The sequence below is a fragment of the Streptomyces sp. NPDC007157 genome, from assembly GCF_040634235.1.
GTDB lineage: Bacteria > Actinomycetota > Actinomycetes > Streptomycetales > Streptomycetaceae > Streptomyces.
Window position 1 is genome coordinate 170,914 of the sequence record NZ_JBEYFE010000005.1, and the last position, 57,415, is coordinate 228,328.

The 57,415-nt window shown below is 71.2% G+C and carries 49 protein-coding genes, 2 tRNA genes and 1 pseudogene (2 of these 52 running past the window's edge); 20 read left to right on the top strand and 32 right to left on the bottom strand.

Annotated elements, in window-relative coordinates:
• A protein-coding gene (locus ABZ642_RS10985) for a protein kinase (protein WP_360480616.1) crosses the window boundary here: on the bottom strand, positions 1-1,402 show its 5' portion. The gene continues 188 nt to the left of window position 1, outside the view; only the first 1,402 of its 1,590 coding nucleotides appear in the window; the start codon lies at positions 1,400-1,402; the stop codon falls past the left edge of the window.
• A 331-nt stretch (positions 1,403-1,733) separates the two neighbouring features.
• Between ABZ642_RS10985 and ABZ642_RS10990 the strand changes: the two genes are divergently transcribed.
• Positions 1,734-3,386, top strand: coding sequence for a protein kinase (locus ABZ642_RS10990; RefSeq protein ID WP_360480619.1), 1,653 nt, complete (start codon positions 1,734-1,736; stop codon positions 3,384-3,386).
• An 82-nt stretch (positions 3,387-3,468) separates the two neighbouring features.
• Here ABZ642_RS10990 and ABZ642_RS10995 read toward each other — a convergent pair whose 3' ends face one another.
• Complete coding sequence (locus tag ABZ642_RS10995) at positions 3,469-4,008, bottom strand: bacterial proteasome activator family protein (protein WP_360480622.1); 540 nt, start codon at positions 4,006-4,008, stop codon at positions 3,469-3,471.
• 185 nt (positions 4,009-4,193) lie between these two features.
• Here ABZ642_RS10995 and ABZ642_RS11000 point away from each other — a divergent pair, with 185 nt between their 5' ends.
• Positions 4,194-4,724, top strand: coding sequence for a hypothetical protein (locus ABZ642_RS11000; RefSeq protein ID WP_360480625.1), 531 nt, complete (start codon positions 4,194-4,196; stop codon positions 4,722-4,724).
• Here the strand turns inward: ABZ642_RS11000 and ABZ642_RS11005 are convergent.
• From ABZ642_RS11005 to pdhA, 7 genes are all read right to left on the bottom strand, one after another.
• On the bottom strand, positions 4,721-5,713 hold the full coding sequence (locus tag ABZ642_RS11005) for an NAD(P)H-quinone oxidoreductase (RefSeq protein WP_360480628.1): 993 nt from the start codon (positions 5,711-5,713) through the stop codon (positions 4,721-4,723). The two genes, ABZ642_RS11000 and ABZ642_RS11005, sit on opposite strands and share 4 nt — an antisense overlap.
• An 89-nt stretch (positions 5,714-5,802) precedes the next feature.
• Positions 5,803-6,900, bottom strand: coding sequence for a potassium channel family protein (locus ABZ642_RS11010; RefSeq protein WP_360480631.1), 1,098 nt, complete (start codon positions 6,898-6,900; stop codon positions 5,803-5,805).
• Positions 6,897-8,291 (bottom strand): molybdopterin molybdotransferase MoeA, encoded by a 1,395-nt coding sequence (locus ABZ642_RS11015; RefSeq protein WP_360480634.1) that lies wholly within the window; start codon positions 8,289-8,291, stop codon positions 6,897-6,899. The genes ABZ642_RS11010 and ABZ642_RS11015 overlap by 4 nt, the downstream gene beginning before the upstream one ends.
• Entirely contained in the window at positions 8,288-9,193 is a 906-nt protein-coding gene (locus ABZ642_RS11020; protein WP_360480637.1) for an NTP transferase domain-containing protein, read from the bottom strand. The genes ABZ642_RS11015 and ABZ642_RS11020 overlap by 4 nt, the downstream gene beginning before the upstream one ends.
• Positions 9,194-9,299: 106 nt before the next feature.
• On the bottom strand, positions 9,300-10,628 hold the full coding sequence (locus ABZ642_RS11025; RefSeq protein WP_360480640.1) for a dihydrolipoamide acetyltransferase family protein: 1,329 nt from the start codon (positions 10,626-10,628) through the stop codon (positions 9,300-9,302).
• Complete coding sequence (locus ABZ642_RS11030) at positions 10,628-11,632, bottom strand: alpha-ketoacid dehydrogenase subunit beta (RefSeq protein ID WP_360480643.1); 1,005 nt, start codon at positions 11,630-11,632, stop codon at positions 10,628-10,630. The genes ABZ642_RS11025 and ABZ642_RS11030 overlap by 1 nt, the downstream gene beginning before the upstream one ends.
• Positions 11,632-12,774 (bottom strand): pyruvate dehydrogenase (acetyl-transferring) E1 component subunit alpha, encoded by a 1,143-nt coding sequence (pdhA, locus tag ABZ642_RS11035; protein ID WP_360480646.1) that lies wholly within the window; start codon positions 12,772-12,774, stop codon positions 11,632-11,634. Before pdhA ends, ABZ642_RS11030 begins: the two co-directional genes overlap by 1 nt.
• 190 nt (positions 12,775-12,964) lie before the next feature.
• On the opposite strand from pdhA, the gene ABZ642_RS11040 reads away from it, so the two are divergent.
• Positions 12,965-13,450, top strand: coding sequence for an Lrp/AsnC family transcriptional regulator (locus ABZ642_RS11040; protein ID WP_351738620.1), 486 nt, complete (start codon positions 12,965-12,967; stop codon positions 13,448-13,450).
• Between the two features lie 16 nt (positions 13,451-13,466).
• Here the strand turns inward: ABZ642_RS11040 and ABZ642_RS11045 are convergent, their stop codons facing one another.
• Both ABZ642_RS11045 and ABZ642_RS11050 read right to left on the bottom strand, forming a co-directional pair.
• Positions 13,467-14,054, bottom strand: a complete 588-nt coding sequence (locus ABZ642_RS11045; RefSeq protein ID WP_360480648.1) for a TetR/AcrR family transcriptional regulator — start codon at positions 14,052-14,054, stop codon at positions 13,467-13,469.
• Positions 14,051-15,565 (bottom strand): 3-hydroxyacyl-CoA dehydrogenase, encoded by a 1,515-nt coding sequence (locus ABZ642_RS11050; RefSeq protein ID WP_360480651.1) that lies wholly within the window; start codon positions 15,563-15,565, stop codon positions 14,051-14,053. Before ABZ642_RS11050 ends, ABZ642_RS11045 begins: the two co-directional genes overlap by 4 nt.
• A gap of 148 nt (positions 15,566-15,713) precedes the next feature.
• Here ABZ642_RS11050 and paaN point away from each other — a divergent pair, with 148 nt between their 5' ends.
• Entirely contained in the window at positions 15,714-17,420 is a 1,707-nt protein-coding gene (gene paaN, locus ABZ642_RS11055) for a phenylacetic acid degradation protein PaaN (RefSeq protein ID WP_360480653.1), read from the top strand.
• A gap of 99 nt (positions 17,421-17,519) precedes the next feature.
• Here paaN and ABZ642_RS11060 read toward each other — a convergent pair whose 3' ends face one another.
• The 4 genes from ABZ642_RS11060 to pepN all read right to left on the bottom strand — a co-directional run bounded on the left by ABZ642_RS11060 (position 17,520) and on the right by pepN (position 23,074).
• Complete coding sequence (locus ABZ642_RS11060; RefSeq protein WP_360480656.1) at positions 17,520-18,254, bottom strand: TrmH family RNA methyltransferase; 735 nt, start codon at positions 18,252-18,254, stop codon at positions 17,520-17,522.
• The gene (locus tag ABZ642_RS11065; protein ID WP_360480659.1) at positions 18,251-19,450 is read right to left on the bottom strand and encodes an HTTM domain-containing protein; all 1,200 of its coding nucleotides are present in this window, start codon (positions 19,448-19,450) and stop codon (positions 18,251-18,253) included. The genes ABZ642_RS11060 and ABZ642_RS11065 overlap by 4 nt, the downstream gene beginning before the upstream one ends.
• Positions 19,447-20,259, bottom strand: coding sequence for a DUF5819 family protein (locus ABZ642_RS11070; RefSeq protein WP_360480661.1), 813 nt, complete (start codon positions 20,257-20,259; stop codon positions 19,447-19,449). The genes ABZ642_RS11065 and ABZ642_RS11070 overlap by 4 nt, the downstream gene beginning before the upstream one ends.
• Before the next feature lie 379 nt (positions 20,260-20,638).
• Positions 20,639-23,074 carry an aminopeptidase N gene (gene pepN, locus ABZ642_RS11075; RefSeq protein WP_360480664.1) on the bottom strand — a complete coding sequence of 812 codons (2,436 nt, stop codon included), beginning with the start codon at positions 23,072-23,074 and terminating at the stop codon, positions 20,639-20,641.
• A 157-nt stretch (positions 23,075-23,231) separates the two neighbouring features.
• On the opposite strand from pepN, the gene ABZ642_RS11080 reads away from it, so the two are divergent.
• Positions 23,232-24,362 (top strand): acyl-CoA dehydrogenase family protein, encoded by a 1,131-nt coding sequence (locus tag ABZ642_RS11080; RefSeq protein WP_360480667.1) that lies wholly within the window; start codon positions 23,232-23,234, stop codon positions 24,360-24,362.
• A 210-nt stretch (positions 24,363-24,572) separates the two neighbouring features.
• Here the strand turns inward: ABZ642_RS11080 and ABZ642_RS11085 are convergent, their stop codons facing one another.
• The 5 genes from ABZ642_RS11085 to ABZ642_RS11105 all read right to left on the bottom strand — a co-directional run bounded on the left by ABZ642_RS11085 (position 24,573) and on the right by ABZ642_RS11105 (position 29,616).
• Positions 24,573-24,902: a rhodanese-like domain-containing protein gene (locus ABZ642_RS11085; RefSeq protein ID WP_360481299.1), complete on the bottom strand. Its 330-nt coding sequence runs from the start codon at positions 24,900-24,902 to the stop codon at positions 24,573-24,575.
• 39 nt (positions 24,903-24,941) lie between these two features.
• The gene (locus ABZ642_RS11090; RefSeq protein WP_360480670.1) at positions 24,942-25,754 is read right to left on the bottom strand and encodes a hypothetical protein; all 813 of its coding nucleotides are present in this window, start codon (positions 25,752-25,754) and stop codon (positions 24,942-24,944) included.
• Between the two features lie 221 nt (positions 25,755-25,975).
• On the bottom strand, positions 25,976-27,394 hold the full coding sequence (locus ABZ642_RS11095; protein ID WP_360480673.1) for a DUF2252 domain-containing protein: 1,419 nt from the start codon (positions 27,392-27,394) through the stop codon (positions 25,976-25,978).
• A gap of 327 nt (positions 27,395-27,721) precedes the next feature.
• Positions 27,722-28,381, bottom strand: a complete 660-nt coding sequence (locus ABZ642_RS11100; protein WP_360480676.1) for a response regulator transcription factor — start codon at positions 28,379-28,381, stop codon at positions 27,722-27,724.
• On the bottom strand, positions 28,354-29,616 hold the full coding sequence (locus tag ABZ642_RS11105) for a sensor domain-containing protein (RefSeq protein ID WP_360481302.1): 1,263 nt from the start codon (positions 29,614-29,616) through the stop codon (positions 28,354-28,356). The genes ABZ642_RS11100 and ABZ642_RS11105 overlap by 28 nt, the downstream gene beginning before the upstream one ends.
• 226 nt (positions 29,617-29,842) lie before the next feature.
• Between ABZ642_RS11105 and ABZ642_RS11110 the strand changes: the two genes are divergently transcribed.
• On the top strand, positions 29,843-30,733 hold the full coding sequence (locus tag ABZ642_RS11110; protein ID WP_360480679.1) for an ABC transporter ATP-binding protein: 891 nt from the start codon (positions 29,843-29,845) through the stop codon (positions 30,731-30,733).
• Positions 30,727-33,159: an ABC transporter permease gene (locus ABZ642_RS11115; protein WP_360480682.1), complete on the top strand. Its 2,433-nt coding sequence runs from the start codon at positions 30,727-30,729 to the stop codon at positions 33,157-33,159. Before ABZ642_RS11110 ends, ABZ642_RS11115 begins: the two co-directional genes overlap by 7 nt.
• A 247-nt stretch (positions 33,160-33,406) precedes the next feature.
• On the opposite strand, the gene ABZ642_RS11120 is transcribed toward ABZ642_RS11115, so the two are convergent.
• A tRNA-Leu gene (locus ABZ642_RS11120) sits at positions 33,407-33,490 on the bottom strand.
• Positions 33,491-33,899: 409 nt separating this feature from the next.
• On the opposite strand from ABZ642_RS11120, the gene ABZ642_RS11125 reads away from it, so the two are divergent.
• The 7 genes and pseudogenes from ABZ642_RS11125 to ABZ642_RS11155 all read left to right on the top strand — a co-directional run.
• On the top strand, positions 33,900-34,784 hold the full coding sequence (locus ABZ642_RS11125) for a DUF3662 and FHA domain-containing protein (protein WP_360480684.1): 885 nt from the start codon (positions 33,900-33,902) through the stop codon (positions 34,782-34,784).
• Between the two features lie 10 nt (positions 34,785-34,794).
• Positions 34,795-35,322: an FHA domain-containing protein gene (locus tag ABZ642_RS11130; protein WP_360480687.1), complete on the top strand. Its 528-nt coding sequence runs from the start codon at positions 34,795-34,797 to the stop codon at positions 35,320-35,322.
• Between the two features lie 98 nt (positions 35,323-35,420).
• Complete coding sequence (locus tag ABZ642_RS11135) at positions 35,421-36,986, top strand: Stp1/IreP family PP2C-type Ser/Thr phosphatase (protein WP_360481305.1); 1,566 nt, start codon at positions 35,421-35,423, stop codon at positions 36,984-36,986.
• 27 nt (positions 36,987-37,013) lie between these two features.
• Positions 37,014-38,462 carry an FtsW/RodA/SpoVE family cell cycle protein gene (locus ABZ642_RS11140; protein ID WP_360480689.1) on the top strand — a complete coding sequence of 483 codons (1,449 nt, stop codon included), beginning with the start codon at positions 37,014-37,016 and terminating at the stop codon, positions 38,460-38,462.
• Positions 38,459-39,943 (top strand): penicillin-binding protein 2, encoded by a 1,485-nt coding sequence (locus ABZ642_RS11145; protein WP_360480692.1) that lies wholly within the window; start codon positions 38,459-38,461, stop codon positions 39,941-39,943. Before ABZ642_RS11140 ends, ABZ642_RS11145 begins: the two co-directional genes overlap by 4 nt.
• A 169-nt stretch (positions 39,944-40,112) precedes the next feature.
• A complete protein-coding gene (gene pknB / locus ABZ642_RS11150) occupies positions 40,113-42,089 on the top strand; it encodes a Stk1 family PASTA domain-containing Ser/Thr kinase (protein WP_360480694.1) in 1,977 nt (658 codons plus the stop codon).
• Positions 42,090-42,144: 55 nt separating this feature from the next.
• Positions 42,145-42,471, top strand: a pseudogene (locus ABZ642_RS11155) (restriction endonuclease); the annotation flags it as partial.
• A 191-nt stretch (positions 42,472-42,662) separates the two neighbouring features.
• On the opposite strand, the gene ABZ642_RS11160 reads toward ABZ642_RS11155, so the two are convergent.
• Genes ABZ642_RS11160 through ABZ642_RS11185 form a run of 6 tightly spaced genes read right to left on the bottom strand, consistent with a single transcriptional unit; the run spans position 42,663 to position 46,787 of the window.
• A complete protein-coding gene (locus tag ABZ642_RS11160; protein ID WP_360480696.1) occupies positions 42,663-43,412 on the bottom strand; it encodes a class E sortase in 750 nt (249 codons plus the stop codon).
• A gap of 19 nt (positions 43,413-43,431) precedes the next feature.
• Positions 43,432-44,442, bottom strand: a complete 1,011-nt coding sequence (locus tag ABZ642_RS11165) for a class E sortase (RefSeq protein ID WP_360480698.1) — start codon at positions 44,440-44,442, stop codon at positions 43,432-43,434.
• Positions 44,439-45,077: an aminodeoxychorismate/anthranilate synthase component II gene (locus ABZ642_RS11170; RefSeq protein ID WP_360480701.1), complete on the bottom strand. Its 639-nt coding sequence runs from the start codon at positions 45,075-45,077 to the stop codon at positions 44,439-44,441. Before ABZ642_RS11170 ends, ABZ642_RS11165 begins: the two co-directional genes overlap by 4 nt.
• Entirely contained in the window at positions 45,074-45,235 is a 162-nt protein-coding gene (locus ABZ642_RS11175; protein WP_360480704.1) for a hypothetical protein, read from the bottom strand. Before ABZ642_RS11175 ends, ABZ642_RS11170 begins: the two co-directional genes overlap by 4 nt.
• Positions 45,236-45,287: 52 nt before the next feature.
• Entirely contained in the window at positions 45,288-45,971 is a 684-nt protein-coding gene (locus tag ABZ642_RS11180) for a class E sortase (RefSeq protein WP_360480707.1), read from the bottom strand.
• Between the two features lie 27 nt (positions 45,972-45,998).
• On the bottom strand, positions 45,999-46,787 hold the full coding sequence (locus tag ABZ642_RS11185) for a DUF881 domain-containing protein (protein ID WP_360480710.1): 789 nt from the start codon (positions 46,785-46,787) through the stop codon (positions 45,999-46,001).
• Positions 46,788-46,939: 152 nt separating this feature from the next.
• Between ABZ642_RS11185 and crgA the strand changes: the two genes are divergently transcribed.
• Positions 46,940-47,194, top strand: coding sequence for a cell division protein CrgA (gene crgA / locus ABZ642_RS11190; protein WP_046727637.1), 255 nt, complete (start codon positions 46,940-46,942; stop codon positions 47,192-47,194).
• A 298-nt stretch (positions 47,195-47,492) separates the two neighbouring features.
• Here crgA and ABZ642_RS11195 read toward each other — a convergent pair whose 3' ends face one another.
• Both ABZ642_RS11195 and ABZ642_RS11200 read right to left on the bottom strand, forming a co-directional pair.
• Entirely contained in the window at positions 47,493-48,392 is a 900-nt protein-coding gene (locus tag ABZ642_RS11195; RefSeq protein WP_360480713.1) for a rhomboid family intramembrane serine protease, read from the bottom strand.
• Positions 48,393-48,586: 194 nt separating this feature from the next.
• Positions 48,587-49,120, bottom strand: coding sequence for a peptidylprolyl isomerase (locus ABZ642_RS11200; protein WP_360480716.1), 534 nt, complete (start codon positions 49,118-49,120; stop codon positions 48,587-48,589).
• Between the two features lie 344 nt (positions 49,121-49,464).
• Here ABZ642_RS11200 and ABZ642_RS11205 point away from each other — a divergent pair, with 344 nt between their 5' ends.
• The gene (locus ABZ642_RS11205; protein WP_360480719.1) at positions 49,465-50,160 is read left to right on the top strand and encodes a DUF5324 family protein; all 696 of its coding nucleotides are present in this window, start codon (positions 49,465-49,467) and stop codon (positions 50,158-50,160) included.
• Between the two features lie 168 nt (positions 50,161-50,328).
• On the opposite strand, the gene ABZ642_RS11210 is transcribed toward ABZ642_RS11205, so the two are convergent.
• On the bottom strand, positions 50,329-51,489 hold the full coding sequence (locus ABZ642_RS11210) for an endonuclease/exonuclease/phosphatase family protein (RefSeq protein WP_360480722.1): 1,161 nt from the start codon (positions 51,487-51,489) through the stop codon (positions 50,329-50,331).
• A gap of 138 nt (positions 51,490-51,627) precedes the next feature.
• On the opposite strand from ABZ642_RS11210, the gene ABZ642_RS11215 reads away from it, so the two are divergent.
• A complete protein-coding gene (locus ABZ642_RS11215; protein ID WP_360480725.1) occupies positions 51,628-52,323 on the top strand; it encodes a response regulator transcription factor in 696 nt (231 codons plus the stop codon).
• Positions 52,316-53,398, top strand: coding sequence for a HAMP domain-containing sensor histidine kinase (locus ABZ642_RS11220; protein ID WP_360480728.1), 1,083 nt, complete (start codon positions 52,316-52,318; stop codon positions 53,396-53,398). The genes ABZ642_RS11215 and ABZ642_RS11220 overlap by 8 nt, the downstream gene beginning before the upstream one ends.
• 310 nt (positions 53,399-53,708) lie before the next feature.
• On the opposite strand, the gene ABZ642_RS11225 is transcribed toward ABZ642_RS11220, so the two are convergent.
• Positions 53,709-53,781 (bottom strand) — tRNA-Ala (locus ABZ642_RS11225).
• 183 nt (positions 53,782-53,964) lie between these two features.
• Here ABZ642_RS11225 and ABZ642_RS11230 point away from each other — a divergent pair.
• Positions 53,965-54,513, top strand: a complete 549-nt coding sequence (locus ABZ642_RS11230; protein WP_046727633.1) for a transcriptional regulator — start codon at positions 53,965-53,967, stop codon at positions 54,511-54,513.
• Positions 54,514-54,667: 154 nt separating this feature from the next.
• On the top strand, positions 54,668-56,572 hold the full coding sequence (locus tag ABZ642_RS11235; protein WP_360480731.1) for a protein kinase: 1,905 nt from the start codon (positions 54,668-54,670) through the stop codon (positions 56,570-56,572).
• Here the strand turns inward: ABZ642_RS11235 and ABZ642_RS11240 are convergent.
• Positions 56,536-57,415: the 3' portion of a hypothetical protein gene (locus ABZ642_RS11240; protein ID WP_360480734.1), read on the bottom strand. Its footprint extends 455 nt past the window's final position; 880 of the gene's 1,335 nt are visible here — the last part of the coding sequence; its start codon lies off the right edge, out of view; the stop codon is at positions 56,536-56,538. The genes ABZ642_RS11235 and ABZ642_RS11240 overlap by 37 nt on opposite strands.

Genomic DNA, 57,415 nt, shown 5'->3' on the forward strand with positions numbered 1-57,415 from the left:
ACGACGGGGTCTCCGACGGCGTGTAGCCGGAGTTGTCGTCGTTGCCCGAGCCGCTGGTGTCGGTCTCCGTGTCCGTGGCCGTGTCGCTGGCCTTGTCGGACGGGCTCTCGCTGGGCGTCTCGTCCTTGGTGGAGTGCGAGACGCTCGGCGACGTCGACGTCCCCGGGTCACCGCCGTCGCCGCCACCCTTGTTCAGCGCCAGCGCGACGCCCGCCGCGATGGCGATCACCGCGAAGACGGCCAGGATCCACAGCTTGCCGCGGCCGCTGCCCCGGTTGCCGTGACCCTCGAAGCCGCCGTCGTCACCGCCGCCGTAGCCGGACGGCAGGATCGGCTGCGGGATCTGCGAGGTCCCGTTGGAGTCCATCGGGTGCTGCATCGCCGTCGTGCCGGCGAAACCGCCCGCCGAGGCGTGCCGGCCGTCGTGCACGGTGACCGGGCCGGTGTTCCAGGTGCCGGTGTGGGCGCCCTGGTCGTACAGCATCTGCAGGCCGTACTGGACCAGGCCGCGCATCTCCTCGGCGGTCTGGAAGCGGTCGTCGGGCTCCTTGGCGAGCGAGCGCATGACGAGGCCGTCCAGCTCCGGCGGGGCGACGCCCTCGGAGGTCTGGGACGGCGGCACCGGGATGTCCTGGACGTGCTGGTAGACCACCGACAGCGGGGTCTCGCCGATGAAGGGCGGCCGCAGCGAGAGGAGTTCGTACAGCAGACAGCCGGTGGCGTACAGGTCGGAGCGGTGGTCGACGGCCTTGCCGAGCGCCTGCTCCGGGGAGAGGTACTGGGGGGTGCCCATGACCATGCCGGTCTGCGTCATCGTCGTGGACGCACCGTGCAGCGCGCGGGCGATGCCGAAGTCCATCACCTTGACCGCGCCGTTGTGGGTGATGATCACGTTGGCGGGCTTGATGTCACGGTGCACGATGCCGTGCTGGTGCGAGTAGGCCAGCGCCTCCAGCACCCCGGACGTGATGATCAGGGCCTGCTCGGGGCCCGGCGCCTCGGCGTTGATCAGCAGGTCGCGGATGGTGCGGCCCTCGACCAGTTCCATCACGATGTACGGCACGGACTGGCCGCCGACGACGTCCTCGCCGGAGTCGTACACCGCGACGATCGCGTGGTGGTTGAGCCCGGCGACCGACTGTGCCTCGCGGGTGAAACGGGCCTTGGAGACCGGGTCCTCGGCGAGATCGGCACGCAGCAGCTTGACCGCCACGGTCCGGCCGAGCCGTACGTCCTCGGCGGCGAACACCTCGGCCATGCCGCCCCGGCCGAGCCGGTGGGTGAGCCGGTAACGGCCGTCGCCGACCAGGCCGCCGTTGCCCCACATCTCCGGCGTGTCTGACATGCCGCCGCCAGTCGCCTCGGGGTCGGACGGGCCCTGGGCGCTGTGCGTCTGTGCCATCGGTCCTCGCCGTCGTTTCTGCCCGCGGTGCGCGCGGTGTTGTCACGGTCTCCGTCGGCCACGCTACAGCCTCCGCGCAACCCCCAGGTCCGGGTTCCGGCCCGTGGCCGGACCGGCCATCAAACCCGTACCCCGCGCAGTCGTGCAAATTCCGTGTACCGGAGGTACGGCAGCTGTAACGCTTCCGCGCCTCTTCTTTCGCGTACGGTCACGGAACGGGCACCGCGCTTGACGTGTCAGTGCCCTCCGGCAGACTTGGCCGGGAACTTGACCAGGAACTGGGACATTCGATCAACAAGGGTGCCTGAGCGCCCGGCGGGGGACGGGGAAAATGAGCCAGGACGGCGCACACGGCCGTTACGTGGGGCGGGCTCTGGCCGGTGGCCGCTACCAACTGCGCGACCTGCTCGGCGCGGGCGGCATGGCCTCCGTGCACCTGGCGTACGACTCGGTCCTGGACCGCCAGGTCGCGATCAAGACCCTGCACACCGAACTCGGCCGGGAACAGGCCTTCCGCGAGCGCTTCCGCCGCGAGGCCCAGGCAGTGGCCAAGCTCACGCACACCAACATCGTCTCCGTCTTCGACACCGGTGAGGAGGAGCTCGACGGCTCGACCATGCCGTACATCGTCATGGAGTACGTCGAGGGCCGCCCGCTCGGCTCGGTGCTCGACGAGGACGTGACGCAGTACGGCGCGATGCCCGCCGACAAGGCGCTGAAGATCACCGCCGATGTGCTGGCCGCGCTGGAGATCAGCCACGAGATGGGGCTGGTCCACCGCGACATCAAGCCCGGCAACGTGATGATGACCAAGCGCGGGGTCGTCAAGGTGATGGACTTCGGCATCGCCCGTGCCATGCAGTCCGGGGTCACCTCGATGACCCAGACCGGCATGGTCGTCGGCACCCCGCAGTACCTCTCCCCGGAGCAGGCACTCGGCCGGGGCGTGGACGCCCGCTCCGACCTCTACTCGGTCGGCATCATGCTGTTCCAGCTGGTCACCGGCCGGCTGCCGTTCGACGCGGACTCGCCGCTGGCCATCGCCTACGCGCATGTCCAGGAGGAGCCGGTCGCTCCCTCCTCGGTCAACCGCGCCCTTCCCCCGGCCGTGGACGCGCTGGTCGCCCGCGCCCTGAAGAAGAACCCGAACGAGCGCTTCCCGACCGCCGAGTCCATGCGCGACGAGTGCCTGCGGGTCGCCGCCTCGCTCCAGCCGGCCGCGCCCAGCATCGTCCCGGGCATCCCGCCCACGCAGAGCGGCTCCGGGGTCGGCTCCGCGGTGTTCCCGCCGGTCGACCAGGCGACACCGGCGCCACCCGGGCCGGTGCAGACCCCGTACCAGCCGATGCCGACCCCGAATCCGTACGGCACCCCCGCTCCTGCTCCGGGCCCCGTTGCGGCGTACGGCTATCCGCAGCAGGCGGGCTACCAGACGCCGGCCGGGTACGGCCGGCCGACGCCGACGACCCCGCCGCCGTACAACATCACCCCCCAGTCGCCGTCCTCCGGCGGTGGTGGGGGCAAGGGCAACCGGCCGGTGATCATCGGGTCGATCGTGGTCTCGCTGGTCGCGGTGATCGGTCTGGTCGTCGCGCTGACGCTGAACAGCGGCGGCGGCGAGGACGACAACGGCGGAGGCGGCAGCGGTGGCGGCACCGCGAGCGCCGGGGCCTCGCACGCGTCGGGCTACCGCGGCCCGGACACCGCGAAGACCATCGAGAAGTCCGAGTGCACCGAGCCGCAGGAGTCGTACGACAACGCCGACAAGATCCAGGTCCCTGACTTCAAGTTCAAGTACATCAAGTCGGTCAAGGAGTGCTTCCAGGCCGCCGGCTGGCGGATGAAGATCACTCCCGAGGACGAGAACACGTACGGCGACGGCACGATCATGGAGCAGTTCCCGGCCTCCGGCACGGATGTCGACCCCAAGGACATGCCGACCATCGAGCTCAAGGTGTCGACGGGCAACCCGGCCACCGGCTGAGGCAGCGGCGCAGTAGTAAGGGCCCGGCGGTGATACCGCCGGGCCCTTCGTTGTCTCAGGAGGAGCGTCCCGCTCGGTAGTCCTAGAGGTACGGTCCGCCGGAGCGGCCGGCCGGTCCGTGTTCCTCGCCCGCGTCGCCGACGCCCGGCGGCAGCGCCCGGCGCATCTGCTCCAGCTGGGCACGGGCGGCCATCTGCTGGGCGAACAGGGTCGTCTGGATCCCGTGGAAGAGGCCCTCCAGCCAGCCCACCAACTGGGCCTGCGCGATACGCAGTTCCGCGTCGGTCGGGGTCACGTCGTCGGTGAAGGGCAGCGACAGCCGCTCCAGCTCCTCCACCAGCTCCGGCGCCAGACCGTCCTCCAGTTCCTTCACGGAGCTGGCGTGGATCTCCTTGAGCCGGACCCGGCTGGCCTCGTCGAGAGGAGCCGCGCGCACCTCCTCCAGGAGCTGCTTGATCATGCTGCCGATCCGCATGACCTTGGCGGGCTGTTCCACCATCTCCGTCACCGGGATCTCGCGGGAGTCCTCGTCCCCGTTGCCGCCACCGAGTGCCATCCCGTCCTGGCCCACGACCAGGATCTGCGGGTTCTCGGGCGACCGTTCGTTCCTCGGCATCTCCATGCCGCCATTCTCTCGCACCCGTACACCTCACCACCGTGGTGCCCCCCGTTGAGCCTGATCCACCTTTCCGAGTCGCCCCCTGACGGGCGTAGACCCATCGGCCGAATCAGAAATGCCAGGCTTGTCGGTGAATGTGAGGCTGGTGTCCGTCGGCTCTGACGACTGTGTTCCAGGAGGTCACCGACGTGACTCCAAGGCCGCGATCCACCCACGGCGGCGTACGGCTTGCGCCGGTCCGCCTGCTGTTCGTCCTCGCGACGGTCCTGCTGCCCTACGGCACGGCCGTCGCGTACGACCCCGAGCCCGTGGTCGTCCATGGCCCCGAGCCGGTGTCCTCGGACTCGGCCGACGCCTCGGCCTCCCCCGAGCCGTCCCGGGCCGGAACGCTGGCCGGTGAGGGCAGGCTGCGGCCAGGACGGCCCCAGGGCCCGGCGGCGGCCGTCCAGGGGCAGGACGAGGACGAAGACGAGCACGAGGACGAGCCCGGCGAGGAGACGGGTGACGCCAGCTCGGCCGCCGCCTCGGCGCAGCCGCCCCCGGATGCCGGACTGGTGCCCAGCGCGCCCCAGCCGCAACCCGCCCACCAGGCCGTGGCCCACAGCGAGGACGACGGCTCCGAGCCCGTGCTGTACATCCTTCCGCTGGGCAGCGGCCTGGTCCTGATCGGCCTCGGGCTCGGCCTCGCCTTCATCGCCCTTCGGGTGCGGCGGAGCTAGCTCCTGCGCTGGGGGGCCACGAGGAGGACCTTGCCGATGTGCCCGCTGGCCTCCACCAGCCGCTGGGCCTCGGCCGCCTCGGCCATCGGCAGCTCCCGATCGACGACCGGCCGGACGTGGCCGCCCTCGATCAACGGCCACACGTGCTCCCGCACGGCCGCGACGATGGCCGCCTTCTCGCCGAGCGGACGGGCGCGCAGCGAGGTCGCGCTGATCGCGGCCCGCTTGCCGAGCAGCGCACCGATGTTCAGCTCGCCCTGCACCCCGCCCTGCATACCGATGATCGCGAGCCGTCCGTTGACGGCGAGGGCCCGCACGTTCCGGTCCAGGTAACTGGCGCCCATGTTGTCGAGGATGACGTCGGCCCCGGCACCGTCGGTGGCCCGCCGCACCTCGGCGACGAAGTCCTGGTCGCGGTAGTTGACGAGGATGTCCGCGCCCAGCTCCGCACAGAAGTCCAGCTTCTCCTTGGTGCCCGCGGTGACCGCGACCTTGGCGCCGATCGACTTGCCCAGCTGGATCGCCATGGTGCCGATGCCACTGGAGCCGCCGTGCACGAGCAGCGTCTCACCGGGGCGCAGGTGGGAGATCATGAAGACGTTCGACCAGACCGTGCAGGCCACCTCGGGCAGCGCGGCCACCTGCTTCAGGTCCAGGCCCTCCGGCACCGGCAGCAGCTGCCCGGCCGGGACGGCGACCTTCTGCGCGTAGCCGCCACCCGCGAGCAGTGCGCACACCTCGTCGCCGACCGACCAGCCGGAGACACCGGGGCCGACCTCGACGATCCGGCCGGAGCACTCCAGACCGGGATAGACCGAAGCGCCGGGCGGCGGGTTGTAGTGGCCCTGCCGCTGCAGGATGTCGGCGCGGTTGACGGCACTGGCCACCACCTCGACCAGCACCTCGCCCTCCCCGGGCACGGGATCGGGGACCTCGTCCCACACCAGCGCCTCGGGCCCACCAGGTTCGGGAATCGTGATCGCATACATGCGGCCGACGCTACCCCTCGCCCGGCCGCGCTCCCGGTCAGGCCCGGGCCAACGGTCGTATGTCCCGGGGAAACGGCCGTATGTCGCGGTCAGGCCCGGGGCAGCGGTCGTATGTCGGGGGCGACCTGGGTGCCCGGGGAGGCCCGCACGATCGTGATCAGCCGGTCCGTCAGCTGGATGGTGCCGACGGTCGGGTCGTCGTAACCGAGCACCCGGTGTCCGCGGAGGACGCTCACCACCAGGTCTGCCGTCTCGCGCGGGGTCTTGCCGACCTCGGCCTTGACCGCCGGGCGCTCCACCAGGTCCATGCCGGTGCCCTGCTGGATCAGGTCCTCCATGACCATGCCGGCGGCCGGACTCAGCACGGACAGCCCCAGCAGCCGCCCGGCGGCGCTCGCGCTGGTGATGACGGCGTCGGCGCCGGACTGCTTCAGCAGCGGCGCGTTCTCCTCCTCACGGACCGCGGCCACGATCTTCGCGCCCTTGTTGAGCTGCCGGGCGGTCAGGGTCACCAGCACGGCCGTGTCGTCCCGCTGGGTCGCGATGATGATCTGCCGGGCCCGTTGCAGCTCGGCCCGCTTGAGCACCTCGCTGCGCGTCGCGTCCCCGATCACCCCGGCGTAGCCCTCGGCGGTGGCCGCCTCGATCGCCTTGGCGCTGGGGTCGACGACGACCACCTGCTCCTTGTTCAGCCCCGTCGCGCAGACGGTCTGGATCGCCGACCGCCCCTTCGTCCCGAAGCCGACGACGACGGTGTGATCCCGCAAGGCGGACCTCCAGCGGTTCTGGCGCCATTCCTCCCGGGTGCGTTCGGTGAGGACTTCGAGCGTGGTGCCGACCAGGATGATCAGGAACAGCACGCGCAGCGGCGTGATGACGAAGATGTTGGTGAGCCGGGCGGCGTCACTGACCGGGGTGATGTCGCCGTACCCGGTGGTGGAGAGGGTGACGGTCGCGTAGTAGAAGGCATCGAGGAGGTCGACGCTGCCGTCCGAGGTGTCGTTGTAGCCGTCGCGGTCGGCATAGACGATGAACGCGGTGGCGACCAGCAACAGCAGGGCCAGTGAGAGCCGTTTGCTGACCTGGCGGATCGGACGCTCCACCACTTTCGACGGCAGTTTCACCCGTTGGGTCACCAGATGTTCGTCCGCCTGGCGGGCGATGGCGTCATGGCCCGGAAGTTTCACGTGAAACACACCTCGATCCCCGCGGCCGCCCACGGCAGATCCAACAGCTCCGTCTCCTGCCCCTGCCGCGCCCCACCCGGCGGTACGACCGCGAGTGCGTCGGCGGCGGCGATGCCACGGAGCATCGCCGGTCCGTTGTAGTGCAGCGGAACGGCCACGTCACCGCGCAGGACGACCGGGATGAGCCGGGTGTCGTACGGATGTCCGTGCGTCGCTTCCGCCAAGGGCACCGCGTACGGCTCGGGGGCCGGGTGGGCGGCGAGGGTGCGCAGCAGGGGTTCGGCGAGGGTGAGCAGGCCGGAGACGGCGGCGAGGGGGTTGCCGGGGAGACCCACGAGGTGCTGGTTCTGCTGGGTGCGGGCCAGCAGCATGGGGTGCCCGGGGCGGACCTTGACGCTGTCGACGAGGAGTTCGGCCCCGATGCGTTCCAAGGTGGAGTGGACATGGTCGACCGGGCCGGACGCGGTACCGCCGGTGGTGACGACGAGATCGGCGCCGGACGAGGTGATCGCCTTGTACAGGGCCTTGGCGTCGTCGCCGAGCCTGCGTACGGCGGTCACCTCGGCGCCGAGCGCGCGCAGCCAGGGCGGCAGCATCGGGCCGAGCGCGTCCCGGATGCGTCCTTCGCTCGGTAGTCCTTCGGTGAGCAACTCGTCCCCGAGGATCAGGACTTCGACCCGGGGACGCGGGACGACCGTGACGTTGTCGTATCCGGCAGCCGCGGCGAGGCCGAGGACGGCCGGGGTGACCAGGGTCCCGACGGACAGCAACTGGTCGCCGCTGCGGCACTCCTGGCCGCGCGGGCGGATGTCCTGGCCGTGCACGACCTCACGGGTGGGGTGCAGCCGGCCCTGGGCGTCGATACGTCCGTGTTCGCTGCGCAGCACCGCGGTCGTGTCCGCCGGGATCCGGGCGCCGGTGGCGATCCGTACCGCTTCGCCGTCGGTGAGCGACTCGGGCTGCGCGTGCCCGGCCAGGACGCCCTCCTCGCGTACGTCCCAGGGACCGGGGCCCGCCACCGCCCAGCCGTCCATCGCGGAAGTGTCGAAGGAGGGCAGGTCGGTCAGGGCGTCCAGCGGGCTGGCCAGGGCCAGGCCGAGCGCGTCCGCCAGCGGTACGGAGACGGGGGCCCGGCGGGCGCCCGAGCGGGCGGCGCGGGCGGCGATCTCACGGGCCTGAGGCCAGGGGGTGGCACGGTGCTGGTGCGCCGACGGGCCGTCGTGGGCGTCCCCGCTCTGGGTGGTGGGCGGAAGCGCCTGGCTGCCGGTGGCACCCTTGCCGAACTCCCTGGGCTCCCTGGGCTCTCTCACGAGGGCGAGCGCCTCCTCGACGTCGAGATCGTCGTCGGTGTCCCCGGCGGACGCGCCGACCCGGATGCCGGGGGCGGTCACCGGCCGGGCCCGGAGCCGGGGGCGGGCTTCCCGGCAGCGGACTGCTCGGCGGCGTTCGCCTCTTCCTCCCAGCGCAGGGCCAGCGCGACGGCCTTGCGGGCCGCCTCGGCGACGGCCTCGGGGCCTCCCTCGCCCTGTGCGGCCGCGTAGCCGACGAGGAACGTGGTCAGTGGGGCGGCCGGGCGGGCCACGCCGTGCGCGGCGTCCCTGGCCAGGTCGAGCAGGACGCCGGTGTCGACGTCCAGGTCGATGCCCAGCTCGTCCTTGACTGCGGAGATCCATTCATCCAACACGTGCCCATGCTCCCTGATGCGTGCCCTGGCGTCGGCGATGTCGTCCCAGGTGTCGCAGTCGAAGGACGCGAGGGGGTCCGGGACGCGGGTGAGATCGAGTGCGGCGGTCAGGCGCCGCAGGGGGAGACCGGCGAGGCCTGAGCCGTCGCCTTCCTCGGCGAGGGCCGACAGGACGCGGCGGAGCGGTGCCGTGCGGTACGCCGCGACAAGGGGCTGGTCCCGGCCCTCGGCGTCGGTGAGCAGGGCGGCGTCGGCGCCGGTGCTGTGCAGGGCCGTCAGCAGCCGCTCCACGGTGGCCTGTTCGAGGAACGGGAGGTCGGCGGAGAGGACGACCGCACGGTCGGCGGTGGTGTGGCGCAGACCGGCGTCGAGAGCGGCGACCGGGCCGCCGCCCGGAGGGTCCTCGCGGGTCCAGCGCACCGGGCGGGAGGTGGGGCGGGGCGCCGCCACGACGACGGTGTCGCGGGCCCCGGCACAGGCCGTGAGGACACGGTCGAGCAGGGGACGGCCGCCCACCCGGACGGAGGGTTTGTCGGCCCCGCCGAGGCGTCTCGCTGCGCCGCCGGCCAACACGATCACGTCGTAGGCCGGCGGCTCGGTGTCGGTCACCTTTCGAGTATGGGGGGAGGGTGGATCACTGGGAACCGATGGCGCTGAGTGCGCTCTGCGGGCAGTGGTCGCGCAATGCCCCTGAGGGAGCTCCGGCGCTACCCGGCTAGAGCGTCCTCAGCAGAACCGCCGGCTGCTCCACGCAGTCCGCCACGTACCGCAGGAAGCCGCCCGCCGTGCCGCCGTCGCAGACCCGGTGGTCGAAGGTGAGGGACAGCTGGACGACCTTGCGGACCGCCAGTTCGCCCTCGTGGACCCACGGCTTCGGGACGATGCGGCCCACGCCCAGCATCGCCGCCTCGGGGTGGTTGATGATCGGCGTGGAGCCGTCGACGCCGAAGACGCCGTAGTTGTTCAACGTGAAGGTGCCGCCGGTGAGTTCTCCGGGGGTGAGCTTTCCGGCGTGGGCCGCCTCGGTCAGCCGGGCGAACTCCGCCGTCAGGGCCTCGGCGTCGCGGGTGTGGGCGTCCCGGACGACGGGGACCACCAGGCCCCGGTCGGTCTGGGCGGCGAAGCCCAGGTGGACGTGGTCGAGTTGGACGATCTCGCGGGCCTCGACGTCGACGTAGGAGTTCAGCTCGGGATAGCGGGCCAGGGCGGCCGTACTGATCCGGGCGAGCAGCGCGAGCAGGGAGATCTTCGGACCGGCCGCCGCGTTCATCGCGGTCCGGGCACGCATCAGTTCGGTCGCGTCGGCGTCCACCCAGCAGGTCGCGTCGGGGATCTCCCGGCGGCTGCGGGAGAGCTTGTCGGCGACCGCGCCCCGGATGCCCTTGAGAGGCGTACGGGTGCCGGTCTGGGCGTTCACCGGGGCGGCCGGGGCGGTCAGCGCGCCGGCCGGGGTCTTGGTGGCGGCGCGGGCCGCGCTGACCCGCAGGGCGTCCTCGACGTCGGCGCGCAGGATCAGGCCGTCGGGGCCAGAGCCGGAGACCCGGCGCAGGTCCAGGTCGTTGTCCCGGGCGAGCCTGCGGACCAGGGGGGAGATCACCGGGACGGGGCCCTCGGGAAGCGGGGGCGGTGCGGGCACGCGCGCGTGGACCGCCGTTTCGACGGCGGCCGCCTTCCCGGCCGTGCCGTTGGCCCGGTCCGGAGCGGTGGGGCGGGCCCGGCGGCGGCGCGCCGGGGGTGCCCCGGTGCCGTAGCCCACCAGGACGTTGCCGGAGCCCTCCGGTTCGGGGACCGGGGTGGCCTCGCCGACGGCGACCGTCAGCAGCGGGGCGCCGACGGGCAGTTCGGCGCCCTCCTCGCCGAAGCGGGCGGTGACCACACCGCCGTAGGGGCAGGGGACCTCGACCATCGCCTTGGCCGTCTCGACCTCGACGACCGGCTGGTCGATCGCGACGACCTCGCCGACCTGGACCAGCCAGTTGACGATCACCGCCTCGGTCAACCCCTCCCCGAGGTCCGGCAGTTTGAACTCCAGCACCTGTGCCATCAGCCCTCGGCCTCCCACTGCAGACGCGCCACCGCGTCCAGGATGCGGTCGACGCCGGGCAGGTGGTGGCGCTCCAGCATCGGCGGCGGGTAGGGGATGTCGAACCCGGCCACGCGCAGCACCGGCGCCTCCAGGTGGTGGAAGCAGCGCTCCGTGACCCGGGCCGCGATCTCCCCTCCCGGTCCGCCGAACCCGCCCGACTCGTGTACGACGACCGCCCGCCCGGTGCGCCGTACCGAGGCGCAGACCGTCTCGTCGTCGAACGGCACCAGGGAGCGCAGGTCGACGACTTCGAGGTCCCAGCCCTCCGCCTGGGCGGCCTCGGCGGCTTCGAGGCAGACCGGTACGGACGGGCCGTACGTGATGAGCGTGGCACTGCGCCCTGTGCGGCGCACCACCGCGCGGCCGATGGGTTCAACGTCCGTCGGCTGCTCGGGGTTCCAGGTGTCCTTGGACCAGTACAGGCGCTTGGGTTCGAGGAAGACGACCGGGTCGTCGGAGGCGATGGCGGCGCGCAGCAGGCCGTAGGCGTCGGCGACCGTGGACGGGGTGACGACGTGCAGGCCGGGGGTGGCCATGTAGTAGGCCTCGGAGGAGTCGCTGTGGTGCTCGACGCCGCCGATGCCGCCGCCGTAGGGGATACGGATGGTGATCGGGAGGGGCATCCGGCCCCGGGTCCGGTTGCGCATCCGGGAGACATGGCTGATCAGCTGCTCGAACCCGGGATAGGCGAAGGCGTCGAACTGCATCTCCACGACCGGGCGCAGCCCGTACATGGCCATGCCGACGGCGGTGCCGAGGATGCCGGCCTCGGCGAGCGGGGTGTCGGTGCAGCGGTCCTCGCCGAACTCCTTGGCGAGGCCGTCGGTGACCCGGAAGACCCCGCCGAGGGCGCCGACGTCCTCGCCCATGACGTGCACGGCGGGGTCGGCGGCCATCGCGTCGCGCAGCGCGCGGGTGAGGGCCTGCGCCATGGTGGCGGGCTTGATGGCGACGGTCGTCATCAGTGGCCGCCTTCCTGGTCGGCCTGCTCGGCCTCCAGCTCGGCCCGCAGCATGGCGCGCTGCTCGCGCAGCTGGGTGGTGGTCTCGGCGTACACCTGGTCGAAGAGGGTCATGGGGTCGAGCTCCGGGTCGCGGTTCATGCGCTCACGCAGGTCGGCGGCCATGGTCTCGGCGTCCTCGCGCGCGTGCCGTACGAGGTCCTCGTCGAACAGCCCGCGGTCGGTCAGCTCGCGCTCCAGCAGCAGGATCGGGTCGTGGTCGCGCCAGGCGTCCACCTCGGCGTCGCCCCGGTAGCGGGTGGCGTCGTCGGCGTTGGTGTGGGCGTCGATGCGGTAGGTCACCGCCTCGACCAGGGTGGGGCCGCCGCCCTCGCGTGCGTGCCGCACGGCGTCGGAGAGGACCTGGTGCACGGCGACCGCGTCGTTGCCGTCGACCAGGCGGCCCGGCATGCCGTACCCGACGGCCTTGTGGGCCAGGGAGGGGGCGGCGGTCTGCTTGGCGAGCGGGACGGAGATGGCGAAGCCGTTGTTCTGGACCAGGAAGACGACCGGGGCCTGCCAGACGGCGGCGAAGTTGAGCGCCTCGTGGAAGTCGCCCTCGCTGGTGCCGCCGTCGCCGACCATGGCGAGCGCGACCACGTCGTCGCCCTTGAGGCGGGCCGCGTGGGCGAGGCCCACGGCGTGCGGGAGCTGGGTGGCGAGCGGGGTGGAGAGGGGGGCCACCCGGTGGGCGTAGGGGTCGTAGCCGGTGTGCCAGTCGCCGCGCAGCAGGGTGAGCGCCTCCACGGGGTCCACGCCCCGGGCGACGACTGCGAGGGTGTCGCGGTAGCTGGGGAAGAGCCAGTCGTGCTCCTCCAGGGCCAGCGCGGCGGCGATCTCGCAGGCCTCCTGGCCGGTGCTGGACGGGTAGACGGCAAGGCGGCCCTGTTTGGTGAGGGCGGTGGCCTGTGTGTTGTACCGGCGGCCGTGCACCAGCCGGGTGTAGAGCCGGCGCAGCAGCTCCGGGTCGGCCTTGGCGGCCGCCTCGGTCCCGAGGACGCGGTAGGGCCGCTCGTCGGGCAGCAGGGGCGCGGGGTCCGTCCGGGGTTGCCAGGCGGGCGGCGGCGACGGGCGGTATGCGCCTCGCTGCTCCAGGACCGTCATGACGGCACCTCCTCGTGGGGGTGGCTACGGGAGACAGGTCGGCTGTGACCCGTCCCACCTACCGATTGTTCGGTCGTCAGCACATTTTGGCTACAGGCGGCTCCAGGCTGTGGACAAACGGTTCTCCACAGCCTGGAATGAACGCAGTACGTCCATGGTAGGAAGGCGGGGGGACATGCCACCTGAACAAATGGCCGAGGGCCCGCAGGACCGCGCCGCGCTGCCGCCCGCGCGCCCGCTGGACGCCATTGATCAGGACATCCTGCAGATCCTCCAGGCGGACGGCCGGGCCTCGATACGGTCGGTCGCCGAACGTGTCCATGTCTCGCGCGCCAACGCCTACGCGCGTATCAACCGTCTGATCGAGGACGGGGTGATACGCGGTTTCGGCGCCCGCGTGGACCATGAGCGGGCGGGCCACGGCACCTCCGCCTACATCACCCTGAAGATCGTCCAGAACAGCTGGCGCACCGTGCGCGAGGAGTTGCGGCAGCTGCCAGGAGCAGACCACATCGCCCTGGTGGGCGGCGACTTCGACGTCCTGCTCCTGGTGCACACGCCCGACAACAGAGCGCTGCGCGAGCTGGTGCTGACCCGGCTCCAGGCGATCCCGGAGGTGCTCAGCACCCGCACGCTGCTGGTGTTCGAGGAGGAGGACCTGGGGCCCGGCGGCTGACGCCGGACGGCCGGCCTCAGGCCGCGCGGAGCCCCGAGAACACCAGGCGCGCCACCGCGTCGGAGACCTCGCGCTCGGTCGCGCCACGCCCGTCCGGGCGGTACCACTCCACGATCGAGTTGACCATGCCGAAGACCAGCCGGGTGGCGAGGCGCACCTCGATGTCACCGCGTACGTCCCCGTCGGCGGCGGCCGCCTTCAGCAGGTCGGCCACCCGGTGGTCGAAGTCCCGGCGCCGGTCCAGCGCCCACCTCTCGGTGCCGGTGTTGCCGCGCACCCGCAGCAGCAGCGTGACGTAGGGCAGTTCGGTGATGAGCACCTCGACCATGCGCCGCACGACGTGCTCCAGGCGGTCGGCGGCGCCCCCCACGCGCGCGGGCTCCTCGTCGAGGATCCCGAACAGGCCGTCCAGGGCGCGGCTGACGGCCCGGCGCAGCAGTTCCTCCTTGCCGGACACATGGTGGTAGATCGACGACTTGGAGATGCCGGCCGCCTTGGAGAGGTGCTCCATGGAGGTGCCGTCGTAGCCACGCTCGTTGAAGACCTGGACGGCCACCGAGAGCAGGGTCTCGGGGGTGTAGGTGTCGCGCTTGGCGGTGGTCATGAGGCGCCCTCCCGCTTCTCGGTGGCGTACGCGTGGCGGTAGAGCGCGAGGGAGGGCGCGTAGCGGCCGCTCGGGTCGCGCAGATGGAGGTCGTCGAGGAGGTCGTAGGCGAAGTCGCGGCCGAGGCGCCGGCTCCACTCGAAGGGGCCGAGCGGGTAGTTGACGCCCAGGCGCATCGCGGTGTCGATGTCCTCCTCGGTGGCGACGCCCTTGGCGACGGCGTCGTGCGCGAGGTCGACGATACGGGCGACGGTACGGGCGACGATCATGCCGGGGACGTCACCGATGACGCTGACCTGCTTGCCGAGCGCCTGGAAGAGACCGATGGCCTCGCCGAGCGTCCGGGGATGGGTGTCGTGCCCCGCGGACAGCGCGATGCGGGTGGCCCGGCGGTAGTCGAGGGCGAGGTCGAAGTAGACGACGTCCCGGAACTCCACCGAGGTCTGGCCGTCGGCGAGGACCAGCTGGCCGCCGCTGGGCAGCACCAGGCGGGTGCCGTGGTCCTCGTCCTCCTCGCGGACCTGGATGCCCGCCTCGCGGATCATCGAGAGCAGCTCGGCCGCCGGGCCCAGGTTGCCCTCGGCGACGACGTAGGCGGGCCGGTCGGCCGGCTCGGCGGTGTGCGGCTCGGCGCGCTCGGCGTCGTCCGCGTAGTCGTACCAGCCGTGCCCGGTCTTGCGGCCGAGGTGGCCGGACTCGACGAGCCGGCGCTGGGCCAGGGAGGGCGTGAAGCGGACGTCCTGGAAGAAGGCCTTCCACACGGAGTGCGTGACGGACTCGTTGACGTCCTGGCCGATCAGGTCGGTCAGTTCGAAGGCGCCCATCCGGAAGCCGCCGCTCTCGCGCAGCACCGCGTCGATGGTGGCCGGGTCGGCGGCCTGCGCCTCGTAGACCGCGAACGCCTCGGCGTAGAAGGGCCGCGCGATGCGGTTGACGATGAAGCCGGGGGTGTCCGCGCAGGCGACCGGCGTCTTGCCCCAGGCACGGGCCGTCTCGTACGCGCGCGTGGCCGACGTGACGTCGGTGGCGAACCCGGAGACGACCTCGACCAGCGGCAGCAGCGGTGCCGGGTTGAAGAAGTGCAGGCCTACCAGGCGGGCGGCGCCGCGCAGGGCGCCGCCGATGGCGGTCACCGACAGGGAGGAGGTGTTGGTGGCCAGCAGACAGTCGCCGTCGACGATGTCCTCCAGGGCCCGGAACAGCTCCTGCTTGGCCTCCAGCCGCTCCTGGACGGCCTCCACGACCAGGGTGCAGTCCGCGAACTCGGTGAGTTCCTCGGCGGGCAGCAGCCGGGCGCGGGCCGCGTCCCGGTCGGCGGCCGTCATCCGGCCCTTCGCGACCAACCGGTCGAGACGGGCGCCGATCGCCGCGGCGGCGTCCCCGGCCCGTCCGGGGACGGCGTCGTACAGCCGTACGGGATGGCCCGCGACGAGTGCGACCTGGGCGATGCCCTGGCCCATGGTGCCGGCGCCGGCGACCCCCACGGGGCTGCTGAGGTCGAGTGCTGTCATGTGCGCGATCCTCCCGCACGGGGTTTTCCACAGATGCGGCAGGCCCCCTTGTCCCGACCGATCGTTCGGTTACTCTAACTCTGTCCGGTCGTTTCCGCCCAGGTCATGAGCTCGAAGGGGAGCTCATCAGACGAGGAGTTGGTCCCGCATGACCGCCGAGCTCACCGTGCACGAGCTGATCGCCAAGCACCGGCCCACGCTTGACCAGGCGCTGGAGGCGATCCGCACGCGCGCGTACTGGTCCCCCCACCCCGAGCACCCCAAGGCCTACGGCGAGCACGGCAGCCTGGACGCGGCGGCCGGCAAGGCGGCCTTCGACGCCCTTCTCGGCAGCCGTGTCGACCTCGGCCAGCCCGGCACCGACGACTGGCTGGGCGACGAGGTCTCCCCGTACGGCATCGAGCTGGGCGTGACCTACCCGCACGCCGACGTCGACACACTGCTGCCCGCCATGAAGTCCGGCCAGCGCGCGTGGCGCGACGCCGGCGCGGAGGCGCGCGCGGTGGTGTGTCTGGAGATCCTCAAGCGGATCAGCGACCGGACGCACGAGTTCGCGCACGCCGTCATGCACACCAGCGGCCAGGCGTTCATGATGGCGTTCCAGGCGGGCGGCCCGCACGCCCAGGACCGCGGCCTGGAGGCGGTGGCCTACGCGTACGTGGAGCAGGTCCGCACCCCCGACACGGCCGAATGGTCCAAGCCGCAGGGCAAGCGCGACCCGCTCGCGCTGACGAAGACGTTCAAGCCGGTCCCGCGCGGGATCGCGCTGGTCGTCGGCTGCAACACGTTCCCGACGTGGAACGGCTACCCGGGCCTGTTCGCCTCCCTCGCCACGGGCAACGCGGTGCTGGTGAAGCCGCACCCGCGCGCGGTGCTGCCGCTCGCCCTCACCGTGCAGGTCGCCCGGCAGGTGCTCGCCGAAGCCGGCTTCGACCCGAACCTGGTGGCACTGGCGGCGGAGCGCCCCGGCGAGGGCATCGCGAAGACGCTCGCCACCCGCCCGGAGATCAAGATCATCGACTACACGGGCTCGACCGCCTTCGGTGACTGGCTGGAGGCCAACGCCCGGCAGGCACAGGTCTACACCGAGAAGGCCGGCGTCAACACGGTGCTGGTGGAGTCCACCGACAACTACAAGGGGATGCTCTCCAACCTGGCGTTCTCGCTCTCCCTGTACAGCGGCCAGATGTGCACCACCCCGCAGAACCTGCTGATCCCCCGCGACGGCATCCGCACCGACGAAGGCCCCAAGACCTACGACGAGGTGGTCGCCGACCTCGCCCGCGCGGTCGACGGTCTGCTCGGCGACGACGCCCGCGCGAACGCGCTGCTCGGCGCGATCGTCAACCCCGACGTCAAGGCCCGCCTGGAGGCCGCCGCCGGGCTCGGCGAGGTCGCCCTCGCCTCGCGGGAGATCGCCAACCCGGAGTTCCCGGGCGCGGTCGTCCGCACGCCGGTGATCGTGAAGCTGGACGGTGCGCGGAAATATTGGGAGGGGGCCGACGACCAGGCCGCCTACATGAGCGAGTGCTTCGGGCCGGTGTCCTTCGCGGTCGCCGTCGACTCGGCCGCCGACGCGCTGGAACTGCTGCGGCGCACGGTCCGGGAGAAGGGCGCGATGACGGTCGGCGCGTACACCGCCGACCCGGACGTGGAGCGCGCCGTGGAGGAGGTCTGCCTGGAGGAGGCGGCCCAGCTGTCGCTGAACCTGGTCGGCGGGGTGTACGTCAACCAGACGGCCGCGTTCTCCGACTTCCACGGATCGGGCGGCAACCCCGCGGCGAACGCCGCGCTGAGCGACGGGGCGTTCGTGGCGAACCGGTTCCGGGTGATCGAGGTGCGGCGAGAGGCGTAGCCGTCCGGGGTGCCTGGCCGCCGTGGAGACCTGCGGGTCCGCGGTGGCCGGTCACGCCCACGCGGCGGCAGCCGCAGGTCGACTACAGCCCCACGCCCCTCAAGGGGCGCTCCAGTGGAACAGGGTCATGGCGACACTGGTCGCCAGGTTGTAGCTGCTCACCTGGGGGCGCATCGGCAGTCGTAGCAAGTGATCGGCACGTGCGCGGAGGTCCGCCGAAAGACCCGTTCGTTCTGAACCGAAGGCGAGGATCGCGTTGTCCGGGAGCTTTGTCTTCCGGATGTCCTCGCCTTCCGGGTCCAGTGCGTACACCGGGCCCGGCGGCAGCTCCGGCACGGTCAGTCGCTCGACCGCCGTCGCGAAGTGGAGGCCCGCGCCGCCGCGTACGACCGTCGGGTGCCAGGGGTCGAGCGTGCCGGTCGTGATCACTCCCGTCGCGCCGAAGCCCGCCGCCAGGCGGATCACCGCGCCCGCGTTGCCGAGGTTGCGGGGCTCGTCGAGAACCACGACGGGGGCGGAGCGCGGGTCGCGGGCCAGCTCACGCAGGTTGGCCTCACGGGACGGTCGCACCGCCAGCGCGGCCACGGCCGTGGGATGCGGGCGGGCGACCAGGGACGCGTACGTCTCCGACGGCACCTCCGTCAGCAGGGCGGCCAGCGCCTCCCGTACGTCCGGCGCCAGCTCGTCCGCCAGGGCCAGCGCCGCGGCCCGGTCCGTGGTGACCGCCACCGGCACCCGCGCGCCGAAGCGCAGGGCGTGCTTGAGGGCGTGGAAGCCGTCGAGGAGGACGGCGGAGTCCGCCAGCCGCGCCCAGTGGTCCAGGGGGTCGGTCATGCCCCGAAGCCTACGCGGGGCTGTTCGTCGGCCTCCGGGGAGCGAGCGGGAGGCAGCGCGGGGGCGTCGCGCCGGACGACGCGGTCACGCGCGCGTGCCGCTCGGCCACCCAGCCAGAGCAGGAGCGCCGTCGGCAGGAAGACCGAGTCCGCCGCGATCATGGCGAGCGAGAAGAAGGGCAGCCCCAGGACGACCGCGATCACCGCGTGCTCGGTCATCATCGCGGCCAGCAGCACGTTCTTGACCCGGCGGTTGAACAGCGTGAACGGGAAGGCGACCTGGACGATGACCGTCCCGTAGGTCACCAGCATCACCAGTGTGCCGTTGGCGGAGAGCAGGTCGGCGAGGGCCGGCCAGGGCGAGAAGTAGTCCAGGTGGAGCGGGTAGTAGACGGCGGTGCCGTCCTGCCAGCGGGAGCCCTGGATCTTGTACCAGCCGGCGGTCGCGTAGATCAGGCAGGCCTCGGCCATGATCACGAACAGGGCGCCGTTGTGCAGGATGTCGGCGATGACGTCCAGCAGGATCCGGGGCTCGGGAGTGCGCGCCCAGCGGCCCACCGCCCACCACAGGGCCGCGCCCACCCAGGCCGCCCACAGGACGGCCGGCACCAGCCAGCCGCCGCCGGTACGGCCGGTGAGGGCCGCCACGACCAGCAGGACACCGGACACCGCCCACAGCGCCGGTCCGACCCGGTCGGTGACCGGCCGCTGCTCGGCACGCGCGCGTGACGCCCGGCGCGCGTCCAGGGACCACACCTGGCCGCAGCGCGTGAACACCAGGTAGAAGGACATCAGGTGCAGCACGTTGTCACCGCCGTCGCCCACGAAGACGCTGCGGTTCTGCAGGGACAGCACGCCCACCATGAACAGCAGGGACATCGTGCGGGTGCGCCAGCCCACCAGGAGCAGGGCGCTGCAGAGGACGGCCAGGAAGTAGAAGACCTCGAAGAAGGCCCGGCCGTCGGAGACCAGCAGCGCCGTGAAGGCGTGGTTGTCCGCGGTCAGCTGCTGGGCGAGGTCGAAGCTCCAGGGGCCGTCGGGGCCGTACAGCTCCTGGCGGTGCGGGTACTCGCGCAGCAGGAACAGCAGCCAGGTGGCGGCGAAGCCGATGCGTACGACGGCCGTCTGGTACGGGCCGAGCGCCGAGCCGGTGACCCGGGCGATGGCACGGGACAGGCACAGGGCGATGCGGCTCATCGCACACCTCCGTCGGCCTGGTCCGCCGTGACCGTCCACCAGGGCAGCACCCGGTAGACCGGGGTGTCGGAGACCTTCTCGCCGCTCCAGTCCGGCGGGGGCACGTTGGTGGTGCTGGAGCGCACCTGGACGCGCTCGATGGTGCCCTTCTCGCTGGTCGCGTCCCCCGCGTACATGCGCATCACGACGATCCGGCGCAGGTACTGCTCGGACAGAGAGCCGCGCAGGCCGATCGGGCGGTTGTCGGTGCCGTGGGTGGTGACGAAGAAGTCCCAGGCCCGGCGCAGTTCGTTCTGCACGGTGTGGCTCGGCAGCAGGCTGCCGTCGATGGCCTTGCCGTCCTGGGCGGACAGGTCGTTCCAGCCGGTGGTGGTCGTGGTGCCGTCCTGCATCCGCACGTCGGTGCGTACCTGTACGGCGATGTTCTGCTGGAGCGGGTTCGGCGCGAACAGCTTCCAGTTCTGCTCGAACTCCGGGTACACCCACTCCTCTATCGCCTTGCCGTGCTGCTTCGTCACGGTGTTCGCCGGCGCGACGCTCAGGAACACCATCCCGAGGTGCACGCAGGCGGCGACCGCTACCAGGGCCAGCGCGAGGGCCGCGCCGACCTGGTAGCGGGGGGAGAGAGCGGCGACACCGGTGCGGGGCGGGGCGAACGGCGGCTGCTCCCGGCGGACACCTTCGACAGGTGCGACAGGTGCGACAGATGTGACGGGTGCGACGGGTCGGGCAAGTCCCGGATCCGGGCGCGGCCCGCCAGGACCCTCCGGCCCGTGCCGGGCGTCCGAGTCCCCGTCGTACGCGTCCATGCCGCCCCGTTCCCCGGTACCGCCGTGTCGTCCCATGCCGTCCGGACGGCCCGTCCGGGGCCGTCCGGTGTGCCGCTGCCCGGCACCCGACGGAACGGTACTCAGCACCGGCCGCCGGGCGCAGCCCCGGGGAGCGGCACGGGAACGTGGCCATCGCCACTCCGGCGGATCCCGGCGACCGTGGTCGCGGCGGTCCGCCGGAGCCTCCGGACCAGGTCACAGCAGGTGGTACGGCGGACAAGGGCGGCCCGCGGAGCCCGTTCGGCGGGTTGTCCACAGGCCGCGTCGGAGGTTTTCCACAGCGGTTGAAACCGTGGGCCCCGGCCTCGAAACTGTGGATCTGCCCCGGGGCCGGGCACAGCGGGTGTATGCGGGTGTATCAGCCGGTCACGGTCCGGGCGCGGAGCATACGCAGGACGGTGTCGGAGCGTTCCAGGAGGGTGTTGCGGACCACCGGGGCCGCTTCCTGGATCGCCTGCTGAGCCTTCTCGACGTATGCGGAGTCGATGGCGTACGGCGGGAAGAGCTGGGAGGTGTAAACCATCGCCGGGATCATTCCACCCTGGTCCAGCTGGGGGATCGCGGCCAGGTAGCGCTCGGCGTAGGGGGCGAGCAGGGCGTCCTGGCCGGGGCGCCAGAAGGCGGCCGCCACCGCGCCGACCGACTGGACGGGCACCGTGCGGTCGACGGCCAGCCGCTGCCAGACCTCCGCCTTCGCGGCCGGGTCGGGGACGGCGGCGCGGACGGTGAGGGCGCGGACCCAGGCGTCGGGGTCGGGGTCGCGTTCGAGCAGGGCGGCGGTCTCGGTGGTGCCGTCGCCGCCGAGTTCGGCCTCGCGGGCAAGGGCGCGCCAGCGCAGGTCTACGTCGTCACCGGCCTGGTCGCGGAGCCAGGTCAGGTCCTCGGCGCCGGTCGCGGTGCGGGCCAGGCCGCGCAGGGCCACCTGGCGGCGGCCCGGGTCGTCGGCGAGTTGCCGGCAGGCCCTGGCCACGGCCTCCGTCAGCGCGGTCCGGTCGGCGTCCGGGGCCCAGAGTTCGGCGATGTTGGTGACGAGGGTCAGGAGGGGCTCGATCACGGCGTCGGACGTCTCGGCGGCGAGGACCGCGGTGAGGCACTGTCCGGCCTCGGCCGCCGTGGTCTCGCCGGCCGTGAGCATGTCCCAGACGGTGGCGGCGGCCACGCCCCGGGAGATGGCCGTGGGCAGCTGGGCCGCCGCGCGGAAGAGGGTGTCCCGGGTGGCGGGGTCCGGGCGGGTGGTGGCGAAGGTGAGGTCGTCGTCGTTGATCAGGAGGAGGTCGGACATGGCGGGAAGGCCGGTGACCGGGGTGCGGGGCTCGGTCACCTCGACGCGGACCACGGCGGTGCGTTCGAGGACGTCGCCCGCGCGGTCGTACGCGCCGACCGCCAGGACCTGCGGGCGCGGGGTGCCGTCGGCGACCAGGGTGACGGTGTCGCCGTCGTGCTCCAGCGTGAAGCGGTCGGTGCCGGCCGTCTCCAGCCAGGCCTTCCGCCAGGTGGCGAGGTCCCGGCCGCCGGCCTCGGCGAGGGCGTCGATCAGGTCCTGGAGGGTGGTGGTGCCCCAGGCGTGGCGGGCGAAGTAGGCGGCCATGCCGGTGCGGAACCGGTCCTCGCCGACGTAGGTCATCAGCTGCTGGAGGACGGAGGCGCCCTTGGGGTAGGTGATGTTGTCGAAGATCGACGCGGCCTGGGCGACGTCGTGGATGGGCTGGTGGATCGGGTGGGAGACCGGGCCCTGGTCGGAGAGGTAGGCCTTGAGCTTGCCGCCGGCGAGGTGGCCGGCCCAGACGTCGGTGTACCGGGTGGCGCCCTCGGCGGCCCAGTGGCAGGCGAACTCGGCGAAGGCCTCGTTCAGCCAGAGGTCGTCCCACCAGCGCATGGTGACGATGTTGCCGAACCACATGTGCGCCATCTCGTGCAGCAGCACAACCGCGAGCAGCTCGCGCTCCGCGTGGGTCGGCGTGGCCCGCCGCAGGAACATGTCCGACCAGGTCACACAGCCGTAGTTCTCCATCGCGCCGCCGAACTCGGGCATGAACACCTGGTCGTACTTGCGCTGCGGGAACGGCATCGCGAAGGCCTCGGCGAAGAAGGCGAGGCCCTGGCGGGTGAGGGTGAAGATCTCGTCGGCGTCGCGTTCCAGGACCTCGGCGAGCGAGCGGCGGGCGAAGATGCCGAGGTCGTGGCCGTCGGCCTCGCGGCGGATCTCGTGGAAGGGGCCCGCGTTGACGACGGTGTTGTACACGGACAGCGGCGGGGTGTCCGGGAAGCTCCAGCGGCGGGCCGCGCCCTGCTCCTCGACGCGCGGGTCGCCGGAGTTGCTGAGGACGGTCCAGGCGGCCGGGGCGGTGACGGTGAAGGCGTACGGGGCCTTGAGGTCGGGCTGGTCGAAGCAGGCCCAGACGAAGCGGGCCTCGTCGGGTTCGAAGCTGGTCCAGAGGTAGACCTCGCCGTCGGCGGGGTCGACGGCCTTGTGGGCGCCCGGGCTGGTCGTGGTGTCGGTCTGGACGCTCTCGACACGCAGCACGTTGTGGGCGGCCAGGCCGGGCAGTGGGATCCGGCCGTCGTCGCTCGGGGTGAGGGGGATGCCGTTGAGGGTGGCGGAACGGACCTCGGCCGCGCAGTCGACGAAGGTCTCGGCGCCCGGCTCGGCGCAGCTGAAGGCCACCGTGGAGACGCACCGGATCTCCGGTCCGCCGGGCAGCGCGGTCAGGTCGATGTCCACGTCGTACCGCTCGACCGTGACCAGTGCGGACCTGCGCTCGGCCTCGATGCGGGTCAGGCTTCGGATCCCCATGTGTCCTCCCTCGTGTGTCCGTCCCCGTCGGCGGACAGCGGCCGACAGCCTACGTGGGAAGGAGCTGGTGATCGCAGGGGTTTTCGGTTCCCTTCTTCTAGAACCTGTTCTATCTTGACGGACCGTCAGGCAGCGGACCGGCCGGGAGGACAGGACCGTGGACTTCACCTTCACCGAGGAGCAGCTGGCGGCGGCCGAGGCGGCGCGCGGGGTGTTCGCCAAGGTGGCGCCGGACGCGGTGCCGAGCCCCGCGCTGACATCCGGCGCCGTGGCCGAGCACTTCGACCGGGAGCTCTGGGACACCCTGGCCGGCGCGGACCTGCTGAGCCTGCTGCCGGCCGAGGAGTACGGCGGGGCGGGGCTGGACGCGATCGCGCTCTGCCTGGTGCTGCGGGAGTCGGCGAAGGTGCTGGCCCGGGTGCCGCTGCTGGAGAACAGCGCGGTCATGGCGGCCGTGCAGGCGTACGGGGACGAGGAGCTGAGGGGCCGGTTGCTGGCGCGGGCGGGGCACGGCGAGCTGGTGCTGACCGTCGCCGCGAACGGACGCACCGGGCACGACCCGGCCGAGCTGGCGGTGACCGCGCGCCGGGACGGCGACGGATGGCTGCTGGACGGGGTGCAGACGGCGGTGCCGTGGGTGTACGACGCCGATCTCGTCGCCGTACCGGCGCACACCGGCGACCGGAGCGTGCTGGCGCTGGTGGCGCCGTCGGGCGACGGGGTCACGCTCGCCGAGCAGGTGTCGACCAGCGGGGAACGGCTCGGTGAGCTGCATCTCGAGTCGGCGCGGGTCGCGGGGCGGGACGTGGTGACGGCGGAGGGGGCCTGGGAGTGGCTGCGGGAGCTGCTGGCGACCGGGACGTGTGCGCTGGCGCTCGGGTTGGGTGAGCGGGTGCTGCGGATGACCAGTGAGTACACGGGGAAGCGGGAGCAGTTCGGGCATCCCGTCGCCACGTTCCAGGCGGTCGCCGTGCAGGCCGCCGACCGGTACATCGACCTGCGGGCCATGGAGGCGACGCTGTGGCAGGCGGCGTGGCGGATCGCCTCCGGGGCGCCCGGGGCGTTGCCGTCGGCCGGGGATGTGGCGGTGGCGAAGATCTGGGCGGCGGAGGGGGTGCGGCGGGTGGTGCAGACCGCGCAGCATCTGCACGGGGGGTTCGGGGCCGACACGGAGTATGTGCTGCACCGGTACCACGCCTGGGCGAAGCAGATCGAGCTGGCGCTCGGGGGGGCCGGGGTCCATGAGGAGGCGTTGGGGGATCTGCTGGCTGCGCATCCACTGGCATAGGGGATGACAGATCAGGGGGCGCTCGGTGGGAGGGGATCCGCGGGGCGGTGGGGGCTGGTCGCGCAGTTCCCCGCGCCCCTTACGGGGCGCTTCGATGCGGGCGCTCCAGCACGAGGCACCTCGGTGCGGAGCGCCTCGCTGCGAGGGCGCCTCGCTGCGAGAGGGCCTCGGTGCACAGAGGGCCTCGCTGCAAGGGGGCGATGAGTCGGCTCAGATGACGAAGCCCGGTTCTCCCGCGTCCGTGACGACCTCGCGGCCCGCCGCCTGCCACACCTGCATGCCGCCGTCCACGTTGACCGCGTCAATGCCCTGCTGGACCAGGTACATCGTGACCTGGGCCGAACGGCCGCCGGAGCGGCAGATGACGTTGACGCGGCCGTCCTGGGGAGCGGCCTCGGTGAACTCGCCGTAGCGGGCCGCGAACTCGCTGATGGGGATGTGCAGGGCGCCCGCGGCATGGCCCGCCTGCCACTCGTCGTCCTCGCGGACGTCCAGCAGGAAGTCGCCGTCCTTGAGGTCCGCGACCTCGACCGTGGGCACACGCGCTGCGAAGTTCATGGCTCCGACGCTACCCGACCACTACTCCTGGGTGAGCAGCGCGGCCAGCTCGGTCTCCCGCTCGGCGACGTCCTTGTAGAGCTTCTCGGCGATCTCGTCGAGGAGGCTGTCGGGGTCCTCGGGGGCCAGCCGGAGCAGGCCGGCGATGGGGCCGTCCTCCAGTTCCCTGGCGACCAGGGTGAGCAGTTCCTTGCGCTCGGCCAGCCATTCGAGGCGGGCGTACAGCTCCTCGGCGCGGCTCGGCTTGCGCTCGGGCGGGACCGGGCCGGCCGCCCACTCCTCGGCCAGCTCCCGCAGCAGAGCCTCGTCGCCGCGGGCGTAGGCCGCGTTGACCCGGCTGAGGAACTCCTCGCGCCGCTCCTGCTCGGGCCCCTCCTGCACCAGGTCGGGATGGGCCTTACGGGCCAGCTCGCGGTAGAGCCGGCGGGCCTCCTCGCTGGGCCGCACCCGCTGCGGGGGCCGTACCTCCTGCTCGGTGAGCATCGCGACGGCCTCCGGGAACAGGCCCTGGCTGTCCATCCAGCCGTGCAGCAGTTCCTCCACGCCGGGGATGGGGAGTACCCGGGCCCGGGCCTCCTCGGCGGCGCGGATGTCCTCGGGGTCGCCGGTGCGGGCGGCCTTCGCCTCGGCGATCCGCGCGTCCAGCTCTTCGAGGCGGAGGTAGAGGGGGCCGAGCTTCTCCTCGTGCAGGCGAGAGAAGTTCTCGACCTCGACACGGAAGGTCTCGACCGCGATCTCGTACTCGATCAACGCCTGCTCGGCGGCCCGCACGGCCCGCTCCAGGCGTTCCTCGGGCCGCGGTGCCTCAGACTGCTCAGCTTCCGGGGTCGTCACCCGACCAGACTAGGGCCTGTCGTCCTCATGGGTGGCCGCCACCCACTCGGCGACCAGATCTCCGCAGGCCACGACAAGGGGTCCGGGGCCGGCAGGCCGGCTCGTGGGCGCAGCGGTCGGGGTGGTCGGGGTACGGGAGGATCTCGTCGAGGATCACCTCGCCGAGCGAGGTCAGAGCGCAGGCGCCCGGGATTCAGCGCCTCAGGGCCCGCCACCGGAGGTCACACCCCGAGTTCCGCCGCGATCCGGCCCGTCCGTACCGCGGTGACCAGTTCCCCGTGGTCCGCCTCCGTGCGGTCGGCGTAGGTCACCGCGAACGCGGCGATCGCCTCGTCCAGCTCCTCGTTCTTGCCGCAGTAGCCGGCGATCAGGCGCGGGTCGGCGCTGTGGGAGTGGGCGCGGGCCAGCAGGGCGCCGGTCATCCGGCCGTAGTCGTCGATCTGGTCGGGCGACAGGGCGGCCGGGTCGACGCTGCCCTTGCGGTTGCGGAACTGGCGGACCTGGAAGGGGCGGCCGGCCACCGTGGTCCAGCCGAGCAGGATGTCGCTGACCACCTGCATCCGCTTCTGCCCGAGGACCACCCGGCGCCCCTCGTGGTCGACGGCGGGCGCGTCGAAGCCGGCCGTCGCCAGGTGCGGCACCAGCGCGGACGGGCGGGCCTCCTTGACCTGGAGGATCAGCGGCTCGCCGCGATGGTCGAGGAGCAGCACGACATAGGACCGGGTGCCGACACTGCCGGTGCCCACTATCCGGAAGGCGACGTCGTGCGGGGCGTGCCGGGAGAGCAGCGGGTGGCGGTCCTCGGAGAGCGTGGTGACGTAGTGCTCCAGGGCCGCCACGACCGCTTCCGCCTCCTCGTCCGCGACCCGGCGCAGCACCGGCGCGGCATCGACGAAGCGGCGCCCGCCGTTCTCGGTGGGCTCGGTGGAGCGGGCCGCGAACCGGCCGCTGGTGTTGGCGCGGGCCTTCTCCGAGACCCGGCGCAGGGTGCCGAGCATGTCGTGGGCGTCGGAGTGGGAGACCAACTCCTCGTCCGCGATGGCGTTCCACGCGTCCAGCACCGGGAGCTTGGCGAGCAGGCGCATGGTGCGGCGGTAGGCGCCGGCCGCGTCACCCGCCGCCTTGCGGCACGTGTCCTCGTCGGCACCCGCCTCCCGGCCGGCCAGCACCAGGGAGGCGGCGAGCCGCTTGAGATCCCACTCCCAGGGACCCGGCACCGTCTCGTCGAAGTCGTTCAGATCGATGACCAGGTCGCCCCGCGGGTCGCCGTACAGACCGAAGTTGGCCGCGTGGGCGTCACCGCAGATCTGGGTGGCGATCCTGGTCATCGGGGTGCGGGCCAGGTCGTGTGCCATCAGGCCGGCCGAGCCGCGCAGGAACGCGAACGGGCTCGCCGCCATCCTGCCGACCCTTATCGGGATCAGCTCCGGAATCCGGTCGCGGTTGGACTCCTCGACCGCGCTCACCGCGTCGGGCCGGGAGCCGTCCAGGTCCAGGGCGACATGGCTGCTGCGCGGCACGGCCGAACGCAGCGCCTTGCCCTCCTCCTTGGGCGAGCCCTTCACCGGCCACTGCGCAAAGCCCTTCGGCGCGGGCAACTCGCGCGCCCCGGCCGTCGTCAGCTCTTCCAGTCCGGTCACGTCGACCGCCTCCCCCGCACTCCGCACACACCCGCACGAACATCAACTCGTGGAAACGGTACAGGTGGGGGCCGAAAACACGTCAGACCTGTGGACAACTCCGAGCGGTCGGACAGGAAGGGTGGTCGGCCGTCGTCGGGTTGTCGGCGTCAGCGGGTGATCGGGGGCTGGTCGCGCCCACGCGGTGGCACCCGCATGTCGAACACAGCCCCGCGCCCCCGCAGACAGAGCCAGTGATCCCGCCCAAGGGGCGCGGGGAACCGCGCGAGCAACCACAACGCGCCGGCACCCGAACCCACCACCGCACACCCCGAACCCCACCCCACCTCAGGCCCGCAGGAAAGCCAGCACCGCCAGCACCCGCCGATGGGTCTCCTCCGCCGGTGGCAGGTCCAGCTTCGTCAGGATCCCGCCGATGTGCTTGCCCACCGCCGCCTCCGAGACCACCAGCTCCCGGGCGATCGCGCCGTTCGACCTCCCCTCCGCGACCAGCGCCAGCACCTCCCGCTCCCGCGGGGACAGCCGCTCCAGCGGATCCCGGCGCCGGCGCAGCAGTTGCCGTACCACCTCGGGGTCGACCACCGTCCCCCCGTCGGCCACCGCGCACAATGCCTCGACGAAGTCCGCCACCTGCCCCACCCGGTCCTTGAGCAGATAGCCGACGCCCGTCCCGTCACCGGAGTCGAGCAGGTCGGCCGCGTAACTGCGCTGCACGTACTGGCTGAGCACCAGGATCGGCAGCGTCGGCCGGGCCGCGCGCAGCCGCACCGCCGCCCGCAGGCCCTCGTCCTGGAAGCCCGGCGGCATCCGCACGTCCGTCACGACGACGTCCGGCGCCTGCTCCGCCACCGCCGCGACCAACGCCTCCGCGTCCCCCACGGCCGCGACCACCTCGTGCCCGCAGCGGCTCAGCAGCCCGACGATGCCCTCCCGCAGCAGCACACTGTCCTCGGCCAGGACTACCCGCAGCGGTCGGTCGGTTCGCACGGCAACTCCACACGCAGCAGGGTCGGTCCGCCCGGCGGACTGGACACGGAGAGTGTGCCATCCAGCACCGACACCCGGTCCGCGAGCCCGGTGAGCCCGCTGCCCGCCGAGGCGTCCGCGCCGCCCCGCCCGTCGTCCCGCACCTCCAGGAACAGCCGCCCGTCCCGGTGCCCGCCGCGCACCCCGGCGCGGCCCGCGCCACTGTGCCGGTCGATGTTGGCGAGCGCCTCGCGCACCACGAAGTAGGCGGCCGCCTCCACCGGTTGCGGCAGCCGCACGGGCAGCCGGAGGTCGACGTCCACGGGGACCGCCGTACGGTCCGCCGCGTCGGCCACCGCCGCCGCCAGGCCGTGGTCGGCGAGCACTTTGGGATGGATGCCGTGGACGATCTCCCGCAGTTCGGCGAGCGCCTCGCCCGTCTCCCGCTGGGCCTTGGCGAGCTGCTCGGCGAGCGGGCCCGGCGGGGCGTCCAGCCGGGCCAGGCCGAGCGTCATCGACAGGGCGACCAGCCGTTGCTGGGCGCCGTCGTGCAGATCGCGTTCGATGCGCCGCCGCTCCGCCTCGAAGGCGTCCACCAACCGGGCCCGGGACCGCGCCAGTTCGACCATCCGCGACCCCGGCTCCGCCTCGCGCGGCGCGATCAGCAGCCGGGTCAGTCCGGCCCGGGCACCGGCCGCGACGCCCAGCGCGTAGCCGCCGAACGCCAGCAGCGACAAGCCGAGCACCGCGACCCCGAAGGCGGCCGGCCAGGTGCTGACCGGCCACGCCTTCAGCACCTTCGTCCCGCGCTCCTCACCAGCCGTGGCCAGCAGCAGCGGGGCGGCGACCAGCGACAGCGGGCAGAGCAGGGCGAGGGTCACGGCGAGCGCGTCCAGGGGCCACAACAGGCCCGCGAACAGCAGCGCGTGGCCGAGCTCCCGCCAGGTCGCCCGCTCCCGCAGCCGGGTGGTCAGCCAGGCCCGCAGTCCCGTCGCGGCAGGCCGCAGATGCGGGTCGTACGCCGGATGCCGGTCGACCAGCCGCAGCCGCCGCCGTTCGAGCCGCGCCACCGGCAGGCCCGCGAGCGCCGTCAGGAGCAGCAGCGGCAGCCCGACGAGCACGACCGCGAGCGCGGCGCCGGCCGTGACCGCGGTGACCAGTCCCACGAGGAGTACGGCACCGGTGACCGCGCCGGTCAGCAGGTAACCGGCGGCACGCCAGGGCCAGGCGGAGACCAGGAAGCCGGGCCCGGCCATGGCCTGCCAGACGCTGCGGGGAGGAGGCTGCATGCCGGTCACCGTAGGCGGCGGGCCGAGGCCCCGGCCATCCGTCCTGCCACCGCACCGGAGGTATGCCTGGCCCTACCCCGGATCTCCGTCCTGCCGCACTGCGCGGCCCCGCCCCCGAACGGTTTCGTGGACCCACCGGCCGGCCACCGACCGACCGGCCGGCACCGAAAAACCCTTCGAGCAACGGGGACCCATGAGAAGAGACACCACCGAAACCAGCGACACCACCGGCACCATCAGCAGCACCACCGACACCATCAGCACCTCCAGCACTGCCGGCACCACCGACACCAGCAACGCGATCGTCCTGCGTTCCGTCAGCAGGCGTCATGGCTCCGGCGACAGCGCCGTCACCGCGCTCGACCAGGTCTCCCTGGGCTTCCCGAGGGGTACCTTCACCGCCGTCATGGGACCGTCCGGCTCCGGCAAGTCGACACTGCTGCAGTGCGCGGCGGGCCTGGACCGGCCCACCTCCGGGTCGGTCCTGCTGGCCGGGACCGACCTGACGGGGCTGAGCGAGACGAAGCTGACCCTGCTGCGCCGGGAGCGGGTCGGGTTCGTGTTCCAGTCGTTCAACCTGCTGCCCTCGCTGACCGCCGAGCAGAACGTGGCGCTGCCCCTGCGGCTGGCCGGCCGGCGTGTGCCGAGGTCCCGGGTCCGCGAGGTGCTCCGGCAGGTCGGGCTCGGCGAGCGCGCCCGGCACCGGCCGACCGAGCTGTCCGGCGGCCAGCAGCAGCGCGTGGCACTGGCCCGCGCCCTGATCACCCGCCCCGAGGTGTTGTTCGGCGACGAGCCGACCGGCGCGCTGGACTCACGGACGGGCCAGGAGGTGCTGACGCTGCTGCGGGCCATGGTCGACGACCGGGGCCAGACGACCGTCATGGTCACCCACGACCCCGTCGCCGCCTCCTACGCCGACCGCGTGGTGTTCCTGGTCGACGGCCGGGTCAACGGCGAACTGGCGGGCGCGACCCCCGACATCGTCGCCGCACGGATGACCGAGCTGGAAAGCCCCGCGAGCCGGACCGCACCCGCGCCCCGCACCGGCCGGACCTCCCACCGGCCGGAGGCCCTCCCGTGCTGAGTGTCGCCCTGTGCACCCTCCGCGCCCGCCTGGTCACCTTCATCGGTGGCTTCGTCGCTCTCGCGCTCGGTGTCGGGCTGCTCACCGTGACGGGTCTCGCCCTCGCCGCCTCGCTGGACGTGCCGGTCCGGGCCCCGGAGCGGTTCGCCGTCGCCCCGGTCGTCGTCAAGGGCGTCGACACCCTGCGCGTGCCCACCCCGACGGGCGACCGCACCCGGAAACTCGCCGAGCCGCGTGCCGTACCCGCCGCCGCCGTCGCCGCATTGAAAAGGCTCGGCCGGGTCGTCCCGGATCGCTCCTTCGCGGTACGGGCGCCGGGCGGGCCCGGCGACCTGGTCGGCCACCCCTGGTCGGTCGCCGCCTTCGCGCCGTACGAGATCACCTCGGGGCGCGCCCCTCGCGCCGCCGACGAGGTGGTGGTCGGCGGGACCTGGGCGAAGCCCGGGCAGAGCCTGCGCACGCAGCACGGCAGCGTCAGCGTCGTCGGCACGGTCGCCGACCGCGGTTTCGAACACGCCGTCTTCTACACCGACGCCCGGGCCGCGCAACTCCAGCCCCGCAGTGTGCAGTTGGCAACAGATGCCGATGTCGCGGCCGTACGGAACACGGTGAAAAACATCACGGGCGTCCGGGTCCTCACCGGCGCCGGCCGCCGCTACGCCGACCCGGACCCCGACCGTGACCGCGAGGCGCTGACCGCGCTGAACGCCCTGTTCGGCACGGCCGGCGGGGTCACCGCCTTCGTGTCGGTGTTCGTGGTGGCGTCGACGTTCGCCTTCGCGGTCACCCAGCGCCGCCGCGAGTTCGGCCTGCTGCGCGCGGCCGGGGCGACGCCCGGGCAGCTGCGCCGGACGGTGGCCGCCGAGGCCCTGCTGGTCGGGGTGGCCGCCTCGGCGGCGGGCTGTGTGCTCGGCCGGTACGGCGCACCCCGCCTGGTCCGCTGGACGGTCGCCGGCGGACTCGCCCCGGCCTGGTTCGAGGTCGGTGACGCCGCCTGGCCGTACTGCGCGGCCTTCTCGACCGGGGTACTGGTCGCGCTCTGCGGAGTGGTCGCCGCGTCCTGGCGGGCGGGCCGGACCGGGCCGACGGCGGCGCTGCGCACGGCGGCCGTGGACGACAGACCGATGACCTGGGGCCGCCTGCTGTTCGGCGGGACCCTGCTGCTGGCCGCGGCCGTGCTCCCGTTCCTCGACGACCCCGGCGGTCTGCTGCACCGCAAGAGCTATGTGAGCCGGCCGATGCTGCTGATCACGGCGGTCGCCCTGCTGGCACCGGTCCTGGTCCGCCCGCTGACCCGGCTGCTCACCTGGGTCCCGGCGCGGCTCCCGGGCGCCGGCGGCCTGCTGGTGCGCGAGAACGCGGCCGCCGCGGTGCGCCGTACGGCGGCCGTCGCGGCGCCCGTGCTGGCGACGGTCGCCCTCGCGGGCTCGCTGCTCGGCACCACCGCCACGCTCGACGCGGCGAGGGCGGCCGAGACCCGTGCCCGGACCACCGCGGCCTTTGTCGTCACCCCCTCGGCGGGCGGCTTCGACGGAACGACGCTCGGGGCGCTGCGCGCGGTGCCCGGCACCGAGGTCTCCGTGACCTCGGCGAGCGAGGTCTACGTGCTGGAGGACGGGGTCGCCCTGGTCGGGTCCGGGGCCAGGGCCGCCGATCCTGCCGCGCTGGCCGCCACCGCCCGCCTGCCGCTGGCCGCCGGCCGGACCGCCGACCTCGACGACGGTTCGATCATCGTCAACGAGGAGTGGCAGAGGCACACCGTCGGCGAGCGGGTGCGGGTGTGGCTGGGCGACGGCACGCCCAGGACCCTGCGCATCGCCGCGGTGATGAGGAGGGGCACCGGCGACAACGGTGTGTACGTCACCCCGGCCAACGCCTCCGGCGCGGCCGTCGACCGGGTCGACGTGGCCCTGGCGGACGGCGCGGACGCCGACGCGGTGGCCGCCGGCCTGCGCCGGGCGGTCCGGGCGGACGGCGGCCGGGTCCGCACCGCGGACCAGTGGATCGCGGCGGCCCGTCCGAGCACCGACCGCACCACCGGCCTCGGCTTCTTCCTCGTCCTCGGCATCGCGCTCCTGTACACCGGGATCTCCCTGGTCAACACCATGGTGATGGCCACCTCCGACCGGGTCCCCGAGCTGACCGCGCTACGGCTGGCCGGTGCCACCCGCCGGCAGGTGCTGCGGCTGGCCGGCGCCGAGGCGCTGACGGTGGTCACGGTCGGCGCCCTGCTGGGCCTGCTGGTCACGGTCCTGAACCTGGCGACCGTCGCGGCGGCCCTGCACGTCCTGCACGCCCCGGCCGCCGTCACCCTCCCGTGGCCGGCCCTGGCCGCCACCACCGCCGTCTGCGCGGCCCTCGCGGTCCTGGCCGCGACCGCATCGGCCGCCGCGGCCACCCGGAGACCGCAGCCGTCCGTCCAGTGACCCAGCTGCTGCCCCACTCAGTGATCCACCCAGTGATCCGCCCAACGACCCGCCTGGTGACCCACACCGTGATCCACCCAGTGCTCGGCCCACTGCTCGGCGCAGTGATTCCGCCCGGTGAGAGACACCTCACACCGACAGGAAAATCACACCGCCGCCTCGGGCCGATCGGCCCCGCGCCGCACCCGTGAACCCCAACAGCACAGCAAAAAGGCCCATCGTGATCACGATGGGCCTTCTGCCTCTGTGCGCGAGGGGGGAGTTGAACCCCCACGCCCTTGCGGGCACTGGAACCTGAATCCAGCGCGTCTGCCTATTCCGCCACCCGCGCATTGGGTGTGTCCTCCGGTCCCGGCCCCTGTGTTTCCTTCGGGGCGGCGCCTTCCGACACGCAGAACACTAGCACGTGGGAGGGGGTGGGTTCACATCCCTTGTCTCCGGGCAGCGCTCACCCGAAGCTCACGTACCGAGCAGTCGGCGTTCACGTATCAACCTCGTACCGGTCCAGGCCATCTGTCCAGGAGACGGATCAGGTCCACAGTCAGGTGCGGGACACTGGACATGAGCCGCCTCTACGATCCTTGGCAGCGGAACCGCCGATCCTTGACAGGAAGAAGCGCGCCGAGGAGTTCGAAGGGGGGCCGCTGGGGGAACCGGCTGATTGCCGGGCGCGTAGATACGATCAGTGAGCAGTAGCGGTAAGGCAAGCCGTCCGGGCAACGCGACAGAGGAGGTGCCCTGTGGGAGTCCTGAAGAAGTTCGAGCAGCGTCTCGAAGGTCTGGTCAACGGCACCTTCGCGAAGGTGTTCAAGTCCGAGGTCCAGCCCGTGGAGATCGCCGGTGCGCTGCAGCGCGAGTGCGACAACAACGCGACCATCTGGAACCGCGACCGGACCGTCGTACCCAATGACTTCATCGTCGAGCTGAGCGCTCCCGACTTCGAGCGGCTCAGCCCCTACTCCGGACAGCTCGGCGACGAGCTCGCCGGGATGGTCCGCGACTACGCCAAGCAGCAGCGCTACACCTTCATGGGGCCGATCAAGGTCACCCTGGAGAAGGCCGAGGACCTGGACACCGGCCTGTACCGGGTGCGCAGCCGCACCCTCGCCTCCTCCAGCAACCAGCAGGCCGCCCCGGAGCGCACGCCCGCGGCCGGCGGCGCCCCGCAGCGATCGGGCGGCTACGGCTACCCGCAGTCCGCCGCGGCCCCGCCCATGCCGAGCGCGCCGCCCCCCGGCGCCGCGCAGCGCCCCGGCGGCTACGGCTACCCGCAGCCGGCCCAGCCCGCCGCCCAGCGGCCCGCCGGGCCCTCCGGGCCGGTCGGCGCCCCGGCGCCCGGCTCCCGAACCCGCTACTGGATCGAGATCAACGGCGCCCGCCATCAGATCTCCCGCGCGACGCTCGTGCTGGGCCGCAGCACCGAGGCCGACGTGCGGATCGACGACCCCGGCGTCTCCCGCCGGCACTGCGAGATCCGGACCGGAACGCCCTCGACGATCCAGGATCTCGGATCCACCAACGGCATCGTGGTGGACGGGCAGCACACCACCCGCGCTACGCTCCGCGACGGCTCGCGGATCGTCGTGGGCAGCACCACCATCATTTACCGGCAAGCCGAAGGGTGAAGCGGGGGCAATGTCAGAGCTGACCCTCACGGTCATGCGGCTGGGTTTCCTGGCCGTACTGTGGCTGTTCGTGATCGTGGCCGTGCAGGTCATCCGCAGCGACCTGTTCGGTACGCGCGTCACCCAGCGCGGATCGCGTAGGGAAGAAGGACGCCGCCAGCAGCCCGCCGCTGCCCGGCAGCAGGCCGCGCCCCCGCAGCAGCGCGGCCAGCAACCGGCGGCCGGCGGCGGCCGACGGCGCAACGCCCCCAGCAAGCTCGTCGTCTCCGAGGGCACGCTCACGGGTACGACGGTCGCGCTCCAGGGACAGACCATCACCCTGGGCCGCGCCCACGACTCCACGATCGTGCTGGACGACGACTACGCCTCCAGCCGCCATGCCAGGATCTACCCGGACCGCGACGGCCAGTGGATCGTCGAGGACCTCGGGTCCACGAACGGCACGTATCTGGACCGGTCCCGGCTGACGACTCCCACGCCGATCCCGCTGGGCGCGCCGATCCGCATCGGCAAAACCGTCATCGAGCTGCGGAAGTAGTGCTACATCATGGATAGGCGCGAGCGGAGCGAGCACGCGGCGGCGGACCGGACGCCGGTCCCCGGCGCGCTCCCGACCGGAGGGTGGGCACCGTGCGGATGTACCCGGAGCCGACGGGCGAGGTGCGCATGAGTCTGTCACTGCGCTTCGCCGCCGGATCGCACAAAGGCATGATCCGGGAGGGCAACGAGGACTCCGGTTACGCCGGTCCCCGCCTGCTCGCCATCGCCGACGGCATGGGCGGCCAGGCCGCCGGTGAGGTCGCCTCCTCCGAGGTGATCTCCACCCTGGTCACGCTCGACGACGACGTGCCAGGCTCCGACATCCTCACCTCCCTCGGCCACGCCGTGCAGCGCGCCAACGACCAGCTGCGCGCCATGGTCGAGGAGGACCCGCAGCTGGAGGGCATGGGGACCACCCTCACCGCCCTGCTGTGGACCGGCCAGCGACTCGGCCTGGTGCACGTCGGCGACTCCCGCGCCTATCTGCTGCGGGACGGCCTGCTCACGCAGATCACCCAGGACCACACCTGGGTGCAGCGGCTCGTCGACGAGGGCCGGATCACCGAGGAAGAGGCCACCACCCACCCGCAGCGCTCGCTGCTGATGCGTGCGCTGGGCAGCGGCGACCACGTCGAGCCCGACCTCTCCATCCGCGAGGTACGCGCCGGTGACCGCTATCTCATCTGCTCCGACGGGCTCTCCGGGGTCGTCTCCCACCAGACCCTGGAGGAGACCCTCGCCAGCTACCAGGGCCCGCAGGAGACCGTGCAGGAGCTGATCCAGCTCGCGCTGCGCGGCGGCGGCCCCGACAACATCACGGTCATCATCGCCGACGTCCTCGACCTGGACACCGGAGACACCCTCGCCGGGCAGCTCTCCGACACCCCGGTCGTGGTCGGCGCCGTCGCCGAGAACCAGCACCACCTGCACGACAACGGCTTCATGCAGACCCCGGCCGGCCGCGCCGCCAACCTCGGCCGCCAGGTGCCCGGCCAGGGCGGAGGCGGCGAGTTCGGCCCGCCCGGCTCCGGCGACACCACCGGATACGTCCCGGCCGGCAGCTTCGGCGACTACACCGACGACGACTTCGTCAAGCCCCGCAAGGGCCGCAGGTGGCTGAAGAGATCCTTCTACGGCATCCTCGCCCTCGCCGTGATCGGCGGGGGCCTGTACGGCGGCTACCGCTGGACGCAGACCCAGTACTACGTCGGCGCCAACGGCACGCACGTCGCGCTGTACCAGGGCATCAGCCAGGACCTGGCCTGGGTGTCGCTCTCGAAGGTGGAGAAGGACCACCCCGAGATCGAACTCAAGTACCTGCCGCCGTACCAGCAGAAGCAGGTCAAGGCCACCATCGCCGAGGGCGGCCTTGACGACGCCCAGTCGAAGGTCCAGGAGCTGGCCGTGCAGGCCTCCGCCTGCATGAAGGAGTCGGAGCGCACCGCGTCCGAGTCCAAGACCAACTCCAAGACCGGCCAGGGCGAGGCCGGCGGCACCACGGGAACCACCAAGACCTCTCTCACGTCCAAGGCCTCGCCAAGCCCTTCGAACTCGGCGTCCTCCACGGCGTCACCGTCCCCGTCCCCCTCAGCGACCCCCAGCCCCGGCCCCACCCTCTCGGAGGATGAGCAGAAGGTCGTCTCGCTGTGCGGTAAGCAGTAGGCAAGCCGTGAGAGGCCCTGTCACACGATGAGCAGTACTACCAACACGTCGACGAACCACACGTCCACCATCGGCTCCATCGGCACCCCGAGCCGGCGCAACACCGAGCTCGCGCTCCTGGTGTTCGCCGTCGCCATCCCGGTGTTCGCCTACGCCAACGTGGGCCTGGCCATCAACGACAAGGTCCCCGCGGGACTGCTGAGCTACGGCCTGGGCCTCGGCCTCCTGGCCGCCGTCGCCCACCTCGCCGTCCGCAAGTTCGCCCCGTACGCGGACCCGCTGCTGCTGCCGCTGGCCACCCTGCTCAACGGCCTCGGCCTGGTCGTCATCTGGAGACTCGACCAGTCCAAACTGCTGCAGTCGATCAACGTCTCCGGCGGCAAGGCCACCAACCAGCTGCTGTACACCGCGATGGGCATCGCCCTGTTCATCGTCGTCCTGATCTTCCTGAAGGACCACAGAGCACTCCAGCGCTACACCTACATCTCCATGGTGGCCGCGCTCTTCCTGCTGCTGCTCCCGCTCGTCCCGGGCCTCGGCGCCAACGTGTACGGCGCCAAGATCTGGATCCACGTCGGCAGCTTCACCATCCAGCCCGGTGAGTTCGCGAAGATCGTCCTCGCGGTGTTCTTCGCCGGCTACCTGATGGTCAAGCGGGACGCCTTGGCCCTCGCCAGCCGCCGCTTCATGGGCCTGTACCTGCCCCGCGGCCGCGACCTGGGCCCGATCCTGGTCGTCTGGTTCATCTCGATCCTCATCCTGGTGTTCGAGACCGACCTCGGTACCTCGCTGCTGTTCTTCGGAATGTTCATCATCATGCTGTACGTCGCCACCGAGCGGACCAGCTGGATCTTCTTCGGTCTGCTGATGTCGGCGGCCGGCGCGGTCGGCGTGGCCAGCTTCGAACCGCACATCCAGACCCGTGTGCAGGCCTGGCTCGACCCCATGCGCGAGTACACGCTCAGCCGCACGGGCAGCAACGACGGCATCCTCCACTCCGAACAGGCCATGCAGGCCCTGTGGGCGTTCGGCTCCGGCGGCACCCTCGGCACCGGCCTCGGCCAGGGCCACTCCGACCTGATCCGGTTCGCCGCCAACTCCGACTTCATCCTCGCCACCTTCGGCGAAGAGCTCGGCCTGGCCGGTCTCATGGCGATCCTGCTGATCTACGGCCTGATCGTCGAGCGCGGTGTCCGCACCTCGCTCGCCGCCCGCGACCCGTTCGGCAAGCTGCTCGCCATCGGCCTCTCCGGCGCCTTCGCGCTCCAGGTGTTCGTCGTCGCCGGCGGTGTGATGGGCCTCATCCCGCTCACCGGTATGACCATGCCGTTCCTGGCGTACGGCGGTTCCTCCGTCATCGCCAACTGGGCACTCATCGGCGTACTGATCCGCATCAGCGACACCGCCCGCCGCCCGGCCCCGGCCCCCGCCGCCAACCCCGACGCCGAGATGACCCAGGTGGTCCGCCCGTCATGAACAAGCCCCTGCGCCGGATCGCGATCTTCTGTGGCCTCCTGGTCCTCACCCTGCTGCTGCGCGACAACTGGCTCCAGTACGTCAAGGCCGACACCCTCCGCGAGGACCCCGCCAACCGCCGGGTCACCATCGCCCGGTATTCCACCCCACGCGGCGACATCATCGTGGACGGCAACCCGATCACCGGCTCCAGCGTGTCCAACTCCTCGGGTCTGAACGACCTGAAGTACAAGCGCACCTACAAGAACGGCCCCATGTGGGCCCCGGTCACCGGGTACGCCTCCCAGGCCTTCGGCGCCAACCAGCTGGAGTCCCTCGAGGACGGCATCCTCACCGGCAACGACGACCGGCTCTTCTTCCGCAACACCCTCGACATGATCACGGGCAAGCAGAAGCAGGGCGGCAACGTCGTCACCACCCTCAACGCGGCCGCCCAGAACGCCGCCTACAACGGGCTGAAGAAGCAGGGCGGCAAGGGCGCGGTCGTCGCCCTGGACCCGTCCACGGGCAAGATCCTGGCCCTCGCCTCCTACCCGTCGTACGACCCCTCGGCCTTCGCCGGCACCTCGGACACCGACGCCGCGGCCTGGAAGAAGCTCCAGAAGAAGTACAACCCGAACGACCCGATGCTGAACCGGGCGCTGCGCGAGACCTACCCGCCGGGCTCCACCTTCAAGGTGGTCACCGCCGCGGCCGCGCTCCAGAACGGGCTGTACACCTCCGCGGACGAGGCCACGAAGTCGCCGCTGCCGTACGTCATGCCGGGCACCACCACCGAGCTGAAGAACGAGGGCAGCATCCCCTGCAAGAACGCGACCATGCGAGTCGCGCTGCGGTACTCCTGCAACACCGTCTTCGGCAAGATCGGCGCCGACCTCGGCAACGACAAGATGCTCGCCGAGGCGAAGAAGTTCGGCTTCGACGAGGAGCAGTTCACCCCGGTCCGCTCCAGCGCCTCGGTCTTCTCCGACGACATGAACCAGTCGCAGACCGCGCTGTCCTCGATCGGCCAGTTCAACACCGCCGCCACCCCGCTGCAGATGGCCATGGTCGCCTCCGCGGTCGCCAACGACGGCAAGCTGATGAAGCCGTACATGATCGACAAGCTGCAGTCGTCGAACCTCGACACCATCTCGCAGACCGACCCCGAGGAACTGAGCGAGCCGCTGTCCTCCTCCAACGCCCAGATCCTCCAGTCGATGATGGAGACGGTCGTCAAGGAGGGCACCGGTACGAACGCCAAGATCAACGGCGTCACCGTCGGCGGCAAGACCGGTACCGCCCAGCACGGTGTGGAGAACAGCGAGAACCCCTACGCCTGGTTCATCTCGTACGCCAAGCTCCCCGACGGCAGCAAGCCCGTCGCCGTCGCCGTGGTGATCGAGGACGACCAGGCCAACCGCGACGACATCTCCGGCGGCGGCCTCGCGGCCCCGATCGCGAAGAGCGTGATGGAGGCGGTCATCAACTCCAAGAAGTGACCCCGCTCACGTCCCCTTCACATCGGTGCACGTTGACATACCGGTCCTGTATCGGGTTACGGGCTTGGCCAGGTCACACAAACACAGCCGGGTACGGTAGGCCCGGATGGCAGCCTCCGACCGCACACCCGTGCCGGTCGGGACCGACGGAGAGGGCTGGTAGGGAACTATGGAAGAGCCGCGTCGCCTCGGCGGCCGGTACGAGCTGGGCCACGTGCTCGGTCGCGGTGGCATGGCGGAGGTCTACCTCGCCCATGACACCCGGCTCGGCCGCACGGTGGCGGTGAAGACGCTGCGCGCGGACCTCGCGCGCGATCCGTCCTTCCAGGCCCGGTTCCGCCGGGAGGCCCAGTCGGCCGCCTCGCTCAACCATCCCGCGATCGTCGCGGTCTACGACACGGGCGAGGACTACATCGACGGGGTCTCGATCCCGTACATCGTCATGGAGTACGTGGACGGCTCGACGCTCCGTGAGCTGCTGCACTCCGGACGCAAGCTGCTGCCCGAGCGCGCGATGGAAATGACCATCGGCATCCTCCAGGGCCTGGAGTACGCGCACCGCAGCGGCATCGTCCACCGTGACATCAAGCCGGCCAACGTCATGCTCACGCGCAACGGCCAGGTCAAGGTCATGGACTTCGGCATCGCCCGCGCCATGGGCGACTCCGGCATGACCATGACCCAGACGGCCGCGGTCATCGGCACCGCCCAGTACCTCTCCCCCGAGCAGGCGAAGGGCGAGCAGGTCGACGCCCGCTCGGACCTCTACTCGACGGGTTGCCTGCTCTACGAGCTGCTGACGGTACGACCGCCGTTCGTGGGCGACAGCCCGGTGGCCGTCGCCTACCAGCACGTCCGTGAGGAACCGCAGCCCCCGTCGGTGTTCGACCCCGAGATCACACCCGAGATGGACGCCATCGTCCTGAAGGCCCTGGTCAAGGACCCGAACTACCGCTACCAGTCGGCCGACGAGATGCGCGCCGACATCGAGGCGTGCCTCGACGGCCAGCCGGTCGCCGCCACCGCGGCGATGGGTTCGGTGGGCTACGGCTACCCGGACGACCAGCAGACGACGGCCCTGCGCTCCGACGCCGGCGCCACGACGATGCTGCCGCCGATGAACCCGGACGACGGCGGCTACGGCTACGACGAACGCCCGGACCGCCGCCGCCAGCAGAAGAAGAGCAACACCTCCACGATCCTGCTGGTGGTCGCCGGCATCCTGGTGCTGGTCGGCTCCATCCTGATCGGGAAATGGGTGGTCAGCGGCAACGGCGCGGACAAGCCGTTCGCCGTCCCGAACTTCATCGGCTCCACCTACTCGGACGCGCAGAAGATGGCCGACAACTCCGGCCTGAAACTGGGGGACCCCACCAAGAAGCCCTGCGCGGACCAGCCCAAGGGCAAGGTCTGCTCCCAGGACCCGGCCCTCGGCTCGAACGTCAACAAGGGCGACACGATCAGCTTGGTGGTGTCCACGGGCGCGCCGAAGGTCGCGGTGGACAACGTGATCGGCAAGAACATCGATGACGCCACCACACAGCTGGAGAACAAGGGCTTCAGGGTCAAGGTCACCAAGACGGTGTCCACCCAGGACGAGGGCACGGTCCTGAGCCAGAACCCCGACCCGGGCACCGAGAAGGAAAAGGGCTCGATCATCACCCTCGAGGTCGCCAAGGCCGAGGCGAAGTCGACGGTCCCTGACGTCACCGGCAAGTCCTGCGACGAGGCCAAGGCGCAGATGACGGCCAACAACCTGGTCGGCAACTGCACCCAGGTGGACACCGCCGACCCCAACCTGGTCGACAAGGTCGTCTCGACCGACCCGGAAAAGGGTCAGCAGGTCAAGAAGAACTCCGTGGTGAACATCCAGATCGGCAAGGCCCAGCAGCAGACGGCCGTGCCGGAGGTGCGGGGCCAGACCGTGAGCCAGGCCAAGCAGACCCTGCAGGCGGCCGGCTTCACGAAAATCCAGTTCAACGGTGACTCCAGCGACAACGCGATCGTCACCGGCGAGGACCCGCAGCCCAACACCCCCGAGGGCGACCCGGCCAACACGACGATCACCCTCACCACGGTGGGCGGCAACAACAACGGCGGGAACAACAACGGCGGTACCAACTTCTTCGGCGGTACCGACGGCTGACCCCCGCCCCCGGTCAACAGAGCCCCGGCGCCCCTCCTCCCGGAAGGACGCCGGGGCTCTGGTGCATGATCACCGCGCGGAGTTGGAAGCGAACGGCTATCGGGTCCTGACGGGTCCAGAACTGAGTGACTTCAAGCAACTCAGTGGGATTCAGTCCCGTACCGCGTCCCTCGCACTCTTCTCCCGCCGAGCCGTCCTCAATGTCGCCATGCTCCTCCGTGACAGCGAAGTCGCACGTCAGGTGCGTGTGTACCTCCTCGACATGGAGTGCCTGGCCCGGACACAGCCTGTGGAAAACCCGGTCCCGACCGACCACCAGGCCCTGGACGACCGCATCGACCAGCGCATCGCCCACATCCTCGGCAAGACCGTCGTCCCCATGCGCTGAGCATCGCCGCCGAAGCCGGGATCACCGCCGTACACCGCGGGGCGCTGGAGGACTGGAGTGCCGGGGAACCGCTCAGGGTTCTGGAGTAACCGGGACGGGGCATACAGAGGCCCTAAGTCGCAAGTGTCGGTTGCGGCTTCGGGCCTTCGCCATGCCAGGTGACCGAGCTTCTGCAAGGAGCTCGGTCAGCCCAGTTCCTTCGGTGGTGTCCGCTCGCTGTCCACCTTCTGCACACGCACCAACTCGCCCCACACCACGTACCGGTACCGGCTCGTGTACACCGGGGTGCACGTCGTCAGGGTGATGTAGTGGCCCGGCTTGGTCTTGCCGGACTCCTTGGGGACCTGGGAGAGGACCTTGACGTTGTACTTCGAGGTCTCCGGGAGGATGTCGTAGACCTTGTAGACGTACCAGTCGTCCCGCGTCTCGAAGACGACCGGGTCGCCGACCTTCACCTTGTCGATGTTGTGGAACTTGGCGCCGTGACCGTCCCGGTGGGCGGCGAGGGTGAAGTTGCCGGTCTTGCCGGTGGTGGGGAGCATGGCCTTGGCCGGGTCCGTGTAGTAGCCGGCGACCCCGTCGTTCAGGACGTCCGTCGACGTGCCCTTCTCGACCAGCACCTCGCCGTTCTTCATGGACGGCACATGCAGGAACCCGATGCCGTTCTTCGTGTTCAGCGCGCCCGGGCCGGTGTCCTGCTGGGCCCAGGTGTCACGGACCTTGTCGCCCTCCCGGTCGGCCTTGCGGTCGGCGACGACGTTCGTCCACCACAGCGAGTAGACGACGAACAGGCCGAGCACCAGGCCCGCCGTGATGAGGAGTTCACCGAAGACACTGACCGCCATCGCGATCGGGCCGATCGGCCGGCGGCCCGGCACGGGCGCCCCGTCCGGCGCGTCGGTCTGCTCTTCGGTGTCGTCGGCGGTCGCTGCCACTGTTCCTCTGCCTCTGCCCTTACTCGACGAGCGCGTCTGGCTTGCCCTTGCTGCGCGGGCGTTCCTCGACCATCTTGCCCCACACGATCAACCGGTACTTGCTGGTGAACTCCGGCGTGCAGGTGGTCAGGGTGATGTACCGGCCCGGCTCGGTGAAGCCCGAACCCTTCGGGACCGGGTCCAGCACACTCACGTTGCTCGGCGACGTCACCGGCAGCATCGACGTCACCTTGTACACGAAATACTCGTCCTGCGTCTCGACCACGACCGCGTCACCGGCCGCCAGCCTGTTGATGTACCGGAACGGCTCACCATGCGTGTTGCGGTGCGCGGCGAGGCCGAAGTTGCCGGTCTTGTCCTGCGGCATCGCGGTCTTCAGCACACCCTCGCCGTAGTGCCCGACCATGCCCTTGTCGAGGACCTTCTTGTTGCTGACGCCCTCGGCGATCGGCGCCACCACGTCCAGCTTGGGGATGTGCAGGATGGCGAAGCCCTGCCCCGGCGCGAAGACACCGGGCGCACGCTTGCCGCTCGCCCAGTCCTTCTGCAGGCTGCTGGTCTCACTGCCCGCCTGCGCATGGGCCCGGACGTTGGTCCACCACAGCTGGTAGGTGACGAAGAGCAGCATCAGCACGCCGGTGGTGATGAACATCTCGCCTATCGCCCGGCTCGCCATGACCGCCGGACTCGGCTTGCGCAACCGCGCCTGCCGACGGGCCTCGACCCGGGAGAGCGGCCGTCCCGACGGGCTGCGCTCCGCCGGCGCGGTCTCCGATGCGCCGCCATGACGGCCACCACGCCGCTTGGCTGCCTTTCTGCGGGCCGCTCGGCCACCCCCTGGGAGTCCAGGGGCAGATGATGCTGCCGTGCCCGCAGACGCCGATATGGGCGGCGGATCGGGGATCCTCAGCGCCACGGTCTCGTCGTCCATCGGCGGAAGATACGCCGTGTCCCCGAGCGCACCGGATCCCCCGTACGACTGACCCCCGTACGAGGTATCGGTCTCGCGCTCGGGGCGCAGCGCGGTCACGCCGTGGCCCTGCCCACCACCGGGGCGAGCCCCACCGACCTCGCCACGGCCCCCTGGTCACCGCATTCCACCAGCCAGTTGGCCAGCATCCGGTGCCCGTGCTCGGTCAGCACCGACTCCGGATGGAACTGCACACCCTCGACCGGGAGTTCACGGTGCCTGAGGCCCATGATGATCCCGTCGTGGGTACGGGCCGTGACCTCCAGCTCGGCCGGCACGGTGGCCGGCTCGGCGGCGAGGGAGTGGTAGCGGGTCGCGGTGAACGGGGTCGGCAGCCCAGCGAAGACCCCCTTGCCCTCGTGCTCCACCAGCGAGGTCTTGCCATGCAGCAGCTCCGGCGCCCGGTCCACCACACCGCCGTACGCCACCTGCATCGACTGCATGCCGAGGCAGACGCCGAAGACCGGGACGCCGGTGGCCGCGCAGTGACGGACCATCTCCACGCAGACGCCCGCCTCCTCCGGCGTGCCGGGACCCGGCGACAGCAGGACGCCGTCGAAGCCGTCCTGGGCGTGCGCCGTCGACACCTCGTCGTTGCGCAGCACCTCGCACTCGGCGCCCAGCTGGTACAGGTACTGGACCAGGTTGAAGACGAAGCTGTCGTAGTTGTCGACGACGAGAATCCGCGCGCTCACTGGTTGTCCACCGTCACATCGTTGAAGGGCAGCAGCGGTTCGGCCCAGGGGAAGACGTACTGGAAGAGGACGTAGATCACGGCCAGGACCAGCACGAATGAGATCAACGCCCTCACCCACGCGTTGCCCGGCAGATGCCGCCAGATCCAGCCGTACATGCCGTCCCTTCCGTTCCACCACGGCACCAAAATCCCGCCGTACTGCACCAGACTAACGGCGCAGCGCCTTGGGTTTGCCTGCCTCCACAGGCTGTGTGGAGTCCAGATGCGCCCAGACGATCAGCCGATGACTGTGCCCCCATTCCGGATCGCACGTGGTCAGCGTGAGATAGCGGCCTGGACGCGTATACCCCGACTTACGTGGCACAGGGTCGATCACTTCAACGTCCGTCGGAACTGTTTTGTAAGGGCCTTTGTCGATCCGATACGTGAACCAGCTCGTACCGTCCGTCAGCACGATCGCGTCACCCCTGCGCAGCTTCGGGAAGTCCAGGAACGGGTCGCCGTACGTGCGCCGATGGCCGGCGACCGCGAAGTTGCCCTCCTGGCCCAGCCGGGCGGTACGGGCGTAGTGGGCGAGGCCCTTCTTCAGCACATCGGGGCCGGTGCCTTCCAGGAGCGGTTTGTTCCACGTGAAACCGAACCGGGGGATGTACATGATCGCGAAGGGCTTGCCGTAGTGGTACGCGGCCGGCGCGGCGGGGGCGGCGGTCGCCGTGGCCGTGGGGTGCACCGTGGCACTGTCCGACCACTGGCGCTGCAACTGGTCGATCTGGTCATGCATGACGCTGTCGGCCTTCACACCGGTCCAGAACAGCACATACACGACGAAGAGGACTATGAGCGTGCCGACGGTGATGCAGAGCTCGCTGACGGTCCTGACGATCACGCGCACCGGCGGCTCCAGAAGACGACGGGCTGCTTACCCCACAGGCTTCGCGTAGTGCAGATCCACTGTGCCCGAGTAGCCCGGCAGAGTCACCGTCCCGTCCTCGGTGACTTTCCAGCCGAGGCCGTACACGTTGACGTACACCATGTAGTTCTGGATCGCCTCGGAGTCCGCGAGCGCCTGCTGCATCTTCGCCGGATCCCCCACCGCCTGGATCTTGTACGGCGGTGAGTACACCCGGCCCTGGAGGATCAGGGTGTTGCCCACACACCGCACCGCGCTGGTGGAGATCAGCCGCTGGTCCATCACCTTGATGCCCTGGGCGCCGCCCTGCCACAGGGCGTTCACCACGGCCTGCAGGTCCTGCTGGTGGATGACCAGGTAGTCGGGCTGCGGCTCGGGATAGCCGGGGAGCTTGGCCGTGGCGTTCGGAGGGGCGTCGTTCAGCGTGACGGAAATCGCCTTGCCGGTGAGCTTCTGGGTCCCCGCGTCCTTCTCCAGGCCGGTGAGCTGGTCGTCCTCGGCCTTGCTGGAGCCGTCGTCGCGCTTGGCGAGCTTCTCGTTCTCGTCGCGCATGCTCGCGTTGGACTCGTCCAGATCCTTGTTCTTGCGGCTGTGCTCCTGGATCAGGTCGGACAGCTTCAGCAGATTGTCGTCCGAGCGGATGTCGGTGCCCTTGGCCGTGTTGAAGCTGGTGAAGAAGAGAAGACCGGCCAGGGCGAAGACCGCGACGGTGAGAATCCGAACCGGCCGGAAGCCACCCTTGCGTGCCGGGTCCGTACCCGTTGATCCGGTGGCGTTGGAGTCGGCAGAATTGCTCAACGTACCCTTATCTCCTTCGGCGCCGCGGAAGCACTACGCTAACGGACGCCCGGGGGAGCGGTCAGTGCGCCCTTACTGTCCCCTTGTACGCTGCCCCGAGCCCGACCCAGTTACCTGCGCGGCCACGCAGCGCATCGACAGGAGAGACCCTCGTGCCGAAGTCACGTATCCGCAAGAAGGCCGACTACACGCCGCCCCCGGCGAAGCAGGCGACCGCCATCAAACTGAACAGCCGTGCCTGGGTCGCGCCGGTGATGCTGGCCATGTTCCTCATCGGACTGGCCTGGATCGTCGTCTTCTACGTGACCGACGGTTCACTGCCCATCGACAGCCTCGACAACTGGAACATCGTCGTGGGCTTCGGCTTCATCGCCGCCGGCTTCGGCGTCTCCACGCAGTGGAAGTAGCTCTGCCCAGCGCTGTTCGCTGAGTTATCCACAGGCCTGACGTACTGTCCACACCCTCCTGGGGAAAAGACGACGATCTGTGGATAACCCATCGGGCGTTGACGCCGGTACGACTACCACAACGCCCGCCGCAAGACTGTTCGCCCCCTGCCTGACCTGCTCGAACGCAGGTGAGTGACAGGGGGCGCAGTTGTGCGGGAACGCTATGCACAAGATCGGCCACCGACTGTGGACAACGGTTCGGTATCGGTGCGGCGAGCCGCCGTGAACGGGTGAACCGGGCGTGCGGGGAGTCCGGTCAGGTGAGCTGGGCGGTCCTGACGACCGTCAGGACGAGCGCCACCACCAGGACCAGTGCACAGGTGCCGTACTGGACGAGGTTCCGCCGCTCGCGCGGGGCGTGCACCATCGCGTACCCGGTGACGACACCGGCGACCAGGCCGCCGATATGGGCCTGCCAGGCGATACCGCCGCTGAAGGTGAAGATGAGGTTGATCACCAGTAGGGCGATGATCGGCCGCATGTCGTAGTTGAGCCGGCGGATGAGCACCGCGGTCGCGCCGAAGAGGCCGAAGATCGCCCCGGAGGCGCCGAGCGAGGGCTGGTTCTGGGCGGCCAGCAGGTAGGTGAAGGCGCTGCCGGCCAGGCCGGAGACGAAGTACAGCGTGATGTACCGCGCGCGTCCGAGGGCGGCCTCCAGGGGGCCGCCGATCCACCACAGGCTGAGCATGTTGAACGCGATGTGCATGGGGTTCGAGCTGTCGTGCAGGAACATCGCGGTCAGCAGCCGGTAGTACTGGCCCTGTGCGACGCCTTCGATGTCGCCGTACTGGGGGAACCAGGCCTGGCCGATCAGCTCGAAGCGGTTGGTGAAGCTGTCCCCGACGGAGAGCTGGACCAGGAAGACGGCGATGTTGACGCCGATCAGGATCTTGGTGAGCAGCCGGGGGTCGGCAGTGACGGTGCCGCCGGCGATGGTGCGCGGACGGGTGTCGGCCGGGGGCGGGCCGCTCTGGCCGGCGGTGGTGCCGCGTACGCACTCGGGGCACTGGAAGCCCACGGAGGCGCTGACCATGCACTCGGGGCAGATGGGGCGGTCGCAGCGGGTGCAGCGCACGCCTGTCTCCCGATCCGGGTGCCGGTAGCACATGGGCAGGCTGTGGGCGTCGCGCGCGCTGCCTGTCGCCTGGTCCTCCATGGGGTCCCCTCGCTCGTCGTGGGCAATACTCCGCCCCGCACATCCTTACGGACGAGCGGGGCGTTTGGTTCCCTCCGGATGCTTCCTTTCGGGCGCTTCCTTCTGGGCGTTTCCTGCTGACTGTTTCCTGCTGGGTGTTTCCTGCCGGGCGCCTGTTTCTGGGCGCCTTTTTCTGGGCGCCGTCTTCTGGCGGATCAGCTCTCGCGCTTCTCGACGACGACCGTCTCGACGACGACGTCGTTCTCGGGACGTTTGTTCGGCCCGCTGACGGTGACGGAGGCGATCTTGTCCACGATCTTCTGGCTGTCCGCGTCGACGACCTCGCCGAAGATGGTGTGCTTGCGGTTGAGATGGGGCGCGGGGTTGACCGTGATGAAGAACTGCGAGCCGTTGGTGCGGGGGCCGGCATTGGCCATGGCCAGCAGGTAGGGGCGGTCGAAGCGGAGGTCGGGGTGGAACTCGTCCTCGAACTTGTAGCCGGGGCCGCCGATGCCGGTGCCGACCGGGTCGCCGCCCTGGATCATGAATCCGCCGATCACCCGGTGGAAGATCGTGCCGTCGTACAGCGGGTCGGTGGAGACCGTGCCGGTGGCCGGGTGGGTCCACTCACGCTCGCCCTGCGCCAGTTCGACGAAGTTCTTGACCGTCTTCGGCGCGTGGTTCGGGAAGAGCCGGACCTCGATGTCGCCAAGGCTGGTCTTCAAGGTGGCGTAGAGCTGCTCGGCCACGGTCCGCCTTCCGTTGTGCTCTCGGGTGCTCGGGTGCAACCCGGTGATGGGTTCGCCCTCACGATCCTCGCACGGTACGGCGGCCCGGTGGCCCGCCTGGCGCGTCCCTGCTCAGATCCTCACGAATCGCTTGCGGAAACCCGGCGGGGTCCCCCCGATCCCCTTTGAGCCGTCCCGGGCGGGAGCGCTGGGCGCCGATCCGTGGCATTGTCGTCGACAAGCCCCTCTTAGCTCTGGTTGCACCCGTATGCCCGTCCTCGCGCGCCGCCCGGCTCGTCGGCAGGCATGATCCCTAAAAGGGTGGAAAGTCGAATTACCGTACGCCACCGAGGAGGAGGAAACCCGTGACCCGCAAAGAGAGCGTGCGCACCGCGACCAGCTCGGCGAAGGACAGCGTGCGGCACGCCGCGGAAGTGGTGGCGCCCTACGCCGACACGGCCAAGGAGCGTGCCGCGTACTACGCGCAGGAGGCACGCGTACGGCTCGCGCCCGTGGTGTCGCAGGCCGCTGAACAGGCCCGCGTCCAGTACGACGCCCGTCTCGTGCCGCGTCTGGAGCAGGCGCGGACGCACGTGCCACCGTTGGTGGATCAGGCGGCGCACGATGCCGCTGATCTGACCCGTAAGGCGGCCCGGCAGGCCGCCGACTACTCACGTCCGAGGTTCGAGCAGGCCGTGGCGGCGGCCGGCCCGGTCCGTGACGAGGCCACGGCGCGGGGTGCCGCCGCGCTGGCCGCGCTGCGGGGCAATGTCTCGGCCGAGGAGATCGAGAAGCTCGCGCGCAGGAACGAGCGGCGTTCGTCGCGCGGCCGTGCGTTCAAGGCGTTCGCCGTGTTCGGCGTGCTGGCCGGTGCGGCCTTCGCCGCGTGGAAGTGGTGGGACAAGCAGGCCAACCCGGACTGGCTGGTAGAGCCGCCCGCTGCCACGGAGGTCCCGGATTCGGGCCGTCTCAGTTCGGTGGACGGCAGTTCTCCCCTGGACCCCGAGGTCCAGGCCAAGGAGGCGGAGGAGCAGACGTCCCGGGACGACAAGAACCGCTGAGCCGGCGTTTCACGTGAAACCAGCGCCCCCTTGACCCACACGGATCAGGGGGGTTCGCCGGCGCGGTGTTGTCGGCAGGTATGCGGTTTTCTGCGGTTTTCGATACGCCGTCGACATGTTCCGGACGTACCGGGCGGGCGCCTCGCGAGGTGTCTGTGGCAAGTGTGTTCACCAGCTGATTCCGGCCGCCACCGGCAGGTGGTCGCTGCCGGTGGCCGGCAGCACCCACGAGCTCCGCGGCCGCACACCGCGGACGAGGATCTGGTCGATCCGTGCCACCGGGAACTTCGCCGGCCAGCTGAACCCGAAGCCGTCGCCGGCCACGTCCTGGGCCGAGCGCACCTGGTCGGTGAGGTCGGCGAAGGCGCGGTCGTCCATGGTGCCGTTCAGATCGCCGAGCAGCACCACGCGCTCGTTCCGCTCGGCGGCGACTGCCTGGGCGAGGGCCTGCGCGCCGGCGTCCCGCTGCGCCGTCCAGAAGCCCGTCCTGGGAAGCACCCGTACGGACCCCAGGTGGGCCACGTACACCGCCAGCGGCCCGTGGTCGGTGGCCACCGTGGTGCGCAGCGCCCGGTTGTACGCCATCTTGACGTCGGCCGGGATGGTGTCCGCCAGCGGGCCCTGGTCCGTCTTGACGTCGACCGTCCGGGTGTCCGACAGCGGCAGCCTGCTCCACAGCCCGACCGTGCCCCGCACGGCGTGGTACGGGTACGTCTTCGCCAGTACCTTCTCGTACGTGCCCGTGGCCTGCTGGGTCAGCTCCTCCAGGGCCAGCACGTCCACGCCGGAGGCGGCCAGGGCGCGGGCGGTGCCGGCCGGGTCGGGGTTGTCGGCGTCGACGTTGTGGCTGGCCACGGTGAGGTCGCCGCCCGGGTGGGACTTGTCGCCGAGCAGCCCGCCGAAGAGGTTCAGCCACACCACGACCGGCAGCAGCAGCGCGACCACCGCGGAGGCGGAGCGGCGCCACAGCGCCCCGGCCAGCAGCACCGGGACGAAGAGGCCGAACCACGGCAGGAGGCTCTCCACCAGGCTGCCGAGGTTGCCGATCCGGTTCGGGATCTCGGCGTGCCCCAGCATGAGCAGGCCGAGCAGCAGCGCCAGCGCCACGAGCACCGGGCCACGCTTCCAGGGCCCGGGCCGGGCCCCGCGGTGGATGCCCCGGCGGATGCGCGCGAGCCAGGTCCAGGCGCCGGTGCTCCGGCGGCCGGAGCCGTCCTGCCCGCTCCCCGCGGTATTCACCACGTCCGCTGCACCCGTCACGGCCGCCGTGTTCGCCGCGTCCGCCGTGTTCGCCGTGTCCGCCGTGTTCGCCGTGTCCATCTGCGTCATCGTCTGTCCTCGATCACTGCGGCGAAAGCCGGCCGTTCCTGACGTCGTGCCGCCACCAGTCAAGGTGGTGCGGTGTTGCCGACGCGTATGCCGTTTTCGATACACGGACGATATGTGCCGACTCATAGCATCAATGACATGCGTGTGTTGATCGTCGAGGACGAGCCCTATCTGGCGGAGGCCATCCGCGACGGCCTGCGCCTGGAGGCGATCGCGGCTGACATCGCGGGTGACGGCGACACCGCTCTGGTACTGCTGGGCGTCAACGCCTACGACATCGCCGTCCTCGACCGCGACATCCCCGGGCCTTCCGGCGACGAGATCGCCGAACTCATCGTCGCCTCCGGCAGCGGCATGCCGATCCTGATGCTCACCGCGGCCGACCGGCTCGACGACAAGGCCTCCGGTTTCGAACTCGGTGCCGACGACTACCTCACGAAACCGTTCGAACTCCAGGAACTCGCGCTCAGGCTCAGGGCACTCGACCGCAGGCGCGCCCACCACAGGCCTCCCGTGCGGGACATCGCGGGTCTGCGCCTGGACCCGTTCCGCAGAGAGGTCTACCGGGACGGCCGCTACGTCGCGCTGACCAGGAAGCAGTTCGCGGTGCTCGAAGTCCTCGTCGCTGCCGAGGGCGGTCTCGTCAGCGCCGAGGAACTCCTGGAACGCGCCTGGGACCAGAACGCCGACCCGTTCACCAACGCCGTGCGCATCACCGTCTCGGCGCTGCGCAAGCGTCTTGGCGAACCCTGGGTCATCGCCACCGTGCCGGGCGTCGGCTACCGCATCGACACCCAGCCGGAGGCCGGGCACGCGGGAGGAGGCCGTGGCTAGGGCCTCCGGTCCGAGCGTCCGCCTCAAACTCACCCTCAGCTACGCGGGATTCGTCATGCTGGCCGGCGCCCTGCTGCTGGCGGCGGTGTGGGTGTTCCTGAACCGTGTGCCCCACCCCGGGCTGATCATCGAGCCCGACTACCGCCTGGCCGTCGTGCGCACCTTCGCCCCGACGGCCGTCGCCGTACTGACGTTCCTGCTCGTGTTCGGCCTCCTGGGAGGGTGGATCCTGGCCGGCCGGATGCTCGCCCCCCTGACCCGCATCACGGACGCCACCCGTCTGGCCACGGACGGATCGCTCTCGCACCGGATCCGGTTGCCGGGCCGCATGGACGAGTTCCGCGAACTCGCCGACACCTTCGACACGATGCTCGAGCGGCTCGAGGCGCACGTCGCAGAACAGCAGAGGTTCGCGGCCAACGCCTCTCACGAACTGCGCACCCCGCTCGCCGTGTCGAAGGCGCTTCTCGACGTGGCCCGCAGCGATCCGCACCACGACTCCGGCGAAATCATCGGCCGCCTCAACACCGTCAACACCAGAGCGATCGACCTCACCGAGGCACTGCTGCTGCTCAGCCGCGCCGGCCAACGGTCCTTCACCCGGGAACACGTCGATCTGTCCCTCATGGCGGAAGAAGCCACCGAAACACTCCTCCCCCTCGCGGAAAAGCACGGCGTCGCCATCGAGACCTCCGGCGACATCACCCCCGCGGTCGGTTCACCGGCGCTTCTGCTGCAGCTGACCACGAACCTCGTGCACAACGCGATCGTCCACAACCTGCCCGCACAGGGCACCGTGTGGGTCAGTACCGCCGTCCGCCCCAGGACCGTGGTGCTCAGCGTCGAGAACACCGGCCAACACATCACCCCGCAGCTGGCCTCGACGCTTACCGAACCGTTCCAGCGCGGCACCGAACGCGTACGCACCGACCACGCGGGCGTCGGCCTCGGCCTGGCCATCGTCAAGACCATCACCCGCGCACACGACGGGACACTCAGCCTCACCCCGCGCGCCGCCGGCGGAATCCGCATCACTGTCGAACTCCCCGCGATATCCCCGAACACCGACGGATAGCGAGCCAGGGAATATCGAACTCGGCCGCCCGCGCCAGAAAAAGCACTATTCGTCGGGATTGGGTGGTCCAACGTCGACGAGGCGGTGCGCTCCGGCCTCCAGCGCTCGACCAGGAGGCACAGCGAGAGCGCAAGGGACTTTCACGGAAAGTTAACGTCACGGCACGTACGGTGCGCGTGGATCTTCGTCCAGGCGTCGCCCTCCGAGACCTCACCCCCGGCGCGCACTCCCCACCGGGACCGTGACGGGAAACCGGGACAAAAAAGGCCCCTCCGACCGCGTTTACGCAGTTCAGAGGGGTCTCACGGTGTGGAGCCTAGGGGAGTCGAACCCCTGACATCCGCCATGCAAAGACGGCGCTCTACCAACTGAGCTAAGGCCCCGTACGGGAAGCCGCCGCCCAGCGAAAGGTCCGCTGGTCGGTGCCGCAGACCAGAGTACCGGGTCACCCCCCGTACCTCACAAATAGATTGGGGGTCCCCCCGGATGACCACGCTCCGTAAGATGCTCGACGGGGTTCGCTGTAGCGAACCGTGGATTTTTTGGGGAAGCGATGGGGAGACGCAATGGACGCCGCACAGCAGGAAGCCACCGCCAGAGCGCGGGAGCTGCAGCGGAACTGGTACGGAGAGCCGTTGGGGGCGCTCTTCCGTAAGCTCATCGACGACCTGGGGCTCAACCAGGCACGTCTCGCGGCGGTCCTCGGACTGTCCGCGCCCATGCTGTCGCAGTTGATGAGCGGACAGCGGGCGAAGATCGGCAACCCGGCCGTGGTCCAGCGGGTGCAGCTGCTCCAGGACCTGGCGGCGCAGGTCGCGGACGGCAGCGTGAGCGCGGCCGAGGCGACCGAGCGGATGGACGAGATCAAGAAGTCCCAGGGGGGCTCGGTGCTCAGCAACACCACGCAGACGACGAGCGGTTCGGGTGCGCCCACGGTCAAGCGGGTGGTCCGCGAGATCCAGTCGCTGCTGCGCTCGGTGGCCGCCGCCGGTGACATCATCGACGCGGCGGACACGCTGGCTCCGACCCATCCGGAGCTTGCGGAGTTCCTCCGGGTCTACGGCGCCGGCCGCACCTCGGACGCGGTCACGCACTACCAGTCGCACCAGAGCTGAGCCACGGCCCGGTACACCGGAGGGGGTCCGGTGAACCGGGCGGGGCCCGGCCCTGGCCGAGGGGGTCACGCGAGAGGGGTCGTATCGCTCATCCGGGGGAAGGCAACGGGGGTGTGGGGCAGGGGGGACCAGAGGGGGAGGGCTACGGGCAGTCATGGGTGAGGTCTTCGCAGGCCGGTACGAACTGGCCGACCCGATCGGTCATGGCGGCGTGGGCGCCGTGTGGCGCGCCTGGGACCACCGGCGCAAGCGCTATGTAGCCGCCAAGGTGCTCCAGCAGAGCGACGCCCACGCGCTGTTGCGCTTCGTGCGGGAGCAGGCGCTGCGCATCGACCACCCCCATGTCCTGGCTCCGGCCAGCTGGGCCGCCGACGACGACAAGGTCCTGTTCACGATGGACCTGGTCGCCGGCGGCTCGCTGGTCCACCTTGTGGGGGACTACGGTCCCCTGCCCCCCGCCTTCGTCTGCACCCTCCTCGACCAACTCCTCTCCGGCCTCGCCGCGGTGCACGCCGAGGGCGTGGTCCACCGGGACATCAAGCCCGCGAACATCCTGCTGGAGGCCAGCGGCACCGCCCGCCCGCGCCTGCGTCTCTCCGACTTCGGCATCGCCATGCGGTTCGGCGAGGCCCGGCTGACCGAGACCAACCTCGTGGTCGGCACGCCGGGTTACATCGCCCCCGAGCAACTACTGGGCGCCGAGCCCGACTTCGCGGCCGACCTGTTCGCCGTCGGCCTGGTCGCCCTGTTCCTTCTGGAAGGCGCCAAGCCCGACGCCAAGGCGCTCGTCCAGCACTTCGCCGAACACGGCACGCCTGGAGCGCCCAAGGGCATCCCCGACCCCCTCTGGCAGGTCGTCGCCACCCTCCTCCAGCCCAACCCCCAGTCCCGTTTCCGCACGGCCACCGGCGCCCGCAAGGCCCTCGCCCAGGCCATGGAGCTCCTCCCGGAGCCGGGCATCGACGACGAGTTGATCGAGATCTTCGACCAACTTGGCCCACTCCCGCCGGGGTTCGGGCCCGAGGGCCCCCTGCGGATGGCGTCGGGGGTCGACACGACACGGGGCACGACGGGCACGACGGGTGCGACAGGGACGGCGAGGACGGGGGCGCGGGCCGCCGGGAGTACGACGGAGGCGGCCGCGGGTTCGGGGGCTGCCCCTGGTACGGCCGCGGCTGCGGGGGCCGCCGCGGATCCGACCGCGGTGACCGGAACGAGCTCCGGGTCGGACACGACAGCGGAAAAGGGGAGGGCGCCAGAGGCGGCCGCCCCGACGGATTACGACCCGACCCCGGACACCGCATACGGCACGGCACCGGAGGCTGCCTTCGGCACGGCGACCGCATCCAGCACGGCACCGGTGCCCGCATCCGACAGGGCACCGGAGGCTGCATCCGACAAGGCACCGGAGGCCGCATCGGGCACGCCGAGCCGCACGGACCCCGGCACGGACCCCGGCTCGGCAGCCGGAGCCCGGGCAGAAGGCGCGGACGCGCCCCCGGCCACCTCCACCGGTCCCACCAACTCCCCCTCGGCCCCGGCCGACATGTCCGACACCGGCAGCTTCCGGCTCCCACCGCCCCAGGCGCCGGTACCCCCCGCCCCATACGCGGAGCCGCCCCAGCCCACCCCGCCGTACCCGCCGTACGCCGCCCACCAGCAGCCGCAATCGCGGCCAGGCCCGGACCCGTTGCCAGGCCCGCACCCGCGGCCACGGACGGAATCCGAACCACAGCCACGACCGGAGCCGCAGCCGCAACAGCTCCCGGCCTCCTCCGTCCCGCAGCCCCACACCCCCTGGCCCCCCGCGCGACCCATCGCGCAACCTCTCCCCCCGGCCCGGCCGCACAGCGACACCACCGACACCACCGACACGGCCACCTACACCGCCCGCGACCCGCAGCCGGCGTCGCAGCTCTCGCAGTTGTCGGTGCGTACCCACGGCCGGCGTCGGCGGCGGGTGCGTCGGCCCGGGCCGCCCGCGAAGGCCGCCGTGCCCATCCTGCTGCTGGCGCTGGCCTGTTACGCCGTGGGTTTCTGGGCGTTGACCCGGATCTGAGCGCGGCGCGCGGTCAGCGTCCACACGCCCAGGACCAGGAGCAGGGCCGTGCCGGTGCCGATTCCGCCGGCCGCGAGCACCCGCATCGCCGTCGTATCGTGGTCGCCGGCCCCGGCCACCAGGCCGCCGCCCTGGACCGACGGCGGGTCGAAGACACCCTTCGGGACGGGTGAACCGGCGTAGTCGGGACCGGAGTTCGGGGTGCCGTCGACGCGGACCCGGAGTGTCACGTCGTACGGCCCCTGCCCGAACGTGTCCGCCGTCTGCCCGGTGAGGTGGACGACGAGGTAGTAGGCGCCGGCGAAGCGGACGGAGTTCTCCTCGCCGGAGACGGCGTACCGGTTGGCGTAGGCCACGGGTGGCAGGGGGGCGAGGGAGGACGCCTTCTGGGTGCCGTCGTAGCCGAGGGAGAGGTCGTCGACGTAGCCGCGGACCGGGTTGTAGAGGGAGAGGTTGAGCGCGGCGTTTACGTAGCCGTGGGTGTCGCCACTGGTGCTGCCCAGTTCGACGGTGGCGTGCAATTGCTGTCCCCAGTCGACCGGGACCGCGTAGTAGAGGGTCTGGCCCGGGCTGATGCCGGTCTGCCAGACGCCCGTGTCCAGGGTGCGGGCCGTGGCGAAGCCGGCGCCCGCGGTGCGGCGGCGGGGGTCGTCGGTGAGCGGCTCGGGAGAGGCGGAGTTCCAGGTCCCCGGGGCGGTGGTGGCGCCGGCCCTGGCCAGGCCCGGTTCGGTGACGGGGGCGATCTCCAGGTCCCAGCTGCCCGGGGTCGTGGTCCGTGAGCCGGACGCGAGCCGCTCGACGATCACGTAGTAGGTGCCCGCGTCCTGGCAGAGCGCCTTGCCC

Excerpts from the sequence above, each read along its gene's own strand:
- ABZ642_RS10990 (WP_360480619.1), top strand. The coding sequence starts at position 1,734 with ATGAGCCAGGACGGCGCACACGGCCGTTACGTGGGGCGGGCTCTGGCC.
- ABZ642_RS10995 (WP_360480622.1), bottom strand. The coding sequence starts at position 4,008 with ATGGAGATGCCGAGGAACGAACGGTCGCCCGAGAACCCGCAGATCCTG.
- ABZ642_RS11005 (WP_360480628.1), bottom strand. The coding sequence starts at position 5,713 with ATGTATGCGATCACGATTCCCGAACCTGGTGGGCCCGAGGCGCTGGTG.
- ABZ642_RS11025 (WP_360480640.1), bottom strand. The coding sequence starts at position 10,628 with ATGGCACAGGTGCTGGAGTTCAAACTGCCGGACCTCGGGGAGGGGTTG.
- ABZ642_RS11030 (WP_360480643.1), bottom strand. The coding sequence starts at position 11,632 with ATGACGACCGTCGCCATCAAGCCCGCCACCATGGCGCAGGCCCTCACC.
- pdhA (WP_360480646.1), bottom strand. The coding sequence starts at position 12,774 with ATGACGGTCCTGGAGCAGCGAGGCGCATACCGCCCGTCGCCGCCGCCC.
- ABZ642_RS11040 (WP_351738620.1), top strand. The coding sequence starts at position 12,965 with ATGGCCGAGGGCCCGCAGGACCGCGCCGCGCTGCCGCCCGCGCGCCCG.
- ABZ642_RS11045 (WP_360480648.1), bottom strand. The coding sequence starts at position 14,054 with ATGACCACCGCCAAGCGCGACACCTACACCCCCGAGACCCTGCTCTCG.
- ABZ642_RS11050 (WP_360480651.1), bottom strand. The coding sequence starts at position 15,565 with ATGACAGCACTCGACCTCAGCAGCCCCGTGGGGGTCGCCGGCGCCGGC.
- paaN (WP_360480653.1), top strand. The coding sequence starts at position 15,714 with ATGACCGCCGAGCTCACCGTGCACGAGCTGATCGCCAAGCACCGGCCC.
- ABZ642_RS11060 (WP_360480656.1), bottom strand. The coding sequence starts at position 18,254 with ATGACCGACCCCCTGGACCACTGGGCGCGGCTGGCGGACTCCGCCGTC.
- ABZ642_RS11065 (WP_360480659.1), bottom strand. The coding sequence starts at position 19,450 with ATGAGCCGCATCGCCCTGTGCCTGTCCCGTGCCATCGCCCGGGTCACC.
- ABZ642_RS11070 (WP_360480661.1), bottom strand. The coding sequence starts at position 20,259 with ATGGACGCGTACGACGGGGACTCGGACGCCCGGCACGGGCCGGAGGGT.
- pepN (WP_360480664.1), bottom strand. The coding sequence starts at position 23,074 with ATGGGGATCCGAAGCCTGACCCGCATCGAGGCCGAGCGCAGGTCCGCA.
- ABZ642_RS11105 (WP_360481302.1), bottom strand. The coding sequence starts at position 29,616 with ATGGCCGGGCCCGGCTTCCTGGTCTCCGCCTGGCCCTGGCGTGCCGCC.
- ABZ642_RS11110 (WP_360480679.1), top strand. The coding sequence starts at position 29,843 with ATGAGAAGAGACACCACCGAAACCAGCGACACCACCGGCACCATCAGC.
- ABZ642_RS11130 (WP_360480687.1), top strand. The coding sequence starts at position 34,795 with ATGTCAGAGCTGACCCTCACGGTCATGCGGCTGGGTTTCCTGGCCGTA.
- ABZ642_RS11135 (WP_360481305.1), top strand. The coding sequence starts at position 35,421 with ATGTACCCGGAGCCGACGGGCGAGGTGCGCATGAGTCTGTCACTGCGC.
- ABZ642_RS11140 (WP_360480689.1), top strand. The coding sequence starts at position 37,014 with ATGAGCAGTACTACCAACACGTCGACGAACCACACGTCCACCATCGGC.
- ABZ642_RS11145 (WP_360480692.1), top strand. The coding sequence starts at position 38,459 with ATGAACAAGCCCCTGCGCCGGATCGCGATCTTCTGTGGCCTCCTGGTC.
- pknB (WP_360480694.1), top strand. The coding sequence starts at position 40,113 with ATGGAAGAGCCGCGTCGCCTCGGCGGCCGGTACGAGCTGGGCCACGTG.
- ABZ642_RS11175 (WP_360480704.1), bottom strand. The coding sequence starts at position 45,235 with ATGTACGGCTGGATCTGGCGGCATCTGCCGGGCAACGCGTGGGTGAGG.
- ABZ642_RS11195 (WP_360480713.1), bottom strand. The coding sequence starts at position 48,392 with ATGGAGGACCAGGCGACAGGCAGCGCGCGCGACGCCCACAGCCTGCCC.
- ABZ642_RS11210 (WP_360480722.1), bottom strand. The coding sequence starts at position 51,489 with ATGACGCAGATGGACACGGCGAACACGGCGGACACGGCGAACACGGCG.
- ABZ642_RS11215 (WP_360480725.1), top strand. The coding sequence starts at position 51,628 with ATGCGTGTGTTGATCGTCGAGGACGAGCCCTATCTGGCGGAGGCCATC.
- ABZ642_RS11230 (WP_046727633.1), top strand. The coding sequence starts at position 53,965 with ATGGACGCCGCACAGCAGGAAGCCACCGCCAGAGCGCGGGAGCTGCAG.
- ABZ642_RS11235 (WP_360480731.1), top strand. The coding sequence starts at position 54,668 with ATGGGTGAGGTCTTCGCAGGCCGGTACGAACTGGCCGACCCGATCGGT.